Source organism: Leifsonia sp. NPDC056665 (assembly GCF_042791795.1).
In the GTDB taxonomy this organism is placed as follows: domain Bacteria; phylum Actinomycetota; class Actinomycetes; order Actinomycetales; family Microbacteriaceae; genus Leifsonia.
Genome location: NZ_JBHTXK010000012.1, coordinates 1 through 54,160, shown reverse-complemented (window position 1 = coordinate 54,160; position 54,160 = coordinate 1). Strand labels below are relative to the sequence as shown.

Annotated in this window: 65 protein-coding genes and 2 pseudogenes (1 of these 67 cut by a window edge); 61 read left to right on the top strand and 6 right to left on the bottom strand. The window is 68.5% G+C overall.

Annotated features, from left to right (window positions below; genetic code table 11):
- The 14 genes from ACFQ9V_RS12800 to ACFQ9V_RS12735 form a co-directional block, all read left to right on the top strand.
- Nucleotides 1-472 carry the 3' portion of a GspE/PulE family protein gene (locus ACFQ9V_RS12800; RefSeq protein ID WP_382459512.1) on the top strand. The gene continues 1,190 nt to the left of window position 1, outside the view, so the window shows 472 of its 1,662 coding nt (coding positions 1,191-1,662); the start codon falls outside the window, past its left edge; its stop codon occupies nt 470-472.
- Nucleotides 473-480: 8 nt separating this feature from the next.
- On the top strand, nt 481-2,127 hold the full coding sequence (locus ACFQ9V_RS12795) for a PilT/PilU family type 4a pilus ATPase (protein WP_382459511.1): 1,647 nt from the start codon (nt 481-483) through the stop codon (nt 2,125-2,127).
- On the top strand, nt 2,127-3,356 hold the full coding sequence (locus ACFQ9V_RS12790; protein WP_382459510.1) for a type II secretion system F family protein: 1,230 nt from the start codon (nt 2,127-2,129) through the stop codon (nt 3,354-3,356). The genes ACFQ9V_RS12795 and ACFQ9V_RS12790 overlap by 1 nt, the downstream gene beginning before the upstream one ends.
- A 192-nt stretch (nt 3,357-3,548) precedes the next feature.
- On the top strand, nt 3,549-3,992 hold the full coding sequence (locus ACFQ9V_RS12785) for a type II secretion system protein (RefSeq protein ID WP_382459509.1): 444 nt from the start codon (nt 3,549-3,551) through the stop codon (nt 3,990-3,992).
- A gap of 124 nt (nt 3,993-4,116) precedes the next feature.
- The gene (locus tag ACFQ9V_RS12780) at nt 4,117-5,517 is read left to right on the top strand and encodes a prepilin-type N-terminal cleavage/methylation domain-containing protein (protein ID WP_382459508.1); all 1,401 of its coding nucleotides are present in this window, start codon (nt 4,117-4,119) and stop codon (nt 5,515-5,517) included.
- Complete coding sequence (locus tag ACFQ9V_RS12775) at nt 5,514-6,203, top strand: type II secretion system protein J (protein WP_382459507.1); 690 nt, start codon at nt 5,514-5,516, stop codon at nt 6,201-6,203. Before ACFQ9V_RS12780 ends, ACFQ9V_RS12775 begins: the two co-directional genes overlap by 4 nt.
- Nucleotides 6,200-8,092: a hypothetical protein gene (locus ACFQ9V_RS12770; RefSeq protein ID WP_382459506.1), complete on the top strand. Its 1,893-nt coding sequence runs from the start codon at nt 6,200-6,202 to the stop codon at nt 8,090-8,092. The genes ACFQ9V_RS12775 and ACFQ9V_RS12770 overlap by 4 nt, the downstream gene beginning before the upstream one ends.
- Entirely contained in the window at nt 8,089-8,934 is an 846-nt protein-coding gene (locus ACFQ9V_RS12765; protein WP_382459505.1) for a prepilin peptidase, read from the top strand. Before ACFQ9V_RS12770 ends, ACFQ9V_RS12765 begins: the two co-directional genes overlap by 4 nt.
- 42 nt (nt 8,935-8,976) lie before the next feature.
- Complete coding sequence (gene pilM, locus ACFQ9V_RS12760; RefSeq protein ID WP_382459504.1) at nt 8,977-10,026, top strand: type IV pilus assembly protein PilM; 1,050 nt, start codon at nt 8,977-8,979, stop codon at nt 10,024-10,026.
- Complete coding sequence (locus ACFQ9V_RS12755; protein ID WP_382459503.1) at nt 10,023-10,922, top strand: hypothetical protein; 900 nt, start codon at nt 10,023-10,025, stop codon at nt 10,920-10,922. The genes pilM and ACFQ9V_RS12755 overlap by 4 nt, the downstream gene beginning before the upstream one ends.
- Before the next feature lie 5 nt (nt 10,923-10,927).
- Entirely contained in the window at nt 10,928-11,638 is a 711-nt protein-coding gene (locus tag ACFQ9V_RS12750; protein WP_382459502.1) for a type 4a pilus biogenesis protein PilO, read from the top strand.
- Nucleotides 11,639-11,745: 107 nt separating this feature from the next.
- Nucleotides 11,746-12,900 (top strand): hypothetical protein, encoded by a 1,155-nt coding sequence (locus tag ACFQ9V_RS12745; RefSeq protein WP_382459501.1) that lies wholly within the window; start codon nt 11,746-11,748, stop codon nt 12,898-12,900.
- A 34-nt stretch (nt 12,901-12,934) separates the two neighbouring features.
- Nucleotides 12,935-13,426: a DUF6121 family protein gene (locus ACFQ9V_RS12740; RefSeq protein WP_382459500.1), complete on the top strand. Its 492-nt coding sequence runs from the start codon at nt 12,935-12,937 to the stop codon at nt 13,424-13,426.
- A 116-nt stretch (nt 13,427-13,542) separates the two neighbouring features.
- Nucleotides 13,543-14,658 (top strand): hypothetical protein, encoded by a 1,116-nt coding sequence (locus ACFQ9V_RS12735; protein WP_382459499.1) that lies wholly within the window; start codon nt 13,543-13,545, stop codon nt 14,656-14,658.
- Here the strand turns inward: ACFQ9V_RS12735 and ACFQ9V_RS12730 are convergent.
- Entirely contained in the window at nt 14,609-15,409 is an 801-nt protein-coding gene (locus tag ACFQ9V_RS12730; RefSeq protein WP_382459498.1) for a WecB/TagA/CpsF family glycosyltransferase, read from the bottom strand. The two genes, ACFQ9V_RS12735 and ACFQ9V_RS12730, sit on opposite strands and share 50 nt — an antisense overlap.
- A gap of 445 nt (nt 15,410-15,854) precedes the next feature.
- On the opposite strand from ACFQ9V_RS12730, the gene rpsL reads away from it, so the two are divergent.
- From rpsL to ACFQ9V_RS12695, 7 genes and pseudogenes are all read left to right on the top strand, one after another.
- Entirely contained in the window at nt 15,855-16,229 is a 375-nt protein-coding gene (gene rpsL / locus ACFQ9V_RS12725) for a 30S ribosomal protein S12 (protein WP_055913929.1), read from the top strand.
- Nucleotides 16,229-16,699, top strand: coding sequence for a 30S ribosomal protein S7 (gene rpsG, locus ACFQ9V_RS12720; protein WP_382459497.1), 471 nt, complete (start codon nt 16,229-16,231; stop codon nt 16,697-16,699). Before rpsL ends, rpsG begins: the two co-directional genes overlap by 1 nt.
- 87 nt (nt 16,700-16,786) lie before the next feature.
- The gene (gene fusA, locus ACFQ9V_RS12715) at nt 16,787-18,901 is read left to right on the top strand and encodes an elongation factor G (protein ID WP_382459496.1); all 2,115 of its coding nucleotides are present in this window, start codon (nt 16,787-16,789) and stop codon (nt 18,899-18,901) included.
- Nucleotides 18,902-19,015: 114 nt separating this feature from the next.
- Complete coding sequence (gene tuf / locus ACFQ9V_RS12710; protein ID WP_055913937.1) at nt 19,016-20,209, top strand: elongation factor Tu; 1,194 nt, start codon at nt 19,016-19,018, stop codon at nt 20,207-20,209.
- 135 nt (nt 20,210-20,344) lie between these two features.
- Nucleotides 20,345-21,058, top strand: a pseudogene (locus tag ACFQ9V_RS12705) (choice-of-anchor L domain-containing protein); the annotation flags it as partial.
- A gap of 241 nt (nt 21,059-21,299) precedes the next feature.
- A pseudogene (locus ACFQ9V_RS12700) lies at nt 21,300-21,362 on the top strand (hypothetical protein); the annotation flags it as partial.
- Between the two features lie 12 nt (nt 21,363-21,374).
- Nucleotides 21,375-21,896: an Ig-like domain-containing protein gene (locus ACFQ9V_RS12695; protein ID WP_382459495.1), complete on the top strand. Its 522-nt coding sequence runs from the start codon at nt 21,375-21,377 to the stop codon at nt 21,894-21,896.
- A gap of 245 nt (nt 21,897-22,141) precedes the next feature.
- Here the strand turns inward: ACFQ9V_RS12695 and ACFQ9V_RS12690 are convergent, their stop codons facing one another.
- The gene (locus ACFQ9V_RS12690; RefSeq protein ID WP_382459494.1) at nt 22,142-23,083 is read right to left on the bottom strand and encodes a hypothetical protein; all 942 of its coding nucleotides are present in this window, start codon (nt 23,081-23,083) and stop codon (nt 22,142-22,144) included.
- A 455-nt stretch (nt 23,084-23,538) separates the two neighbouring features.
- Here ACFQ9V_RS12690 and rpsJ point away from each other — a divergent pair, with 455 nt between their 5' ends.
- From rpsJ to rplQ, 29 genes are all read left to right on the top strand, one after another.
- Nucleotides 23,539-23,847, top strand: coding sequence for a 30S ribosomal protein S10 (gene rpsJ, locus ACFQ9V_RS12685; protein WP_005050520.1), 309 nt, complete (start codon nt 23,539-23,541; stop codon nt 23,845-23,847).
- Between the two features lie 14 nt (nt 23,848-23,861).
- Nucleotides 23,862-24,521 (top strand): 50S ribosomal protein L3, encoded by a 660-nt coding sequence (gene rplC, locus ACFQ9V_RS12680; RefSeq protein WP_055913953.1) that lies wholly within the window; start codon nt 23,862-23,864, stop codon nt 24,519-24,521.
- Nucleotides 24,522-24,525: 4 nt separating this feature from the next.
- On the top strand, nt 24,526-25,176 hold the full coding sequence (gene rplD / locus ACFQ9V_RS12675) for a 50S ribosomal protein L4 (RefSeq protein WP_382459493.1): 651 nt from the start codon (nt 24,526-24,528) through the stop codon (nt 25,174-25,176).
- Nucleotides 25,176-25,475 carry a 50S ribosomal protein L23 gene (gene rplW, locus ACFQ9V_RS12670; protein ID WP_382459492.1) on the top strand — a complete coding sequence of 100 codons (300 nt, stop codon included), beginning with the start codon at nt 25,176-25,178 and terminating at the stop codon, nt 25,473-25,475. The genes rplD and rplW overlap by 1 nt, the downstream gene beginning before the upstream one ends.
- Before the next feature lie 24 nt (nt 25,476-25,499).
- The gene (gene rplB / locus ACFQ9V_RS12665; RefSeq protein ID WP_382459491.1) at nt 25,500-26,339 is read left to right on the top strand and encodes a 50S ribosomal protein L2; all 840 of its coding nucleotides are present in this window, start codon (nt 25,500-25,502) and stop codon (nt 26,337-26,339) included.
- 12 nt (nt 26,340-26,351) lie between these two features.
- Nucleotides 26,352-26,633: a 30S ribosomal protein S19 gene (gene rpsS, locus ACFQ9V_RS12660; RefSeq protein WP_018191964.1), complete on the top strand. Its 282-nt coding sequence runs from the start codon at nt 26,352-26,354 to the stop codon at nt 26,631-26,633.
- 24 nt (nt 26,634-26,657) lie between these two features.
- The gene (gene rplV / locus ACFQ9V_RS12655; protein ID WP_345834049.1) at nt 26,658-27,050 is read left to right on the top strand and encodes a 50S ribosomal protein L22; all 393 of its coding nucleotides are present in this window, start codon (nt 26,658-26,660) and stop codon (nt 27,048-27,050) included.
- On the top strand, nt 27,050-27,829 hold the full coding sequence (gene rpsC, locus ACFQ9V_RS12650; RefSeq protein ID WP_382459490.1) for a 30S ribosomal protein S3: 780 nt from the start codon (nt 27,050-27,052) through the stop codon (nt 27,827-27,829). Before rplV ends, rpsC begins: the two co-directional genes overlap by 1 nt.
- Nucleotides 27,830-27,831: 2 nt before the next feature.
- Nucleotides 27,832-28,251, top strand: a complete 420-nt coding sequence (rplP, locus tag ACFQ9V_RS12645; RefSeq protein WP_055894786.1) for a 50S ribosomal protein L16 — start codon at nt 27,832-27,834, stop codon at nt 28,249-28,251.
- Entirely contained in the window at nt 28,251-28,583 is a 333-nt protein-coding gene (gene rpmC, locus ACFQ9V_RS12640; protein WP_370054595.1) for a 50S ribosomal protein L29, read from the top strand. Before rplP ends, rpmC begins: the two co-directional genes overlap by 1 nt.
- Complete coding sequence (gene rpsQ, locus ACFQ9V_RS12635; protein WP_382459489.1) at nt 28,583-28,888, top strand: 30S ribosomal protein S17; 306 nt, start codon at nt 28,583-28,585, stop codon at nt 28,886-28,888. Before rpmC ends, rpsQ begins: the two co-directional genes overlap by 1 nt.
- The gene (gene rplN / locus ACFQ9V_RS12630) at nt 28,885-29,253 is read left to right on the top strand and encodes a 50S ribosomal protein L14 (RefSeq protein WP_021759574.1); all 369 of its coding nucleotides are present in this window, start codon (nt 28,885-28,887) and stop codon (nt 29,251-29,253) included. The genes rpsQ and rplN overlap by 4 nt, the downstream gene beginning before the upstream one ends.
- 2 nt (nt 29,254-29,255) lie before the next feature.
- A complete protein-coding gene (gene rplX, locus ACFQ9V_RS12625) occupies nt 29,256-29,615 on the top strand; it encodes a 50S ribosomal protein L24 (protein ID WP_370054593.1) in 360 nt (119 codons plus the stop codon).
- Entirely contained in the window at nt 29,615-30,202 is a 588-nt protein-coding gene (rplE, locus tag ACFQ9V_RS12620) for a 50S ribosomal protein L5 (protein WP_382459488.1), read from the top strand. Before rplX ends, rplE begins: the two co-directional genes overlap by 1 nt.
- Nucleotides 30,203-30,314: 112 nt before the next feature.
- Complete coding sequence (rpsH, locus tag ACFQ9V_RS12615) at nt 30,315-30,713, top strand: 30S ribosomal protein S8 (protein ID WP_345834053.1); 399 nt, start codon at nt 30,315-30,317, stop codon at nt 30,711-30,713.
- Nucleotides 30,714-30,720: 7 nt separating this feature from the next.
- Entirely contained in the window at nt 30,721-31,257 is a 537-nt protein-coding gene (gene rplF / locus ACFQ9V_RS12610) for a 50S ribosomal protein L6 (protein WP_382459487.1), read from the top strand.
- A 2-nt stretch (nt 31,258-31,259) separates the two neighbouring features.
- Nucleotides 31,260-31,631: a 50S ribosomal protein L18 gene (gene rplR, locus ACFQ9V_RS12605; protein ID WP_370054590.1), complete on the top strand. Its 372-nt coding sequence runs from the start codon at nt 31,260-31,262 to the stop codon at nt 31,629-31,631.
- Entirely contained in the window at nt 31,628-32,347 is a 720-nt protein-coding gene (rpsE, locus tag ACFQ9V_RS12600) for a 30S ribosomal protein S5 (RefSeq protein ID WP_055913991.1), read from the top strand. Before rplR ends, rpsE begins: the two co-directional genes overlap by 4 nt.
- Nucleotides 32,347-32,532, top strand: a complete 186-nt coding sequence (gene rpmD, locus ACFQ9V_RS12595; protein WP_185276507.1) for a 50S ribosomal protein L30 — start codon at nt 32,347-32,349, stop codon at nt 32,530-32,532. Before rpsE ends, rpmD begins: the two co-directional genes overlap by 1 nt.
- Complete coding sequence (rplO, locus tag ACFQ9V_RS12590; protein ID WP_382459486.1) at nt 32,532-33,197, top strand: 50S ribosomal protein L15; 666 nt, start codon at nt 32,532-32,534, stop codon at nt 33,195-33,197. Before rpmD ends, rplO begins: the two co-directional genes overlap by 1 nt.
- Before the next feature lie 79 nt (nt 33,198-33,276).
- The gene (secY, locus tag ACFQ9V_RS12585) at nt 33,277-34,599 is read left to right on the top strand and encodes a preprotein translocase subunit SecY (RefSeq protein ID WP_345834057.1); all 1,323 of its coding nucleotides are present in this window, start codon (nt 33,277-33,279) and stop codon (nt 34,597-34,599) included.
- Nucleotides 34,596-35,204, top strand: a complete 609-nt coding sequence (locus tag ACFQ9V_RS12580) for an adenylate kinase (protein WP_382459485.1) — start codon at nt 34,596-34,598, stop codon at nt 35,202-35,204. The genes secY and ACFQ9V_RS12580 overlap by 4 nt, the downstream gene beginning before the upstream one ends.
- Before the next feature lie 6 nt (nt 35,205-35,210).
- Nucleotides 35,211-36,041, top strand: a complete 831-nt coding sequence (map, locus tag ACFQ9V_RS12575) for a type I methionyl aminopeptidase (RefSeq protein WP_382459484.1) — start codon at nt 35,211-35,213, stop codon at nt 36,039-36,041.
- Nucleotides 36,042-36,213: 172 nt separating this feature from the next.
- Nucleotides 36,214-36,435 carry a translation initiation factor IF-1 gene (gene infA, locus ACFQ9V_RS12570; protein ID WP_011186713.1) on the top strand — a complete coding sequence of 74 codons (222 nt, stop codon included), beginning with the start codon at nt 36,214-36,216 and terminating at the stop codon, nt 36,433-36,435.
- An 80-nt stretch (nt 36,436-36,515) separates the two neighbouring features.
- Nucleotides 36,516-36,629 carry a 50S ribosomal protein L36 gene (gene rpmJ, locus ACFQ9V_RS12565; protein WP_021759549.1) on the top strand — a complete coding sequence of 38 codons (114 nt, stop codon included), beginning with the start codon at nt 36,516-36,518 and terminating at the stop codon, nt 36,627-36,629.
- Between the two features lie 167 nt (nt 36,630-36,796).
- On the top strand, nt 36,797-37,171 hold the full coding sequence (gene rpsM, locus ACFQ9V_RS12560) for a 30S ribosomal protein S13 (protein ID WP_055914002.1): 375 nt from the start codon (nt 36,797-36,799) through the stop codon (nt 37,169-37,171).
- A gap of 29 nt (nt 37,172-37,200) precedes the next feature.
- A complete protein-coding gene (rpsK, locus tag ACFQ9V_RS12555; RefSeq protein ID WP_018191944.1) occupies nt 37,201-37,599 on the top strand; it encodes a 30S ribosomal protein S11 in 399 nt (132 codons plus the stop codon).
- Nucleotides 37,600-37,717: 118 nt separating this feature from the next.
- Nucleotides 37,718-38,716 carry a DNA-directed RNA polymerase subunit alpha gene (locus ACFQ9V_RS12550; RefSeq protein ID WP_382459483.1) on the top strand — a complete coding sequence of 333 codons (999 nt, stop codon included), beginning with the start codon at nt 37,718-37,720 and terminating at the stop codon, nt 38,714-38,716.
- Nucleotides 38,717-38,766: 50 nt separating this feature from the next.
- On the top strand, nt 38,767-39,327 hold the full coding sequence (rplQ, locus tag ACFQ9V_RS12545; protein WP_382459482.1) for a 50S ribosomal protein L17: 561 nt from the start codon (nt 38,767-38,769) through the stop codon (nt 39,325-39,327).
- A 69-nt stretch (nt 39,328-39,396) separates the two neighbouring features.
- On the opposite strand, the gene ACFQ9V_RS12540 is transcribed toward rplQ, so the two are convergent.
- Both ACFQ9V_RS12540 and ACFQ9V_RS12535 read right to left on the bottom strand, forming a co-directional pair.
- On the bottom strand, nt 39,397-41,181 hold the full coding sequence (locus tag ACFQ9V_RS12540) for a bifunctional sugar phosphate isomerase/epimerase/4-hydroxyphenylpyruvate dioxygenase family protein (RefSeq protein ID WP_382459481.1): 1,785 nt from the start codon (nt 41,179-41,181) through the stop codon (nt 39,397-39,399).
- Nucleotides 41,181-42,077 carry a shikimate dehydrogenase gene (locus tag ACFQ9V_RS12535; RefSeq protein ID WP_382459480.1) on the bottom strand — a complete coding sequence of 299 codons (897 nt, stop codon included), beginning with the start codon at nt 42,075-42,077 and terminating at the stop codon, nt 41,181-41,183. Before ACFQ9V_RS12535 ends, ACFQ9V_RS12540 begins: the two co-directional genes overlap by 1 nt.
- A gap of 93 nt (nt 42,078-42,170) precedes the next feature.
- Between ACFQ9V_RS12535 and ACFQ9V_RS12530 the strand changes: the two genes are divergently transcribed.
- The 7 genes from ACFQ9V_RS12530 to glmM all read left to right on the top strand — a co-directional run bounded on the left by ACFQ9V_RS12530 (nt 42,171) and on the right by glmM (nt 48,706).
- Nucleotides 42,171-42,812 carry a TetR/AcrR family transcriptional regulator gene (locus tag ACFQ9V_RS12530; RefSeq protein ID WP_382459479.1) on the top strand — a complete coding sequence of 214 codons (642 nt, stop codon included), beginning with the start codon at nt 42,171-42,173 and terminating at the stop codon, nt 42,810-42,812.
- 57 nt (nt 42,813-42,869) lie between these two features.
- Nucleotides 42,870-44,174: an MFS transporter gene (locus tag ACFQ9V_RS12525; RefSeq protein ID WP_382459478.1), complete on the top strand. Its 1,305-nt coding sequence runs from the start codon at nt 42,870-42,872 to the stop codon at nt 44,172-44,174.
- Between the two features lie 9 nt (nt 44,175-44,183).
- Nucleotides 44,184-45,224 carry a GNAT family N-acetyltransferase gene (locus ACFQ9V_RS12520; protein ID WP_382459477.1) on the top strand — a complete coding sequence of 347 codons (1,041 nt, stop codon included), beginning with the start codon at nt 44,184-44,186 and terminating at the stop codon, nt 45,222-45,224.
- A 22-nt stretch (nt 45,225-45,246) separates the two neighbouring features.
- Nucleotides 45,247-46,113: a tRNA pseudouridine synthase A gene (locus tag ACFQ9V_RS12515; protein WP_382459476.1), complete on the top strand. Its 867-nt coding sequence runs from the start codon at nt 45,247-45,249 to the stop codon at nt 46,111-46,113.
- Between the two features lie 207 nt (nt 46,114-46,320).
- Nucleotides 46,321-46,767 (top strand): 50S ribosomal protein L13, encoded by a 447-nt coding sequence (gene rplM, locus ACFQ9V_RS12510; RefSeq protein WP_345834068.1) that lies wholly within the window; start codon nt 46,321-46,323, stop codon nt 46,765-46,767.
- 49 nt (nt 46,768-46,816) lie between these two features.
- Nucleotides 46,817-47,317 carry a 30S ribosomal protein S9 gene (rpsI, locus tag ACFQ9V_RS12505; RefSeq protein ID WP_370054580.1) on the top strand — a complete coding sequence of 167 codons (501 nt, stop codon included), beginning with the start codon at nt 46,817-46,819 and terminating at the stop codon, nt 47,315-47,317.
- Between the two features lie 27 nt (nt 47,318-47,344).
- The gene (glmM, locus tag ACFQ9V_RS12500) at nt 47,345-48,706 is read left to right on the top strand and encodes a phosphoglucosamine mutase (protein WP_382459475.1); all 1,362 of its coding nucleotides are present in this window, start codon (nt 47,345-47,347) and stop codon (nt 48,704-48,706) included.
- 23 nt (nt 48,707-48,729) lie between these two features.
- Here glmM and ACFQ9V_RS12495 read toward each other — a convergent pair whose 3' ends face one another.
- Nucleotides 48,730-49,053, bottom strand: coding sequence for a helix-turn-helix domain-containing protein (locus ACFQ9V_RS12495; RefSeq protein ID WP_382459474.1), 324 nt, complete (start codon nt 49,051-49,053; stop codon nt 48,730-48,732).
- 185 nt (nt 49,054-49,238) lie between these two features.
- Nucleotides 49,239-50,207, bottom strand: coding sequence for a type I pantothenate kinase (coaA, locus tag ACFQ9V_RS12490; RefSeq protein ID WP_370054576.1), 969 nt, complete (start codon nt 50,205-50,207; stop codon nt 49,239-49,241).
- Between the two features lie 41 nt (nt 50,208-50,248).
- Between coaA and glmS the strand changes: the two genes are divergently transcribed.
- The 4 genes from glmS to tsaE are packed head-to-tail and all read left to right on the top strand — an operon-like array spanning nt 50,249 to nt 54,071.
- Complete coding sequence (gene glmS, locus ACFQ9V_RS12485) at nt 50,249-52,099, top strand: glutamine--fructose-6-phosphate transaminase (isomerizing) (protein WP_382459473.1); 1,851 nt, start codon at nt 50,249-50,251, stop codon at nt 52,097-52,099.
- Between the two features lie 6 nt (nt 52,100-52,105).
- Nucleotides 52,106-52,462 (top strand): holo-ACP synthase, encoded by a 357-nt coding sequence (locus tag ACFQ9V_RS12480; protein ID WP_345834075.1) that lies wholly within the window; start codon nt 52,106-52,108, stop codon nt 52,460-52,462.
- Nucleotides 52,459-53,577 (top strand): alanine racemase, encoded by a 1,119-nt coding sequence (alr, locus tag ACFQ9V_RS12475; RefSeq protein WP_382459472.1) that lies wholly within the window; start codon nt 52,459-52,461, stop codon nt 53,575-53,577. Before ACFQ9V_RS12480 ends, alr begins: the two co-directional genes overlap by 4 nt.
- Nucleotides 53,578-53,621: 44 nt before the next feature.
- Nucleotides 53,622-54,071 (top strand): tRNA (adenosine(37)-N6)-threonylcarbamoyltransferase complex ATPase subunit type 1 TsaE, encoded by a 450-nt coding sequence (gene tsaE / locus ACFQ9V_RS12470; protein WP_382459572.1) that lies wholly within the window; start codon nt 53,622-53,624, stop codon nt 54,069-54,071.
- Nucleotides 54,072-54,160: the final 89 nt, after the last annotated feature.

The window sequence follows — 54,160 nt, the reverse complement described above, 5'->3', positions numbered from 1 at the left end:
GCTGACGGGCCACCTGGTGCTCTCGACCCTCCACACGAACGACGCTCCGAGCGCCGTGACCCGTCTCACCGAGATGGACATCGAGCCGTTCCTCGTCGGTTCGGCGCTCGACTGCGTGGTCGCTCAACGGCTCGCCAGGCGGCTCTGCGAGCGCTGCAAGAAGCCGGCGACGCACACGCACGACGATCTGCGGAGGATGCGGTTCGAGGTTCCGGACGAGCAGCTCCCGCAGGTCTTCGTCCCGGCAGGCTGCCCGGCCTGCTCGAACACGGGTTATCGCGGCCGCATCGCCGTGCACGAGGTCATGGCGGTGACGGAGGAGATCGAGCGTCTCACCGTCGATCGCGCATCCAGCGCCGACATCGGCCGCGTCGCTCGCGAGCAGGGGATGCTGACACTGCGCGAGGACGGCTGGGAGAAGGTCAAGCGCGGCATGACGTCCGTCGAAGAGATCCTGAGAGTGGTCGCCTAGGAGGGCCGATGACAACGAACGATGAGAGCTGGGGCGGATTCCCGCCGCCGACAGAGAAGCCGGTCTACGAGATTCCGGTGACACCCCCGGGGGCATCTGCGGGGGGCTGGAATCCGGGGCCGGGGGTTCCGCTTTCGCCGCCGATGCCGGGCTATTCGGCGTTCGAGGCGCCGGCGTTCGAACAACCGATCGCGTACGCCCCGCCTGCGTATGAACGGCCGCTCGCGTACGAGCCTCCGCCGCTCTCCGCGCCAGTCGTACCCGCCACGTCCGCCGCCGAGCCCGTGCCGTCCTCCGTCGTGTGGTCTCTCGACTCCACGCCCGCTCCGGTGACTCCGGCCTCTCCGAGCGTTCAGGACGCGCACGACCCCGTCCACCGGCTCATCCCCGAAGGCCGGCGTGCCGCGGCGCCCACGCCCGACTTCCAGATCCTCGAACCCGTCGCGACCCTCCCGGACGTCACCGAGATCGACGAGACGCTCACGCAGCCCGAGCGCGAGGCGCTGGAGAAGGCGGACAACGAGCTGGTGGCCGCGCTTCACCATGTCGTCCTCCAGAAGGCGTCCGACCTCCACATCACCGTCGGGGCGGCGCCGACCATCCGCGTCGACGGAGGCCTGCGTCCTGCGGCCGGCGCGGAGCCGTGGAACCACGACCGCACGTTCGAGGCCCTGATGAGCCTCCTCGACGACCGCCAGCGGCAGATCTTCGAACGCGAGCATGAGCTCGACTTCGCGTTCACCATCTCGGCGAACTCCCGCTTCCGCGTGAATCTGTATCAGCAGCGTGGCTCCTACGGCGGGGCGTTCCGTCTCATCCCGACCGAGATCAAGCAGCTCGCCGCACTGGGCGTCCCGGAGGCCGTCGGCCAGTTCTCGCAGCTGCCGCGTGGGCTGGTGCTGGTCACCGGGCCGACCGGTTCCGGCAAATCGACCACACTCGCCGCGCTTGTCGATCTGGTGAACAGCACGCGCTCCGACCACATCGTGACGGTCGAGGACCCCATCGAGTTCATGCACGTGCACAAGAAGTCGATCGTGAACCAGCGGGAGGTGGGCCACGACACCCACAGCTTCGCGAACGCCCTCAAGCACGTTCTGCGCCAGGACCCCGATGTCATCCTCATCGGCGAACTCCGTGACCTCGAGACCATCTCCGTCGCGCTGACCGCCGCCGAGACCGGCCACCTGGTCTTCGCGACCCTGCACACGCAGGACGCGCCGCAGACCATCGACCGCGTCATCGACGTGTTTCCGCCGCACCAGCAGGACCAGGTGCGCGCGCAGTTGGCCGGCACGCTGCAGGGCGTCGTCTCGCAGACGCTCGTCAAACGCGCGAGCGGCAAAGGCCGTGTGGTGGCAACGGAGATCTTGATGATGACCCCGGCCATCGCGAACATCATCCGTGAGGGCAAGACCTACCAGATCGCCTCCATGATGCAGGCCGGCCGCGAGTCGGGCATGCGCACGATGGACCAGCACCTGGCGGAGCTTGTCAACTCGGGTGTGATCACCCGGCACGCTGCCGTCGAGAAGGCGCACGACGTGGAGGGCCTCGGCCGGCTCATCCAGCGCGTCGAATCGCCCTCGGACTCCTCGGCCATGTCGAGCGGCCCGGACTTCGGTGACAGCTACTCAGGGACGGTGGTGCGCTGATGCCCGTGACCACGCCCTACAACTACAAGGGCCGCGATGCCGGCGGCAAGATCGTCAAGGGGCGCGTGGATGCGGCCAGCGAGACAGCCGTCGCTTCCCGTCTGCGCACGATGGGCCTCTCGCCGGTCACCATCACCGAGGCTGCGGCAGGCACCGGCCTGAACCGCGAGATCAAGCTCGGCGGCGGCTCGGGCGTCAAGCTCAAGGACCTCGCGATCATGAGCCGCCAGATGGCCACCATGATCGGCGCCGGTCTTTCGCTGCTTCGCACTCTGAACATCCTGGCCGAGCAGTCCGCCAACAAGAGGCTTCAAACGGTCCTCGGCGACGTGCGCGACCAGGTCGAGAGCGGCACCGCGATCTCGGAGGCGATGCACAAGCACGCGGTCGTCTTCCCGCCGCTGATGATCAACATGGTGCGCGCCGGTGAGACCGGCGGCTTCCTCGACGGGGCTCTGGAGGCAGTGGCCGAGAACTTCGAGAAGGAGGTCAAGCTCCGAGGAGCGATCAAGTCGGCGATGACGTACCCGGTCATCGTGCTGATCATGTCGCTGCTGGGCGTGCTGGCGATGCTGATCTTCATCGTGCCGGTGTTCGAGAAGATGTTCAACGGGCTCGGCAAGCAGCTTCCTGCACCCACCGAGCTGCTGGTGATCATCTCGCACCAGATGGTGTGGATAGCGCCGCTCATCGCCGTCTTGGCCGTCGCATTCGCGCTCTGGTGGCCGCGGCACAAGAACGACGAGGATGTGCGCCGTCGGCTGGATCCGTTCAAGCTCAGAATGCCGGTGTTCGGGGCGCTGATCAAGAAGATCGCGATCGCGCGGTTCAGCCGTAACTTCGCCAATATGATCTCCGCCGGCGTGCCCATTCTGCAGGCCCTTCGAATCGTGGGGGAGACCAGCGGGAACTGGGTGATCGAGAACTCCCTCCAGGAGGTTGCCGAAGGCGTGCGCCAGGGGGAGTCGATCGCGACGCCACTGAGCAAGCAAGCCGTGTTCCCTCCGATGGTCACGCAGATGGTCGCCGTCGGAGAGGATGCCGGGTCGCTCGACACCATGCTCGATAAGATCGCGGACTTCTACGAGCAGGAGGTCGAGTCGACCACCGAGCAACTCACATCGCTCATCGAGCCCCTTATGATCGCCTTCCTGGGCGTCGTGATCGGCGGCATGGTGGTCGCCCTCTACCTGCCGATCTTCGGCATCGCAGGAGCGATCGGGGGCTGACCATGCCCGCTGTTCTACCCCTCCGGTGAGGGACAAATAGCACAAAGCTCCCCAGTTCTGGGGTACGAAACGCCCATAAAACCCCTGCAACGGGGGATATTTCTCCGAATCCGATGGCAAATATGGTCATCCCGAAGCGGCAATCTCGCAGCCGCCCACCGCGCACCATCACCCGACCGATTGGACACAGAAATGTACTTCCGTCTCATGGGCAAGCTGAACGCTCGCCGTCAGGGGCTGCTCGAGGAGGACGAGAAGGGCTTCACCCTGATCGAGCTCCTCGTGGTGGTCATCATCATCGGCATCCTCGCCGCGATCGCCATCCCGATCTACATCGGTGTCCAGAACAACGCGAAGGACTCGGCCACCAAGTCCGACCTGGCGAACGCCAAGACGGCGTTCGTGGCGTACTACACCGACAAGGGCCAAGGAACGAGTGTCGCGACCCCGACACTCGACAACGCGGCCGGCACCGGCCTCGCCACTTACGGCTTCACGCAGAGCAGCGGCACCACCGGGTTCGCCTTCAAGGGCACGCCCACCGCCACCACGTTCTGCATCCAGGCCACCAGCGATGCGGGCAACCCGTTCCACGTCGACCAGGCCAACGGTCCGACGCCGGGCGCCTGCTCGTAACCACGTACCCCCGGATGCGGGGCGCCGCACCAGCGGCGCCCCGCATCCGTTTCCCAGCCCCACCCGCTCCATCCTCAGCCCCACCAGGAAGCCCGCCCACGGACCCGAACCAGGGAGGTGACCCATGAACGTCCAGCAGTCCATCCGCATCGCACGCGTCCCCCGCGACCAGGGATTCACCCTCATCGAGGTGCTGGTCGCCATGGTGGTGTTCGGCGTCCTCTCCGTCCTGGTCGCATATCTGCTCACCACCGCGATGACCATCACCCGGTCCAATCGATCGAGCGAAGTGGCCGCGAACCTCGCGGCCCAGGCCGTCGACCAGGCCCGCTCGGCCACCGATGTCTTCTCTGTCGTGAGCGGAGTCTCGACCACGACGGTCGACGGCACGACCTACACGGTGACCAAGTCCGCCGGATGGCTGACGAACGCCGGCACGGCCTCCGACTGCGGCACCTCCGGCCTGCTGCAGAACAAGACCCTCAACGTCTCGGTCACCTGGTCGGGGATGCGCAGCGGCGCCAGTCCCGTGCAGGCGAGCACGCTGCTCGCACCGGCCGGCCCGATCAACGACCCGACGACGGGTACCATCATCATCCACGCCCGCAACGCAGCGGGCGGGGGAGTGGCCGGCGTGCCCATCGCCGTCGCCGTCGACAACTCGATCTCCCCCAACACGGCGGCCACGGTCAGCCCCGCACCCTCCGCGACCGACATCGACGGCTGCAGCTACATCCTCAAGGTCGTGCCCGGCTCCTACATCGTGACGATCGGCGCGTCCGGCGACGGCCGGATCAGCAGCGACCAGCAGCAGCCGCTCAAACTCAGCGTGCCGGTCACCGCAGGCCAGTCCTCCGTGCTCGACAAGCAGTACGACACCGCAGCGACGCCGACGCTCACGCTCGCACCCGGCGCGCCGCTGACGACGATGTTCCCCAGCAACCTCACGGTCACCTACGTGCCGCAAGGCGACGCGTACACGGCGCAGGTCGTCAAGACCACCGTCGCCGGCATCACCACCACGAGAACGCCCCTGTTCCCGTTCGCCTCGGGTTACCAGGCGTTCGCCGGCTCGTACACCGCGGTCGGACCGGCTACGGGTGCGAGCCCGCTCTGCTTGTCGGTCGATCCCGCGCAGTGGATCACCCCGAACGCCACCGGCCACGTCGGCGTTCGACAGGATCCGTTCCCCGTCGACGTCGGCTCCGTCGGGACCGTTTCGATGCCGCTGGTCACCGTCAGTGGAGTCTCCACCAAGTGGCTCGTCGCCGTCAGCGCGACAGCAGCCTCGACGGTGGGCGATCCCGGCTGCGCGACCGGGATGTCGATGGCCTTCGCACAGTCGAGCGGGACATCGTCGACCATCGCGCTCCCGTACGGCAGCTGGAAGCTGTACGCGCTCGCCCGTCAGACAGACACGCCCTCGACCTCGACGCTCGTAGCGTCCACCAGCATCACTCTGCCAGCGGGCAGTCCCGCCTTCACGGCGGGCAACATCTTCACGCTCGATCCGAGGCTGCCGTGATCCGGCTGGCGCGCCGCCTCCGTATCCGCGCCGCGCAGTCGCGCGATGCAGGCCTCACGCTGATCGAGCTGCTGGTGGCGATCGCTCTGACCACGGTGGTCATGGCAATGGCCGTCTCGCTGTTCATCATCGGCACGCATAGCTTCAGCCTGGCGCAGTCGATCGACGGCGGCACGCGGCAGGCGTCGAACGGCATGAACCAGGTCGCCCGCATGATCCGCGCGGCGACACCGGACCCGTGGGCCAACCCCGTGGTCGGCGGTCAGCAGGCCGACCCCGCGATCTACGCGGCGTCCGCGCAGTCGATCACGTTCTACGCGTACGTGAACCTGAGCGGGGGCGAGTCGCCCGTGATGGTCACCTACACCGTGAGCAACGGGGTGCTCTGGGAGTACCAGTACGCGGCGACGACGACGGTGGCGGGCGTCAACGGGCACTGGGACTTCACCTACCCGACGGTGACCACGTCACGGGCGCTCTGCAACTCCATCCCCGCATCGACCGCAGTGTTCCGCTACTTCGACAAGACCGGCGCCGAACTCCTCCCGGCGAATCTGACCACCTGGCAGGCGCGCGCGACGGTCACATCGGTGCAGATCACCATCACCATCCAGCCGACGGGCATGGCAAGCGCGGTGACGCTGACCAACACCATCGGCATGGCCAATATCGGATCGGGGTCGTGATGATCACCCTTCTGCGTCGGCGGCTTCGCCGGGTCCGCTCCTCTCGCGACCGCGGTGTCGCGCTGTCGCTGGTCGTCGGAGTCGGTGCGGTCCTGCTGCTCCTGGTCGCGATGACGATGTCGTTCTCGGTCTCCGGGCTGGTCCGCTCCAACCACGACGCGGACTGGGACGCCGCGATGTCGGCCGCGTTCGCCGGCATCGGCGAGTATCAGGGTCGCCTCACCAACGACCCCAGCTACCAGCAGTACGGCAACCCGAACTCGCCCTTCACCATCGCGAACAACTCGCAGGGCACAGTGACGCTTCCGACCGGGACGAATGCCAACCCGGCCTTCGGCGTCACCGCAGGAGGCACCTGGGCGACCGTCCAGCTCACCGATGGCCTTCCTGCCAACGCCTCCTTCCGCTACGAGGTCGACAACTCCAAGTACGCGAGCAACGGCATCCTGCACATCCGCGCCACCGGGCGGGTCGACAACGTCACCCGGAGCGTCGTCGCGAACATCAAGCAGACCGGGTTCACCAACTACGTCTACTTCACAGACTACGAAGAGCTCGACCCGGCGCTCAACGGCGGCGGCTGCCCCAAGGCCTACGCCTGGTCGGGCACCAGCCGGCCGGCGGGCTGCCTGATCAACTTCATCGCCGGTGATACCTTCGACGGCCAGGTGCACTCGAACGACACCCTGAACATCTGCGGCGGTACCTTCAAGCAGAAGGTCTCGACCGCGAACCCCAACCGAAACTCCTCCGGCAACCTGTACACGCAGACCAATTGTTCGGGCACGCCGGTGTTCAGCGCGGGAGCCCCTGTGAACTCCGCGCTCATCACCATGCCGCCACCGCAGGCGCAGCTCGATCAGGTGCGCACGGACATCCCGGCCAAGGTGCCCGTGCCGGGCTGCCTCTACACTGGGCCGACGAAGATCACGTTCTCCGTCTCCGGGGGCACCGCGTACATGAACGTCATCTCGCCGTGGACGGTGAAGACCGAACTCAACCCGTCTGCGGTGCCACCAGGAGGATCGGCGCCGGCCTTCTGCGGCAAGCCCGGCACCGTCGGCGGCACAGCTGCAGCGAACGCCAACACGCTCGCGGACCTGACCAACGGGCAGACCATCGCGATCGGCTCGGCCTCGCAGCTCTACAACAACCTCGCCTACGTGCAGAGTGTGCCGACCACCGTTGGTGATCCGAACTATTGGTCGTCATCGACCTCGCCCAACGCCAACACGCTGAAGTGCGTCGGCGCGGACAACACCAGCGCCGGCAACGGCCTCGGCTACCCGGTGACCAACGAGATCGTCTCGACCTATGCGCCCTACAACTGTCGGGCGGGCGACGTGTTCGTGCAGGGCACCATGCACAGTGCGATGACGATCAACGCCGACCACTTCGCCTGGATCACCGGCAAACTCGTCTACAGCGACCCTGCGAACGACATCCTCGGCCTCGTCGGCGCCGGCGCCGTCTGGGTCTGGGACCCGGAGGTGTGCACGAACCCGACCCCGTTCCCGACCGCCCGCAACACCACCTGCAGCACGAGCAAGGACTACCTGACCTGGGAGGCCACCTCGTCGAGCGGCAACTGCGCGCGGACGATCAACGCGGCCATCCTGTCGAACTACCACAGCTTCGAGGTGCACAATTACTCGTCGGCCTCGTACGCCGGGTATCTCTGCGTGACAGGCTCGATCGCCCAGGAGTATCGCGGTCCCGTGGGCACCGGGTCGAACTCGACGGGATTCCTCAAGCGGTACAGCTATGACAGTCGTCTGCTGAACTCGCCGCCGCCCAAGTTCCCGACCCCGCGCACGACGTCGTACAACGTGGCCACCGAGATCGAGGTCAGGACCGCCTTCTCGGCGACGGGGGCGCCGCTCTCATGACCCTCGCGCTCTTCGCCTTCGCCGTCGGCTTCGTCGCCGTCTTCGGCGCGCTCATCGGCTCGTTCCTGAACGTCGTCGTCTACCGCGTGCCGGCCGGCCGCTCGATCGTGTCCCCGCCCAGCGCGTGCGGCAGCTGCGGCACCGAGATCAAGCCGTACGACAACATTCCCGTCGTCTCCTGGCTGGTGCTGCGCGGCCGCTGCCGGTCGTGCCGCAGCGCGATCTCGGCGCGGTACCCGCTCGTGGAGGCCGCCACCGCCGTGGCATTCGCCGTCGTCGCCTGGTGGTTCTGGGCCGGCCCGCAGGCACCCATCGAGCACACCGGCGTCGCGCTCGCCGCCGGCGTGCTGGAGGTCGTCGCCTACCTCTACCTCGCCGCGATCAGCATCGCCCTCGCCCTCATCGATCTGGACACCCACCGGCTGCCGAACACGATCGTGCTGCCCTCGTACCTCGTCGGTGCCGCCTTGCTCGCAACGGCCGCGGCACTGACCGGCGACTGGGGCGCCCTCCTCGGTGCGGCGATCGGAGGCGTGGTGCTCTACGCGGTCTACCTCCTGCTCGCCCTCGTCTACCCGGGCGGAATGGGCTTCGGCGACGTCAAGCTGGCCGGCGTCCTCGGGATGTTCCTCGGCTATCTGGGATGGGGGCCGCTCATCGTCGGCGGCTTCGCCGCGTTCGTCCTCGGCGGCGTCTTCGCACTCGTTCTCGTCGCCGCCCGGCGTGCCGGAAAAGGCGGCGGTATCCCATTCGGCCCGTGGATGCTGGCCGGAGCCTGGCTCGGCATCCTCGCCGGATCCACGATCTGGAACGCCTACTTGGCGATCCTCGGAGTCGCCTGACGGCGACGCGGCGATCGACCGTCTGAAGAAAAGGAGAATCGTATGGCACGCAGCATCGTCGGCATCGACATCGGCAGCACATCCATTCGTGCCGTCGAGCTCGGTGATCCGAAGAAGCCGAGACCCACGCTTCTGCGCCACTACGAGGTGCCGCTTCCCGACGGCGCGGCGAGTCGCGGGGAAGTCCTCGAGCCCAACACGGTTGCCGCGAGCCTGCGCCAGCTGTGGCAGCAGGGCGGGTTCAAGAGCAAGGAGGTCGTGCTCGGGATGGGGAACCAGCGCGTCCTCGCGCGAGACCTGACCGTTCCGCGCATGTCGCAGACCCGCATCCGCGAGAGCCTGCCCTTCCATGTGCAGGACATGCTGCCGGTTCCCGTCGCAGATGCGCTCCTGGACTTCTACCCGGTCTCCGAGGAGATCGGCGACACAGGCCCCGTCGTCAACGGCCTGCTCGTCGCAGCGGTCAAGGACGCGGTGCTCGGCAACGTGAAGGCGGCCACCCTGGCCGGTCTCACTGCGGTCGACGTCGACCTTCTTCCGTTCGCGGTCTCCCGGGCGCTGATCACCCGGTCCGGGAACAAAGGCACAGTCGCGCTCATCGACATCGGCGCCAACACCACGAGCGTGGTGATCCTCACCGACAACGCGCCGCAGTTCGTGCGCATCATTCCCGCGGGCGGCGCCGAGCTGACGCAGGCGCTTCGGGCCGGGCTGGAAGTCGAGCCGGGAGAGGCCGAGCGGATCAAGGCGACCATCGGTCTCGCCAAACAGGTGTCGAGCCCGCAGGAGCATCAGGCGGTGGAGATCATCTACCGGGTGACCGGCGAGCTCCTCACCAGCCTCCGCAACACGGTCAGCTACTTCGTCAACACTCGCCCCAGCACCCCGGTCGACCGCGTCGTGCTGACCGGTGGCGGCGCCGAGCTTCCCGGTCTGGCCGACGCGCTCGGCGAGATGACCCGGCTGCCCGTCGCCGTCGGGGACCCCTTCCACGCCGTCGCGCTGTCGCGTCATCTCGACGCTACGCTTCTTCGGCAGAACAGGTCGACTCTCTCCGCGGCGGTCGGCCTCGCACTCGGGAGCGCAGCATGAGCCTCATCGCACGGCGGCCGAACGACGCCGATGACACCGCTGAAGGCGCGGCGGGCGCACCCCGTGGCAAGGCCGGCAAGGCCGCCAAGGCGGCGAAGGCGCCGCGCGACCCCAAAGCGCCGAAGGCCCCCAGGGGCCGAACCAAGGACAAGCCGTCCAAGCCGTCCAAGCCGTCCAAGTCGCCCACGTCGCCCAAGGTGACCGAGGCGCGGAAGGCCGACGCCCCACCACGCACCGGCGTCTCCCGACAGGAGGGCCTTGCCGTCGGCGGGGAGCCGCGCGTCGACCTCCTGCCACCCGAGGTCCGGACGGAACGGCGCAACGCGCGAACCCGTCGTGGTTTCGGCTGGGCTGTTCTCATCGTCCTCCTCGTCGTGCTGGCCGCGGCCGGCGGCGCCTTCAGCCTGAACGTGCTCTCGCAGGCGAAGCTGCTCGCCGCGCGAAGCGAGACGGCATCGCTTCTGGCTCAGGAGCAGCGATACGCGCCCGCGCGCGAGGCTCAGAAGCAGGTCGCGCTGGCACAGGCGGCGCAGCAGGCCGGGGCGTCGACCGAGATCGACTGGAAGGCGTTCCTCGACCAGGTCGGGCACGCGCAGCCGGCCGGGTTGGGACTCGCGTCTGTCGCGGTCGACTCGGTCTCTCCGATCGCGCTGTACCAGCAGTCGACCGATCCGCTCCAGGGGCCGCGCATCGGCACGGTCACCGTGGTCGGCACCAGCGCAGCATTGCCGAACGTGCCGGCGTGGGTCGCCGAATTGCAGAAGATCCCCGGCGTCGTAGACGTCGTCCCCGGGACCGTGACGCTGGACGAGGTCAGCCATGTCTACAAGGCGACCGTGACCATCCACGTCTCCGACACCCTCTACACCAAGCGCTTCGAGCCGAAGGACAAGTGACCGCGATGGACAAGACACGTCTCTGGATCATCGGTTCGGTGCTGGCGATGGTCGTCGTTGCCGCCCTCGGTTGGGTGCTCGGAATCCAGCCGCAACTCGATCAGTCGGCAGCAGCCGACGCGCAGACGCTTCTGGTGGAGGGCACCAACACCGCCAGTCAGGGCACGCTGAACAAGCTCAGGAAGGACAGCGAGGCGCTGCCCCAGCTGAAGTCGCAGCTCGACGCGCTCGGACTCGCGATCCCCGCGCAGTCCGACACGCCGGCCTTCATGGACGAGCTCAACTCCCTTGCCGCGGCCAACGGGCTGACGATCACCGTCTCTCAGATCACCGACGGGCAGGGATTCGTCCCTCCGGCCAACCCCGCGGCTCCGGCTCCCGCGGCAACGACCACGGGGAGCGGGTCGACCGCCACGCCGACACCGTCACCGACCCCCACGCCGACGGCCGCACCCACGGCGGTGCCCGGGATGCCGCCGGCCGTAAGCGCGCTCGTCACCAAGGACGACTTCACCGTGATCCCGGTCTCGGTGACCGTCCGTGGCGACTACCCGAACATCGTGGCGTTCGCCGCCGCCGCGCAGAAGGGACAGCGGCTCTTCTTGGTGAACGGCATCGATGTCGGACCCGCCGCCAACGGTCCGGGCTTCGACGGCAAGGTGAGCGGATTCATCTACGTGCTGAAGTCGGGGACGCAGGCCGCTCCGGCGAAGTAGTTCCGTCCGGTCGCACGGCCCGCCCTCCCTCGCCCCGCCGTACCCCGTTGCTACAGTGGGCACCAGATCACAGGGTGCCCACTGGGGGCGCAGCGAGGAGTGCCAGCATGAGCGACACGACACCGGAACCCGCCGACAAGCGGGATGAAGCGGGGTCGGTCGAACCTGCCACTCCGCCTGCGACCGCGCCGGCCGAGTCGGCCGCCGCCGAGCCCGCGCCGCACGCAGAGTCGGCCGCCGCCGAGCCGGCGCCGGCGTCCGCGGGCGAGCCGCACGACACGGACCCGGAGATGAGTGTGCCGCCGTCGGCGCCGGTGTCCGCCCGAGGCCACCTCAACCGTTCTGCTGACGAAGCGGCGGCGGAGGTCCCCGCCGCCCCCGCCTCCACGCCGCCGACCGCGGCGATCGAGCCGGAGCCCGTGACCTCGTCGCCCGACGACGTCGCGGCGGCCGTCGCGCGCTCCTCCAGCGAGCCCGGCGCCACCGCCGCGGGCGACGCGACCGTCGACACCGCCTCTCCTGCGCAGTCCGCCGCGCCGGTCATCATCGCGGGGGAGGCCGCCCAGCAGGCGTCCGCCCAGCAGCAGGCGCCTCAGCCGGCCGCCGCCCCGCAGGGCGAGCCCACCGCCGCGGCCGCTCCGGCTGCGCAGACCCCGCCGCCGTTCATCCCCCAGCCGGTCGCGCCGATCTTCCTGCAGCGCCCAGAGCCGCCCAAGCGCAAGAGCAATCGCGGCGTCGGCATCCTCATCGCCCTGGTCGGCACTGTCGCGTTCGCCGTGCTCTGGGCCGTCGCGGTGGTCGTCGTCGGCGCGATGCTGACGCCGAGCAGCGAGTTCCTGCCGGTGCTCACCCAGTACTTCACGACACAGCTCGCCGGCTGGGCGCCGATCGTGGCGTTCTTCGTCGGGATGGTCGTGCTCATCCAGATAATCAACCGGGCGCGCTGGTGGGCGTACATCCTCGGCGGCCTGGTCGTCGCGGTCTTCGTCTACCTCGTCTACATCGGCGCCGAGCTCTCGGACGCGCACTACCTGTCGCGCAACGCGGAGGAGCAGGCGCTCATCCTCAGCCGCGTCTGGGTGAACCCGTTCGCGGTCCTCGCCGGTGTCATCGCCCGGGAGATGTCGGTCTGGACGGGAGCGTGGCTCGCCGCGCGGGGACGCAAGCTGAAGGCGCGCAACGCGGAGGCGCAGGCCGACTACGAGCAGCAGCTCGCCGACGCCCAGAACCAGGCCGCCAACGCGTACGCTCAGGGGTACTGACCGACCGTACCCATCCGCTTTCGAGGGGGCTCCCATGCGTGAGGAGCGTTCCTACGCCATCGTCGTCGCCTGCTTCGCCGACGTCCTCTACCTGGCCGTCCTCGTCGCGGCGTTCGGGCTGATCTCGCTCGGGACGGACACCGAGGTGATCCCCGACCCGGCCGCCGGGCCGCTGGTCGGGCCGATCATGACGGGCGTGGCTGTGGCCGTGCTCCTCGTCCTCCTGATCCTGACCGGGATCCGCGTGCCGGGCGATCAGCAGCGCATCGCGCCGCTCAACGCGCTCGGCGCCGGCGTCGCGTGCTACCTCGCCTACTGCCTGACCGGGGGAGTGGCGGGCGCGCTCGCCACCGGTGACGTCCTGCACTTCGTGCTGTTCGCCGCCGGGCAGCTCGGCAGCCTCTACGCCATCGCCGCCGGCGCCGCGGCCGTCCTGATCATGCTGCTCTACCAGCTCGTCCTCGTCGGCCGCTTCCGGCAGCGCGGGAGGCCGCGCTGGCCGTGGGAGCGGCCCGGCGACGAGTAGCGCTGCGAGTAGCGCTGCGAGTAACGCTGCGAGTAGCGCGCAGGGTGACCCGAACGGGTGGACGCGGCAGTCCACCCCCGGTCGATACACTGCGGGAACCCGACAGAGAGGTTCCGATGTCCGACGCTCCAGCCTCTGCCCTCCCGGACGACGACACCCTCTTCACACCGGCCCCCGTTCCCGCCGAACCCCGGCGCTCGCACGCGGGCCGCTGGATCCTCGCCCTCATCGCCGCGGTCACCCTCCTGGTCACCGCCGTGGGCGTCACCGTCTCGCTGTCGGCGGTCGTCGCGATCCAGAACCTCCCGCGCACGCTGGTCGCGCAGTACCTGGGCGAGCTCGAGCACGGCCGGGCGGAGGCGGCGATGAAGCTGGCCGGAATCCACGCCAACAGCGGGGACGTGCTGCTCAACGACGCCGCGTACTCCCGGATCACCGACCGCGTCAGCTCCTTCACCGTGCAGTCCCCGGTCACCCGCGGCGCCACCACGACCGTGCAGGCGCAGATCACGCAGGGCGATCACACGTACAACCGCTCGTTCGTCGTGGAGCAGGAGGGAGGCCTCCCCGGGCTCCCGTTCTGGCGCCTCGGCCGCATCGAGCCCGACACCGTCGACCTCATGGTCGAGGGCCCGGCGGGCATCCAGTACGCGGTCGCCGGCGTGAAGCCGCAGAACATGCCGCTCGCCACCGACGTCACCCTCCGCGCGCTGCCCGGCACGTACCCGGTGGAGCTCGTCTCGAAAAGCGCGAACTTCGACGTCCCCATGAGCGCGATCACCAGCACTCCCGCCGGCAGCGCCGCCTCACCCACGGTGTTCACCGCCCGACTCTCCGACGGCGGCCAGGCGGCGGCGCGCACCGCGATCAACACCTGGCTGGACGGGTGCGTCGCCTCGCACGACGCCGTGCCGGCCAACTGCCCGTTCGGCACCTACGCGGACAGCGCCGCCGACGACATCAGCAACGTGAGCTGGCAGCTCCACACCCGGCCGGACGTCACGATCGACCCGGTGTGGACGACGGGCGGCTGGACGGTCGACAGCACGTCGGGCAGCATCTCGGCGGAGGCGACACTGACCCGCAGGTCCGACGGCGCGACCGGCCAGGGCTACACCGACCCGTGGAGCTTCGACTTCCGCGGCATCCTGACCTTCGACGGCGGCGGCGGCGGCGCGCTCTTCACCCCGTTGATCGCGAACGACGGGCCTCCCGCGCAGGCAGGCGCGTGAGGCCGCTCCGCACCCGTTCGATCACGGCCACCGGGATCATCCCGACGAGCCACGGCAGGTCCTGGAGCAGATAGCGCCTCACCAGGCGCGACGGGTCCTGTCCCATCCGCCACACCCACTCCAGCCCGAGCCGGCGCATCAGGTGCGGCGCGCGCGGGAAGTGCCCGGTGTTCATCTGCGCGGCAGCCCCGGCCCCGATGAAGACGATGCTCTCGGGATGCCTCGCCCGCAGCTCCAGGATCAGGCGCTCCTGCTTCGGGAAGCCCAGGCAGACGAACAGCACGTCCGGCCGCACCCGCTCGATGAACGCGCTCGCGGCGTCGATCAGTGCCGAGCTGCCCGGCTCGGCGAACGGGAGAGCGGCTCCGTGGACGTGCGCGTGGCCGCGCGCACGGTAGAACGCCTCCGCCTCGGCCGCGTGCGCCCCGACGATGCCGACGCGCAGGTCGGCCGCGGCCGGGTGCTCGATGACCGCGTTCATCAGGTCGGTCCCGGTGACGCGGGGGAACCGGCCCTTGCCCGCGATCCGCAGCAGCCAGGTGAGCGGGACGCCGTCGACGGTCCAGAAGGAGGTCTGCTCCTCGAGCTCGGGGAGGCCGACCGTGCGCAGGTGGCGCGAGATCGAGACGTTCGAGGTGACGACGATCCCGCCGTCCGCGCGGGCGAGGTCGATGACGTGGCGGCTGGACTCGTCGAGGTCCGCCCGGTCGAGCTGGAGGCCGCCCAGGACGGCGCGTTCGAAGGTCTGCATCCGCAAAGATTGACATATATATAGTGGATGCCAGGCTCGGGGCGGCGCGAGCGGCAGCCGCTGCGGCGCATCGTGGCGCCGATGATCACCCCGGACTTCACCGGGCGCGTCTGTCGCGCACCCGACGACGCTCCACCCTTTCGCTGTGCGCGGACAGCCCGGTAGCACGCCCTCGCTCATTTGACCGCCCACCGCGCGGACGATAGTATTTATCGGGTGTGCGCTCTGACGCGCGCTTGTTGTGTGCTCGCGAGAGCCGACACCGAGCGGGCCGGCACGTACTCATCCGATGGGCGGAGAGACCGCACGGAATCACCGCCCCCACGGCATATCGGCCATCGGTCCGATACTCCCCAACTCCTCGATCGCCTGCGAAGCGGGTCGCTCGGGGTGCGGGGAAAAAAGCGACAACTGTCACCGTGCAGTCCATATAAGGAGAAGTTCAGTGCCAACCATTCAGCAGTTGGTTCGGAAGGGCCGGACGCCGAAGGTCACCAAGACCAAGGCTCCCGCCCTGAAGTCCAACCCCCAGCAGCGCGGCGTGTGCACCCGTGTCTACACCACCACCCCCAAGAAGCCGAACTCCGCGCTCCGCAAGGTCGCGCGCGTCAAGCTCTCGAACGGGACCGAGGTCACCGCGTACATCCCCGGTGAGGGCCACAACCTGCAGGAGCACTCGATGGTGCTCGTCCGCGGCGGCCGTGTGAAGGACCTGCCCGGCGTCCGCTACAAGATCGTCCGTGGCGCGCTCGACACCCAGGCCGTCAAGAACCGCAAGCAGGCTCGCAGCCGCTACGGCGCGAAGATGGAGAAGAAGTAATGCCTCGCAAGGGTCCCGCTCCGAAGCGCCCCGTCGTCGCCGACCCGGTGTACGGCGCGCCGGTCGTCAGCCAGCTCGTCAACAAGATCCTCCTCGACGGCAAGAAGGGCCTCGCCGAGCGCATCGTCTACGACGCGCTCGAGGGCGTCTCGACCAAGTCCGGCCAGGACGCGGTCGTCCTCCTCAAGAAGGCGCTCGACAACATCCGCCCGACCCTCGAGGTCCGCAGCCGCCGCGTCGGTGGCTCGACCTACCAGGTCCCGGTCGAGGTCAAGCCGCACCGCGCGAACACCCTCGCGCTGCGCTGGCTCACCAGCTACGCCAAGGGCCGTCGCGAGAAGACGATGACCGAGCGTCTCACCAACGAGATCCTCGACGCCTCCAACGGTCTGGGCGCCGCTGTCAAGCGCCGCGAGGACACGCACAAGATGGCCGAGTCGAACAAGGCCTTCGCCCACTACCGCTGGTAACACTTTTCGTCGTCCGGGCGTTGCACTCGTAGGAGTGCCACGCCCGGGCGGCACCCCTTCCACTTTCTACTTTTCGGAGGAATCCCTGTGGCACAGGACGTGCTCACCGACCTCAACAAGGTCCGCAACATCGGCATCATGGCCCACATCGATGCCGGCAAGACCACCACGACCGAGCGCATCCTGTTCTACACGGGCGTCAACCACAAGATCGGTGAGACGCACGACGGCGCCTCGACCACCGACTGGATGGAGCAGGAGAAGGAGCGCGGCATCACCATCACGTCCGCCGCGGTCACCTGCTTCTGGAACAAGAACCAGATCAACATCATCGACACCCCGGGTCACGTCGACTTCACGGTCGAGGTGGAGCGCTCGCTCCGCGTCCTCGACGGTGCCGTCGCCGTCTTCGACGCGAAGGAGGGCGTCGAGCCCCAGTCGGAGACCGTGTGGCGTCAGGCCGACAAGTACATCGTTCCGCGCATCTGCTTCGTCAACAAGATGGACAAGCTGGGCGCCGACTTCTACTTCACCGTCGACACCATCGTCTCCCGCCTCGGCGCCAAGCCGCTGGTGATGCAGCTCCCGATCGGCGCGGAGTCCGACTTCGTCGGCGTCGTCGACCTGGTCGAGATGCGCGCGCTGGTCTGGCCCGGCGACGCCAAGGGCGACGTGACCATGGGCGCCAAGTACGAGGTCCAGGAGATCCCCGCCGACCTTCAGGAGAAGGCCGAGGAGTACCGCAACCGTCTCCTCGAGACCGTCGCCGAGACCGACGACGCGCTGCTCGAGAAGTTCTTCGCCGGCGAAGAGATCACCATCCCGGAGATCAAGGCCGCCATCCGCAAGCTCACGGTCAACAACGAGATCTACCCGGTCCTCTGCGGCTCCGCGTTCAAGAACCGCGGTGTGCAGCCGATGCTCGACGCCGTGATCGACTACCTCCCGTCGCCGCTCGACGTGCCCGCCATCGAGGCGCACAACCCGCGCGACGAGGAGCAGGTCATCCTGCGCCACGCCGACGCCACCGAGCCGTTCTCTGCGCTCGCGTTCAAGGTCGCCGTGCACCCGTTCTTCGGTCGCCTGACCTACGTCCGCGTGTACTCGGGCCGCGTCGACTCCGGAGCCGGTGTCGTGAACTCGACCAAGGGCAAGAAGGAGCGCATCGGCAAGATCTTCCAGATGCACGCCAACAAGGAGAACCCGGTCGACTTCGTCACCGCCGGCAACATCTACGCGGTGATCGGCCTCAAGGACACCACCACCGGTGACACCCTGAGCGACCCGGACCACCAGGTCGTCCTCGAGTCGATGACCTTCCCGGAGCCCGTCATCGAGGTCGCCATCGAGCCGAAGACCAAGGCCGACCAGGAGAAGCTCGGCACGGCCATCCAGAAGCTCGCCGAAGAGGACCCGACGTTCCGCACCGAGCAGAACCAGGAGACCGGTCAGACGGTCATCAAGGGCATGGGCGAGCTGCACCTCGACATCCTCGTGGACCGCATGAAGCGCGAGTTCAACGTCGAGGCCAACGTCGGCAAGCCGCAGGTGGCTTACCGCGAGACCCTCCGCCGCACGGTGGAGAAGTACGACTACACCCACAAGAAGCAGACCGGTGGTTCCGGTCAGTTCGCTAAGGTGCAGATCACCCTGGAGCCGCTCGAGGTGACCCCGGAGACCTCGTACGAGTTCGTGAACGCCGTCACCGGCGGTCGCGTCCCGCGCGAGTACATCCCCTCGGTCGACGCGGGCATCCAGGACGCGATGCAGGTCGGCGTGCTCGCCGGCTTCCCGACGGTGGGTGTCAAGGCGATCCTCGTCGACGGTGCCTCGCACGACGTCGACTCCTCGGAGATGGCGTTCAAGATCGCCGGCTCGATGGCCTACAAGGAGGCTGCGCGCAAGGCGAACCCGGTGCTCCTCGAGCCGCTCATGGCGGTCGAGGTGCGTACGCCGGAGGAGTACATGGGCGACGTCATCGGCGACCTCAACTCCCGCCGTGGACAGATCCAGTCCATGGAGGACGCGAGCGGCGTCAAGGTCGTCCGCGCCAACGTCCCGCTGTCCGAGATGTTCGGCTACATCGGCGACCTGAGGTCCAAGACCTCTGGCCGTGCGGTGTACTCGATGCAGTTCGACAGCTACGCGGAGGTCCCGAAGGCTGTGGCCGACGAGATCGTCCAGAAGAGCAAGGGCGAGTGACCTCGGTCACTGCTCTCAGGCAACATCCCGTAACATAAGAAACCAATCCCGTAGGCCCTCCGGTCGAAATCCGTCGACCGGGGTGTCTGCACGAGAGTCCTGAGGAGGACCACAGTGGCTAAGGCCAAGTTCGAGCGGACTAAGCCGCACGTGAACATCGGAACCATCGGTCACGTCGACCACGGCAAGACGACGCTCACCGCGGCGATCTCCAAGGTGCTTGCTGACAAGTACCCGTCGGCGACCAACGTGCAGCGCGACTTCGCGTCGATCGACTCGGCTCCGGAAGAGCGTCAGCGTGGTATCACGATCAACATCTCGCACGTCGAGTACGAGACCCCGAAGCGTCACTACGCGCATGTCGACGCCCCGGGTCACGCCGACTACATCAAGAACATGATCACCGGTGCGGCCCAGATGGACGGCGCGATCCTCGTGGTCGCCGCCACCGACGGCCCGATGGCTCAGACCCGCGAGCACGTGCTGCTGGCCAAGCAGGTCGGCGTTCCGTACCTGCTCGTCGCGCTGAACAAGTCCGACATGGTCGACGACGAGGAGATCCTGGAGCTCGTCGAGCTCGAGGTCCGCGAGCTGCTCTCCAGCCAGGACTTCGACGGCGACAACGCCCCGGTCGTGCGCGTCTCGGGCCTCAAGGCTCTCGAGGGCGACGAGAAGTGGGTCCAGTCGGTCCTCGACCTCATGGACGCCGTCGACGAGTCCATCCCGGACCCGGTGCGCGACAAGGACAAGCCGTTCCTGATGCCGATCGAGGACGTCTTCACGATCACCGGTCGTGGCACCGTCGTCACCGGTCGCGCCGAGCGTGGCACCCTCGCCATCAACTCCGAGGTCGAGATCGTCGGCATCCGCCCGACGCAGAAGACCACGGTCACTGGTATCGAGATGTTCCACAAGCAGCTCGACGAGGCCTGGGCCGGCGAGAACTGTGGTCTGCTCCTCCGCGGCACCAAGCGCGAGGACGTGGAGCGCGGCCAGGTCGTCGTGAAGCCGGGTTCGGTCACGCCGCACACCAACTTCGAGGGCACTGCCTACATCCTCTCGAAGGAGGAGGGTGGCCGTCACAACCCCTTCTACACGAACTACCGCCCGCAGTTCTACTTCCGTACCACCGACGTCACCGGCGTCATCTCGCTGCCCGAGGGCACCGAGATGGTCATGCCCGGCGACACCACCGACATGTCGGTCGAGCTGATCCAGCCGATCGCCATGGAGGAGGGCCTCGGCTTCGCCATCCGTGAGGGTGGCCGCACCGTTGGCGCCGGTACGGTGACCAAGATCAACAAGTAAGTCCCCGCCCGGTCCACCGGGCAGGCATTTCGGCTGAGGGCCGGACCCGCAAGGGTCCGGCCCTTCGTCGTTTGGTGGAGTGGAAGAGATGTGATAAATATTGGTGGCCCCATCTAACACCTAAGGTGATCACGCATGCCCCCGCACCCTTTCCGCGCCCGTACCCGCTCCCTTTCGACCCGTCTCGTCGCCGCAGTCGGAGGTCTCGCCCTCGTCGCGGCGCCGCTCACCCTCGCCGGGCCGGCCGCCCTGGCCGACCCGGCTCAAACGGTGACAGACGGGACGGCGTCCCCCGTCGAGTCCTTCGTCGCGCAGCTCGTCGGCGAGGGCGTCACCACCTCGGGCATCCGTTTCACCGGCGACCCGCGCGCGATCGGCTCCTTCGCCGGGATGGACGCGCTCGGTCTCGCGTCGGGCGTCGCGCTCAGCACCGGTCGGGTCGCGGAGATCCCCGGCCCTCACGGGCACAGCCTGTCGACGCGGCTGGGCACTCCGGGAGACGAGGACGCCACCGCCCTGGCGGGCGCGCGGACCCGGGACGCGGCCGTCCTGGAGTTCGATGTCGTGCCGACCTCGACCTCCCTCTCGATCGACTACGTGTTCGGCTCGGCCGAGTACAACGACTGGGTCGGCAAAGGCTTCAACGACGTGTTCGGCTTCTTCGTCAACGGCGCGAACTGCGCGGTGATCGGGGAGGCGCCCGTCAGCGTCGACTCCGTGAACGCGGGCAGCAACGCGGACCTGTTCGTGGACAACACGGCCGGTTCGGTCGACACGGCGCTCAACGGCTTCACCGTACCGCTGCGCTGCGTCGCTCCGGTGTCGCCGCACGAGCAGAACCACGTCAAGCTCGTGATCGCGGATGTCTCGGACGCGATCCTCGACTCGGTCGTGCTCCTGGCCGCGGGCGGCGTCGTGTCGAACGCTCCGCCGACGGCGGCCGATGTCGCGTTCACCCTGTCGGCGGGGTCGTCGGCCTCCGTGGAGTTCCCCGGCACGGACCCGGACGGCGACGAGCTGACGTACGCGGTCGTCTCCGAGCCGGCCCACGGCACGCCGGTCGAGCGGCTCCGGCGGCGTCTACACCCCCGACGCGGGCTTCTCCGGGGCCGATGCGTTCGAGTACACCGTCAGCGACGGTCACTCCACCGCCGGCCCGTACCGGGTGGACATCGAGGTGGTCGAGGACGCCTCGCTCACGCCGACCGTCCGCGACCTGCGTTACACCGCGTTCGCGGGGGAGGACACGCCGATCAGCCTGGTGGCCTCCGCTGCGGACGGTTCTGTTCCGGACGAGAAGTCTGTCCGGATCGACGTCGTGGCCGAGCCGTCCCACGGCGTCCTCAGTGGCGAGGGGGCGCACCGGAGCTACCGGAGCGACCCTGCACACGTCGGAGCCGACGCGTTCGTCTACACCGCCACCGTGGAGGGCCGGACGAGCGCGTCCGCGACCGTGACTCTGGATGTCGTCACCCGGCCGGTGCCGGCCATCACCGGCCGCACTGTTCCGGTCTTCCCGCCCGGACCGGTGTCTGTGACGGAGCGCTCGCGCGCTCTCGCCGGTACCGGATCCTCCGTCGAGATCAGCCCGCTTGCGACTCTGGCGATCGGCGCCGGCGCGGCCGGTGCGGCGGTCCTCGGTCTCGGTCTCCTCCAGCGATCGCGACGCACCCGTTCCTGCGCATGAGGTCGCAGGGGTTTACCTCTCGCCAGGTCGGGCGCAGAATGAGGGCACCGTTTCAACCGAACGGGTCCGTCGACGAAGGGAGAGTGCCTATGGTGAGCATGGACCTCGCAAACCAGACCAAGCCGCTGACCGGAGCACGGACGAAGAGTTCGGAAACCGCCTAGGCGGTCTTGGAACCACGAGAGCGGCGGCGCGAGGCGCCGTTCGGGAGCGGGATCGGCGAACGCCGGTCCCGTTCTCCTGCGTCAGGGGGCCCGCTCCGGTCCCAGACCCAGTTCCGCGAGCCGGGTCTGCGGATCGAGGGTGATTCCCTCCCGGATCAGGAACTCCCGCATCAGATCGACGCGCCGCCCGGTGGCCCAGCGCCAGCGGACCACTCGCAGCCCCGCCGACTCGATCCACCTGTCGCGTTCCGCGCGCGCCGCTAGGGCCCGCCTCACGTCCGGGAAGCGTCGAAGGGCCGGATGCTGCAGCTTCTCGGCCCCGTCCGCCTCGCCCGCGATCCCGAGCTCAGGCCAGCAGAAGTCGAGCCGGTCGGTCACGCCGAACAGGTCCTGCACGCGGAGCTGCAACTCGGGTGGGGGAGCCCCCGCCAGCGCCATCGTCGCCCGGCTGACCGACTCGAGCGGCGACTCGGCACGCCCGTCCGCGAACCGCGCGACCGCGAGAGCGCGGCGCCGCTCCTCCGGATCGGTCAGCGCTCCGGCGGCGTCGACGAGCCCGGCACAGGTCGCGAGCGGGACCCGATCCCCGAACGCGCCCGCATGGAGGGCGTGGTCGGCGAGCACCACGCCCTCCACGAACGACGTCCGCCCCGCCAGTGCCGCCACGGTCTCGGCGACCGGCGTCGCGATGAGCCCTTGTGTGCGCACGGGCGCCACCCCGGCCATCCGCCGATGCGTCACGATCCCGTGGGCGGCGCTCTCAGCGGGTCCCACGGCGACGACATGGATGGTCGCCGGCGGAGGGTTGAGCAAGGGGAGCCCGTGAACGATCGCCGCCGACCAGTACGCGAACACGGGAGGCCTCGCCCGCATCGCGGCGAACAGGTGCAGCCGCTCGACCTGCTCCCTCCGCGACCGCCTCCGATCGATCTGCTGAAGGGTCGCATGGCGCCCGGGTTCGACCGCACGCAGGTGCAGGCGGTGGAGCCGGGCGGAGCTGGAGGCGTCGTGGAGTGCTGTCATGATCCCAGCTTGGCGATGGCAATGCGGCGGCGGGCGGGGCGACGGAAATCTGTGGAAAACGCGTCGCTCTGACGCGGCTGTGGAGGAAGTTCAGACGCCCGTTGACCGCCCGCGACACGCCCGGGTTGCAGCATTGCTCCGCATCTGGCAAACTTGTCTAGTTCAACATTTCGGAACGAGCGCGCTGACGTGCGCTCCGGACGGATCACTGCCAGGCAGTGCATAGCCCACCGCGAGAGTCTTCGGACCGGCGGTCGAGGGGTTAGGCCGCAGGTAGCAGGACATGCTCACAATCGACATCTTCGAAAAGCAGGGATTCCTCTGTGCCTCGAGGCGTGCGGTGAGTTGACAGAAGAATAGTGGCGTTTCCCACGCGTACGTCGCACTGCGTCCAATGCGAGCGCGGTTCGTAAGAGCCGTCTCGTACGACGCCATAACAAGAGAGAGAGTCAGACATGGCGGGACAGAAGATCCGCATTCGGCTTAAGTCGTATGACCACGAGGTCATCGACACCTCGGCGCGCAAGATCGTCGACACGGTGACCCGTGCAGGCGCGACCGTCGTCGGCCCGGTGCCGCTTCCCACCGAGAAGAACGTGGTGTGCGTCATCCGTTCGCCCCACAAGTACAAGGACAGCCGCGAGCACTTCGAGATGCGCACGCACAAGCGGCTGATCGACATCATCGACCCGACGCCGAAGGCCGTCGACTCGCTCATGCGTCTCGACCTGCCCGCCGACGTCAACATCGAGATCAAGCTCTAAGGGGGAGTGCCGCTATGTCCAACATCGACACCAAGACCTCCAAGGGACTCCTCGGCAAGAAGCTCGGCATGACCCAGGTCTGGGACGAGAACAACAAGCTCATCCCCGTGACCGTCATCGAGATCACGCCGAACGTCGTGACCCAGGTCCGCACCCCCGAGGTCGACGGCTACAACGCCGTCCAGATCGCCTACGGCCAGATCGACCCGCGCAAGGTCAACAAGCCGGCCGCCGGCCACTTCGACAAGGCGGGCGTCACGCCGCGCCGTCACCTCACCGAGGTCCGCACCGCTGACGCCGCCGAGTACTCGGCCGGCCAGGAGCTCACCGTGGACGCCACCTTCGAGGCCGGCCAGCTGGTCGACGTCGTCGGCACCTCCAAGGGCAAGGGCTTCGCCGGTGTCATGAAGCGCCACAACTTCAAGGGCGTCTCCGCCTCGCACGGTGCGCACCGCAACCACCGCAAGCCGGGCTCCATCGGCGCCTCCTCGACCCCGAGCCGTGTCTTCAAGGGCATGCGCATGGCCGGTCGTATGGGTGGCGAGCGCGTGACCGTCCTGAACCTCAAGGTCCAGGCCGTCGACGCCGAGAAGGGCCTGCTGCTCGTCAAGGGCGCCGTTCCCGGCGCTCGTGGCCGCATCGTTTTCGTCCGCAACGCAGTGAAGGGGGCCTAAGCAGATGGCTACCTCGATTGACGTCGTCGACCTCAAGGGCAAGAAGGCCGGCTCCATCGAGCTTCCGGACTCCCTGTTCGACGTTCAGACCAACATCCCGCTGATCCACCAGGTCGTGACCGCTCAGCTCGCCGCGGCGCGCCAGGGCACCCACAAGACCAAGGGTCGTGGCGAGGTCTCCGGCGCCGGCCGCAAGCCGTTCAAGCAGAAGGGCACCGGTCGCGCTCGTCAGGGCTCGATCCGCGCTCCTCAGATGACCGGCGGTGGCGTCGTCCACGGACCGAACCCGCGCGACTACTCGCAGCGCACCCCGAAGAAGATGATCGCCGCTGCTCTGCTCGGCGCCCTCTCGGACCGCGCCCGCGGCAGCCGCCTCCACGCCGTGCAGGCGTTCACGACCGGCGAGGTCCCCTCGACCAAGGCCGTCGTGGAGCTGCTCAACGGCGTCGCGACCTCCCGCCACGTCCTCGTGGTGCTGGAGCGCGACGACGAGCTCGCTTTCAAGAGCGTGCGCAACGTCCCGTCCGTGCACGTGCTGACCTACGACCAGCTGAACGCCTACGACGTCCTGGTGAGCGACGACATCGTCTTCTCGCAGGCCGCGCTCGAGGGCTTCATCTCGTCCAAGACCCAGAAGGAAGAGGTGAACGCGTAATGGCCGCCGTCAACAAGGACCCGCGCGACATCATCATCGCCCCGGTCGTCTCCGAGAAGAGCTACGGCCTGATCGACGAAGGCAAGTACACCTTCATCGTCGACCCGCGTTCGAACAAGACCGAGATCAAGCTCGCCATCGAGTCGATCTTCAAGGTCGAGGTCGCGTCGATCAACACCCTGAACCGTCAGGGCAAGACCCGCCGCACCAAGTTCGGCACCGGCAAGCGCAAGGACACCAAGCGTGCCATCGTCACGCTGAAGTCCGGTTCCATCGACATCTTCACGGCCGTCGGCTAAGCGAAGGACTAGAGGAAGACAGACATGGCTATTCGTAACTACAAGCCCACGACCCCCGGTCGTCGCGGCTCCTCGGTCGCCGACTTCGCCGAGATCACCCGCTCGACGCCGGAGAAGTCCCTTCTCCGTCCGCTGTCGAAGACCGGTGGCCGCAACAACCAGGGCCGCATCACGACCCGTCACATCGGTGGTGGCCACAAGCGCCAGTACCGCGTGATCGACTTCCGTCGCAACGACAAGGACGGCGTCAACGCCAAGGTCGCGCACATCGAGTACGACCCCAACCGCACCGCGCGCATCGCGCTGCTCCACTTCGTGGACGGCACCAAGCGCTACATCCTGGCTCCGGCCGGGCTGAAGCAGGGCGACGTGATCGAGTCGGGCGCCGGCTCGGACATCAAGCCGGGCAACAACCTGCCGCTGCGCAACATCCCGACCGGTACCGTCGTGCACGCCATCGAGCTGAAGCCGGGCGGTGGCGCCAAGATGGCCCGCTCCGCCGGCGCCTCGGTGCGTCTCGTCGCGAAGGACGGCCCCTACGCCCAGCTCCGCCTGCCCTCTGGCGAGGTCCGCAACGTCGACGTCCGCTGCCGCGCGACGATCGGCGAGGTCGGCAACGCCGAGCAGTCGAACATCAACTGGGGCAAGGCCGGCCGTATGCGCTGGAAGGGCGTCCGCCCGACCGTCCGCGGTGTCGCCATGAACCCCATCGACCACCCGCACGGTGGTGGTGAGGGCAAGACCTCCGGTGGTCGCCACCCGGTCAGCCCGTGGGGTCAGAAGGAAGGCCGCACGCGCCACCCCAACAAGGAAAGCGACAAGCTCATCGTCCGCCGTCGTAACGCCGGCAAGAAGCGTAAGTAGGAGTTCGAGAAGATGCCACGCAGTCTCAAGAAGGGCCCCTTCGTCGACGAGCACCTGTTTCGCAAGGTGGTCGCCGCTAACGAGGCCAACAGCAAGAACGTGATCAAGACCTGGTCGCGCCGCTCGATGATCGTCCCGGCCATGCTGGGTCACACCATCGCGGTGCACGACGGTCGCAAGCACATCCCGGTGTTCGTCACCGAGACCATGGTCGGTCACAAGCTGGGCGAGTTCGCGCCCACGCGTACCTTCCGTGGTCACGTGAAGGACGACAAGAAGGGTCGCCGCCGCTAACGCGGTGGCGTAAGGAGGAGAGAAATGGTGGAGTCGATCGCACGCGTGCGTCACATCCGCGTCACCCCCATGAAGGCCCGCCGCGTCGTCAACCTGATCCGCGGCAAGCAGGCCCAGGAGGCCCTGGCCATCCTGAAGTTCGCCCCGCAGAGCGCGAGCGAGCCGGTCTACAAGCTCGTCGCCTCGGCGATCGCCAACGCGCGTGTCAAGGCCGACCAGAGCAACACCTACCTGGACGAGCAGGACCTGTACGTGAGCAAGGCCTTCGTGGACGAGGGCACCACGCTCAAGCGGTTCCAGCCGCGCGCACAGGGTCGGGCCTTCCGGATCAACAAGCGCACCAGCCACATCACGATCGTCCTCGCGACGCCGGACGAGGCTGAGGTTGCGAACGCTACGAAGAAGGCGAGCAAGTAATGGGCCAGAAAGTCAACCCGTACGGCTTCCGTCTGGGAATCACGACCGACCACGTGTCGCGCTGGTTCTCCGACAGCACGAAGAAGGGTCAGCGTTACAGCGACTACCTCGCTGAGGACGTCAAGATCCGCACGCTGCTGAAGACCTCGCTCGACCGCGCGGGCGTGTCCCGCATCGAGATCGAGCGCACCCGCGACCGCGTCCGCGTCGACATCCACACCGCCCGTCCGGGCATCGTGATCGGTCGTCGTGGCGCCGAGGCCGAGCGCATCCGCTCCGACCTCGAGAAGCTCTCGGGCAAGCAGATTCAGCTGAACATCCTCGAGGTCAAGAACCCCGAGGCCGACGCTCAGCTCGTCGCCCAGGGCATCGCCGAGCAGCTCGCCGCCCGCGTGGCCTTCCGCCGCGCGATGCGCAAGGGCCTGCAGGGCGCTCAGCGCGCCGGCGCCAAGGGTGTCCGCATCCAGGTGTCGGGCCGCCTCGGCGGCGCCGAGATGAGCCGCTCGGAGTTCTACCGCGAGGGTCGTGTGCCGCTGCACACGCTCCGCGCCAACATCGACTACGGCTTCTACGAGGCCAAGACCACCTTCGGTCGCATCGGTGTCAAGGTGTGGATCTACAAGGGCGACATCACGAACAAGGAGCTTGCCCGCGAGCAGGCCAACCAGAAGCCGTCGCGCGAGCGCAACGACCGTGACCGTGGTCCGCGTCGCGGCGGTGGCCGGGGCAACGCCCCCGCCGCCGAGACCGCGCCGGCCGCAGCAGGAGTTGAGGCATAACCATGTTGATCCCACGCAGAGTCAAGCACCGCAAGCAGCACCACCCCGGCCGTAGCGGCCAGGCGACCGGTGGCACGAAGGTCTCCTTCGGCGAGTTCGGCATCCAGGCCTTGACCCCCGCTTATGTGACCAACCGTCAGATCGAGTCCGCTCGTATCGCCATGACGCGTCACATCAAGCGTGGCGGCAAGGTGTGGATCAACATCTACCCGGACCGTCCGCTCACGAAGAAGCCTGCCGAGACCCGAATGGGTTCCGGTAAGGGTTCCCCCGAGTGGTGGGTCGCGAACGTCAAGCCGGGTCGGGTCCTCTTCGAGGTCTCCGGCGTCTCCGAGGAACTCGCTCGTGAGGCAATGACCCGTGCAATCCACAAGCTGCCCCTCAAGGCACGCATCATCAAGCGCGAGGAGGGCGACGCGTAATGGCGATCGGCACCAAGGAGCTCGCTCCCAGCGAGCTCGACACCTTTGAAGACGAGCGTCTGATCGACGAGCTGAAGAAGGCCAAGGAAGAGCTGTTCAACCTGCGCTTCCAGTCGGCCACCGGTCAGCTCGAGAGCCACGGCCGCCTGCGTGCGGTCAAGCGCGACATCGCTCGTATCTACACCGTGATCCGCGAGCGCGAGCTCGGGATCCGGGCGACCCCGGCCCCGGCCGACGTGACGCCCGCCAAGGCAGAGAAGAAGAGCAAGGCGAAGAAGGAGGCCGCTGAGGCCCCCGAGGTCGCCGAGACCGAGACTGAGGAGGCCAAGTAATGGCTGAGACCACCAAGGCTGCGGCCGCGGAGTCGGCGGCCGACGAGGCCCTCGCCCGTGGTTACCGCAAGGCCCGTCGCGGGTACGTCGTCAGCGACAAGATGGACAAGACCATCGTCGTCGAGGTCGAAGACCGCGTGAAGCACCCCCTGTACGGCAAGGTCCTCCGCCGCACCTCCAAGGTGAAGGCGCACGACGAGAACAACAGCGCCGGCATCGGCGACCTCGTTCTCATCAACGAGACCCGTCCGCTGAGCGCCTCCAAGCGGTGGCGCCTGGTTGAGATTCTGGAGAAGGCCAAGTGATTCAGCAGGAATCCCGACTCAAGGTCGCCGACAACACCGGCGCCAAGGAGCTTCTCACCATCCGCGTCCTCGGCGGCTCCAGCCGTCGCTACGCCGGCCTGGGTGACGTCATCGTCGCCACGGTCAAGGACGCGATCCCCGGCGGCAACGTCAAGAAGGGCGATGTCGTCAAGGCGGTCGTCGTGCGCGTGCGGAAGAACACCCGCCGCCCGGACGGCTCCTACATCAAGTTCGACGAGAACGCCGCCGTGATCCTGAAGAACGACGGTGACCCCCGCGGCACCCGTATCTTCGGCCCGGTCGGCCGTGAGCTTCGCGACAAGAAGTTCATGAAGATCATCTCGCTGGCCCCGGAGGTGCTGTAAGCATGGCGAACATCAAGAAGGGCGACCTGGTCCAGGTCATCACGGGCCGCTCGCAGGCCCGCGGTGGTGACCGCGGCAAGCAGGGTCGTGTCATCGAGGTCCTCGTGGAGAAGAACCGCGTGATCGTCGAGGGCGTCAACTTCGTGACCAAGCACGTGCGCGTCGGACAGACGCAGCGTGGCACGAAGACCGGCGGCATCGAGACGCACGAGGCTTCGATCCACGTCTCCAACGTGGCGCTCGTCGACCCCGAGACCAAGAAGCCGACCCGCGTCGGCTTCCGCAACGAGACCGTTACGAAGGACGGCGTCACCAAGACGGTCCGCGTTCGTTACGCCAAGAAGTCTGGTAAGGACCTGTAATGACGGACACTGCAACGAGTGCTGGCAAAATCCAGCCTCGCCTGAAGCAGAAGTACAAGACCGAGATCTCCGCTCAGCTCAAGGGCGACTTCGGCTTCACGAACGTGCACCAGGTGCCCGGCCTCGTGAAGATCGTCGTCAACATGGGTGTCGGCGAGGCTGCTCGTGACGGCAAGGTGATCGACGGTGCGATCAACGACCTCACCCTGATCACCGGCCAGAAGCCGCAGGTCACCAAGGCCCGCAAGTCCATCGCGCAGTTCAAGCTGCGCGAGGGCCAGCCGATCGGCGCGCACGTCACGCTGCGCGGCGACCGCATGTGGGAGTTCCTCGACCGCCTGCTCTCGCTCGCGCTGCCCCGTATCCGGGACTTCCGCGGCCTGAGCGACAAGCAGTTCGACGGCAACGGCAACTACACGTTCGGTCTCACGGAGCAGTCGATGTTCCACGAGATCAACCAGGACCGGATCGACCGCGTCCGGGGTATGGACATCACGGTCGTGACGACCGCGAAGAACGACGCGGAGGGCCGCGCGCTGCTCAAGCAGCTCGGCTTCCCGTTCCGTTCGAACGAGGCGAGCAACTAGACCTAGTAGTCTTGTCTCTTTGTGGGCCGGCCGCCCGGCCGGCCCACTTCCACCACAGGTCGTCAGTCGTGTAACGGCTGCACGAAACCTGGTGAACAAAGGAAAAATCGCAATGACGATGACAGATCCGGTCGCAGACATGCTGACCAGACTGCGCAACGCGAACTCGGCGCACCACGACACCGTGTCGATGCCGCACTCCAAGCTCAAGTCCCACATCGCCGAGATCCTCACCTCCGAGGGCTACATCTCCGGCTGGGAGGTCTCCGACGCCCGTGTCGGCCAGACCCTGACGCTCAACCTCAAGTTCGGTCCGAACCGTGAGCGTTCCATCGCAGGCATCAAGCGTGTCTCCAAGCCCGGCCTCCGCGTTTACGCGAAGTCGACGGAGCTCCCCAAGGTCCTCGGCGGCCTCGGTGTCGCGATCCTGTCCACCTCCTCGGGGCTCCTCACGGACCGCCAGGCTGAGAAGAAGGGCGTGGGTGGGGAAGTCCTCGCCTACGTGTGGTGACCCTGCCATGTCGCGTATCGGAAGACTGCCCATCGAGATCCCCGCTGGGGTCGATGTGAAGATCGACGGCCAGACCGTCACCGTCAAGGGCCCGAAGGGCGAGCTCACGCTCACCGTCGCGAGCCCCATCGAGGCGAAGCTGGAGGAGGGCCAGGTCCTGGTCACCCGTCCGGACGACGAGCGCGCTTCGCGCTCGCTCCACGGCCTCACCCGCACGCTCATCAACAACAACATCATCGGCGTCACCGAGGGCTACTCCAAGGGCCTCGAGATCGTCGGCACCGGTTACCGCGTGGCCCAGAAGGGCGCGGGCGTCGAGTTCGCGCTCGGCTTCTCGCACCCGGTCAACGTCGAGCCGCCGGCCGGCATCACCTTCACGGTCGAGGGCAACAACAAGGTGACCGTGAGCGGGATCGACAAGCAGGCTGTCGGCGAGGTCGCTGCGAACATCCGCAAGATCCGCAAGCCCGAGCCGTACAAGGGCAAGGGTGTGCGTTACGCCGGCGAGGTCGTTCGTCGCAAGGCCGGAAAGGCTGGTAAGTAATCATGGCTCTGGGTACCAGAGGAAAGAGCAAGGCAGCCGCTCGCGGCCGTCGTCACACCCGACTTCGCAAGAAGGTCGTGGGCACCGAGGTCCGTCCTCGCCTGGTCGTCACCCGTTCGGCCCGCCACGTCTTCGTGCAGATCGTCGACGACGCCAAGGGCCACACGCTGGCCTCCGCGTCGACCATGGAGACCGACCTGCGCGGCTTCGACGGTGACAAGACCGCCAAGGCCCGCAAGGTGGGCGAGCTCGTCGCCGAGCGCGCGAAGAGCGCCGGTGTCGAGGCCGTGGTCTTCGACCGTGGCGGCAGCAAGTACGCCGGTCGCGTTGCGGCCGTCGCCGAAGGCGCTCGTGAAGGTGGGCTGAACCTGTGAGCGACGAGAACAACAAGGAGCAGACCGTGGCCGCTGAGGTAACGGAGACCGCGCAGCCGGTCGAGACCGCTGCGTCGACCGACAACAACCGCGAGCGCGAGCCGCGCCGCGGTGGCCGGGAGCGCAACCCCAACCGCGATCGCGGCAGCCGGGACGCCGACAAGAGCCAGTTCCTGGAGCGCGTCGTCACCATCAACCGCGTCTCCAAGGTCGTGAAGGGTGGTCGTCGCTTCAGCTTCACCGCTCTCGTGGTCGTCGGCGACGGCAACGGCCTGGTGGGCGTCGGCTACGGCAAGGCCCGCGAGGTGCCGCTGGCGATCTCGAAGGGCGTCGAGGAGGCGAAGAAGAACTTCTTCCGCGTCCCGCGCGTCGGCGTCACCATCCCGCACCCGGTGCAGGGTGAGGCCGCTGCCGGCGTCGTCCTCCTGCGTCCGGCCGCCGCCGGTACCGGTGTCATCGCCGGTGGCCCGGTGCGCGCCGTCCTGGAGTGCGCCGGCATCCACGACGTGCTGAGCAAGTCGCTTGGCTCGTCCAACACGATCAACATCGTGCACGCGACCGTCGAGGCGCTGAAGCAGCTCGAGGAGCCCCGCGCCGTCGCAGCTCGCCGTGGTCTCGACTACGACCAGGTCGCGCCCGCGCGCCTGCTGCGTGCCGAGGCCGAGGCGGCCGAGGCCGCTGCTGCCGCCAAGAAGGCAGAGAAGGTAGGTGCCTGATGGCCGCGCGCCTGAAGATCACACAGATCAAGTCGAAAGTGAGCGAGAAGCAGTACCAGCGCGACACGCTGCGCAGTCTGGGACTGAAGCGAATCGGTGACGTCACCGTCCGCGAGGACACCCCGCAGAACCGCGGGTACGTCAACACCGTCGCTCACCTGGTGAAGGTTGAGGAGATCGACTAATGGCTGACGACAAGCCGACCACTGAGGCCGCTGCCGAGAAGCCGGCCGCCAAGAAGAGCACCACCACCAAGGCTGCTGCGAAGCCGGCCGCCGAGAAGAAGGCACCTGCTGCCAAGAAGGCTCCGGCGAAGGCCGCTGCCAACAAGGCCGCCGCCTCCACCAAGGACGAGACCGTCTCCGCCCCGGCGAAGAAGGCCCCGGCCAAGAAGGACGTCGCGGCCCCCCGCGAGCAGGTCCTCAAGGTGCACCACCTCCGTCCCGCCGCGGGCTCCAAGAAGGACAAGACCCGCGTCGGACGCGGTGAGGGTTCCAAGGGCAAGACCGCGGGCCGTGGCACGAAGGGCACCAAGGCCCGCTACCAGGTCCGCCCGGGCTTCCAGGGCGGTCAGCTCCCGTTCCACATGCGTTCGCCGAAGCTGCGCGGGTTCAAGAACCCGTTCCGCGTCGAGTACCAGGTGGTCAACCTCGAGAAGCTTGCCGAGCTGTACCCGGCCGGCGGCGATGTCACCATCTCCGACCTGGTCTCCAAGGGCGCCGTTCGCAAGAACGAGAAGGTCAAGGTTCTCGGTAACGGGGACATTGCGGTTAAGCTGAACGTTGCGGTCGACAAGGTCTCCGGCTCTGCCGAGCAGAAGATCGTCGCCGCTGGTGGCTCCGTCAAGTAGCCGCCCGTAAAGCAGCGCAGTCGGGTGGCCGGGAACTCCGGTCACCCGACTGACTCTTACAGGAAAGCAGGACGCACTTTTGTTTAGCGCCGTCGCGCGGATCTTCCGCACCCCGGACCTCCGCCGGAAGATCTTCTTCACGCTGGGGATCATCGCCCTGTTCCGGCTGGGCTCCTTCATCCCTGCGCCGTTCGTCGACTTCGCCAACGTGCAGACCTGTCTGAACGCCAACCAGGACACCTCGGGGCTCTACTCCCTGGTCAACCTGTTCTCGGGTGGCGCTCTCCTCAAACTCTCGATCTTCGCGCTCGGCATCATGCCGTACATCACCGCGTCGATCATCGTGCAGCTGCTGCGCGTGGTCATCCCGCGCTTCGAGACCCTCTACAAGGAGGGCCAGGCCGGCCAGGCGAAGCTCACGCAGTACACGCGCTATCTCACGATCGCGCTGGGCGTCCTCCAGTCGACGACCCTCATCACCGTCGCCCGCTCCGGCGCCCTCTTCGGCACCACGGCCGTCTCGCAGTGCACGCAGCTCATCACGGACGACTCCTGGTACGCCATCATGCTCATGGTCGTCACGATGACCGCCGGCACCGGCCTCATCATGTGGATGGGCGAGCTCGTCACCGAGCGCGGCATCGGCAACGGCATGTCCCTCCTGATCTTCACCTCGATCGCCGCGCAGTTCCCGAGCTCCCTCTGGGCCATCGGCCAGTCGCAGAGCATCGAGGTGATGCTGGTGGTGATTGCGATCGGTCTCCTGATCGTCGCCGCGGTCGTCTTCGTCGAGCAGTCGCAGCGCCGCATCCCTGTGCAGTACGCCAAGCGTATGGTCGGCCGACGAACGTACGGCGGCAACAACACGTACATCCCGATCAAGGTGAACATGGCCGGCGTCGTGCCCGTCATCTTCGCGTCGTCGCTGCTGTACCTGCCCGCGCTGATCGCCCAGTTCAACCAGCCGGCGGCCGGCAAGGCCCCGGCTCCCTGGGTGACCTGGATCACGAACTACCTGACCAAGGGCGACCACCCGCTCTACATGCTGCTCTACTTCCTCCTGATCGTGGGCTTCACGTACTTCTACGTGGCCATCACGTTCAACCCGGAGGAGGTCGCCGACAACATGAAGAAGTACGGCGGCTTCATCCCCGGTATCCGCGCGGGCCGCCCCACCGCCGAGTACCTGGACTACGTGCTGACGCGCGTGACCCTGCCCGGCTCGATCTACCTCGGCATCATCGCGCTGATCCCGCTGATAGCGTTCGCATTGCTCGGCGCCAGCCAGAACTTCATGTTCGGCGGCACGTCCATCCTGATCATCGTCGGTGTCGGACTCGAGACGGTCAAGCAGATCGACTCGCAGCTCCAGCAGCGGCATTACGAAGGGCTTCTGCGTTGACCCGTATGCTGATCGTCGGACCTCCCGGAGCGGGCAAGGGCACTCAGGCCTCCCGCATCACCTCCGTGTACGGGATCCCCGACATCTCCACGGGCGACATCTTCCGGGCCAACATCAAGAACGAGACTCCGCTCGGCCAGCAGGTCAAGGCGATCGTCGACGCGGGCGACTACGTTCCGGACAGTCTCACCAACCAGCTCGTCACCGACCGGCTGAACGAGGACGACGCGACGGAGGGCTTCCTCCTCGACGGCTATCCGCGCACGCTCGAGCAGGTGAAGTACCTCGACGATCTGCTGGCCTCGAAGGGCCAGGAGCTCGCCGCGGTGATCCAGCTCGTCGCCGACCAGGACGAGATCGTCGCGCGCCTCACCAAGCGAGCGCAGGAGCAGGGCCGCGCCGATGACTCCGAGGAGGCCATCCGGCACCGCCAGGAGGTCTACCTCCGCGAGACGTCCCCGCTGATCGACGTGTACCGCGCGCGCGGTCTGCTCGTCGAGGTGGACGGCCTCGGTGCGATGGACGACGTCGCCGCCCGCATCCAGTCGGCTCTGGCCGATCGCGGCATCCTCCCGCTGGAGGGCGCCGGCGAGCCGGTCGCCTAGCGTGTGATGGCACTGCGTCGGTCGATCTACAAGTCGCCCGCTCAGCTCCGACTGATGGTCGCGCCGGGACGGGCCACCGCGGCGTCCCTCGACGCCGTCGCCGCGGCCGTGGCCGCCGGCGTCTCAACGCTGGAGCTCGACCGGATCGCCGAGGCCGCGATCGAGGCCGTGGGCGGGAAGTCCAACTTCAAGCTGGAGGCCGGCTACCACCACACGATCTGCGCGTCGGTCAACGACGAGGTCGTGCACGGCATCCCCGGGGCGCGTCTGCTGCAGCCGGGCGACATCCTGTCGGTCGACAGCGGCGCCATCCAAGAGGGCTGGAACGGGGACGCAGCGCGAACGTTCGTGCTTCCCGACCCGGCCCACCCCGAGCGCGTCGCCGAGCGGCAGAAGCTCTCCGAGGTCACCGAGCAGTCGCTGTGGCACGGCATCGCACGGCTCGCGAGCGCCCGCCACCTCAACGAGGTGGGCGAGGCGGTCGAGGACCACATCATGTCGCAGGGTGAGTACGGCATCCTCACCGACTACATCGGTCACGGGATCGGCCGCCGCATGCACGAGGAGCCGCCGGTCTTCAACTACCGGGTGCGCTCCAAGGGCCCGGAGGTCCGCCCGGGTCTCGTGGTCGCCATCGAGCCGATGGTGGTGCTGGGCGACCAGGACACCTACGTGAAGGACGACGGCTGGACCGTCGCCACCGAGGACGGCTCGGCCGCCGCGCACTGGGAGCACAGCGTCGCGGTGCATGCCGACGGCATCTGGGTGCTGACGGCGGTCGACGGCGGGGCCGAGGGGCTCGCGCCGTTCGGGATCACGCCGACGCCGATCCCGTAGGCGGCGGTTCCGGGCCTGTTCGCTCAGAGCAGGCGCAGATGATAGACCAGAATTGGCGAAATGCGCCGGTATCCAATAAGATTGATCCTTGGTGTCTTAGGCGTGCTTTCTGCATGTCCGGCACCAGTCAACGCACGACCAGCAAACCACTACTAATAGCGACAGTGAGGCTATGGCCAAGAAAGACGGTGTCATCGAGATCGAAGGATCTGTGATCGAGGCGCTCCCCAACGCGATGTTCCGCGTGGAGCTGACCAACGGTCACAAGGTTCTTGCCCACATCTCAGGCAAGATGCGTCAGCACTACATCCGCATCCTCCCCGAGGACCGCGTGATCGTGGAGCTGAGCCCCTACGATCTGACCCGCGGCCGGATCGTCTACCGCTACAAGTAAACGGATTGCTGTAAGTAACGGCCACGCCACCGGGTAGCCCCTGGCGAGGTACGAGGACAGCGAACAAAGGTAACAGCACAATGAAGGTCAAGCCCTCCGTCAAGAAGATCTGCGACAAGTGCAAGGTCATCCGTCGCAACGGCCGGGTCATGGTCATCTGCGAGAACCCGCGCCACAAGCAGCGCCAGGGCTGAACGCAGTAGCGGTACCAGCACGACTCAACTGCCGGTACTAACAACTAAACAGACGAAGCGATCCCAGAACCCGTCCCCATCCAGCGTGGAGGCGGGGGACACCCCCGGAGGAGGCCGGGGCACCGGGACCGCTGAAGACCTCCACTCATCACAGGAGAAGCCACAACATGGCACGTCTAGCAGGCGTCGACATCCCGCGCGAGAAGCGCGTGGAGGTCGCACTCACCTACATCTACGGCGTCGGGCGCACTCGTGCGCTGCAGACCCTTCGCGAGACCGAGATTTCGGGCGACATCCGCGTCAAGGACCTGACCGACGACCAGCTCGTCGCACTGCGCGACTACATCGAAGGCAACTTCAAGGTCGAGGGTGACCTCCGCCGCGAGGTCGCCGCCGACATCCGCCGCAAGGTCGAGATCGGCAGCTACGAGGGCATCCGCCACCGCAAGGGCCTCCCGGTCCGCGGCCAGCGAACCAAGACGAACGCGCGTACCCGCAAGGGCCCGAAGCGTACCGTCGCCGGTAAGAAGAAGGCTCGCTAGGCCGACACCAGGACTGAAGGAGAAATATTATGGCAGCACCCAAGTCGGCCGCTCGCAAGCCGCGCAAGAAAGAAAAGAAGAACATCGCTGTGGGCCAGGCCCACATCAAGAGCACCTTCAACAACACCATCGTCTCGATCACCGACACCACCGGTGCGGTCATCTCGTGGGCGTCCTCCGGTGGCGTTGGCTTCAAGGGCTCGCGCAAGTCCACCCCGTTCGCCGCACAGCTGGCAGCCGAGTCGGCCGCCCGCCAGGCGCAGGAGCACGGGATGAAGAAGGTCGACGTCTTCGTCAAGGGCCCTGGCTCGGGCCGCGAGACCGCGATCCGCTCGCTCCAGGCCGCCGGCCTCGAGGTGGGCTCGATCAACGACGTCACCCCGCAGGCGCACAACGGCTGCCGCCCGCCGAAGCGTCGCCGCGTCTAGTTCTCTTCCACGTCCGCCCAGGCGGCGGTCCTCCAGGACCGCCGCCTGACGGCGTGACGAACCCCACCTCACTCACGCGAGTGTCATATAGCGGACACTCAGCCGAAAGGAATCAATAGTGCTCATTGCACAGCGTCCTACGCTCACCGAAGAGAACATCTCCGAGTTCCGCTCGCGGTTCGTCATCGAGCCGCTCGAGCCGGGCTTCGGCTACACCCTCGGCAACTCGCTCCGCCGCACTCTGCTCTCCTCCATCCCGGGCGCTGCCGTCACCAGCATCCGCATCGACGGCGTGCTGCACGAGTTCAGCACCGTCCCGGGTGTCAAAGAGGATGTCACCGAGATCATCCTGAACATCAAGGGCCTGGTCGTCTCCAGCGAGCACGACGAGCCGATCACCGCCTACCTCCGCAAGACCGGCTCCGGCCAGGTCACCGCGGCCGACATCTCGGCTCCGGCGGGCGTGGAGATCCACAACCCCGAGCTGGTCATCGCCACCCTGAACGACAAGGCGAAGTTCGAGGTCGAGCTGACCATCGAGCGCGGCCGCGGCTACGTCTCGGCTCAGCAGAACCGCAACGAGTACAGCGAGGCGGGCCAGATCCCGATCGACTCGATCTACTCCCCGGTCCTCAAGGTCACCTACCGCGTCGAGGCCACCCGTGCCGGCGAGCGCACCGACTTCGACCGCCTCGTGGTCGACGTCGAGAGCAAGCCCGCGATCAGCCCGCGCGACGCCATCGCGTCCGCCGGCCGCACGCTGACCGAGCTGTTCGGGCTGGCCCGCGAGCTCAACAGCGCGGCCGAGGGCATCGAGATCGGCCCCGCGCCGGTCGACCAGGTGCTCAGCTCCGAGCTGTCGATGCCGATCGAGGACCTCGACCTGTCGGTCCGGTCGTACAACTGCCTCAAGCGCGAGGGCATCAACACCGTCAGCGAGCTCGTCTCGCTGTCGGAGACGCAGCTCATGAACATCCGCAACTTCGGTCAGAAGTCGGTGGATGAGGTCAAGGACAAGCTGACCGAGATGGGCCTGTCGCTGAAGGACTCGGTCCCCGGGTTCGACGGCGCCCACTTCTACAGCGGGTACGACGAGGACGAGTCCACCACCATCTGAGGCCGCGTCAGCGAAGCCTTCGACTTTTTCACTACTGGAGATAACCGATCATGCCTAAGCCCACCAAGGGCCCCCGCCTCGGAGGCGGCCCCGCGCACGAGCGCCTCATGCTCGCCAACCTGGCTGCTGCGCTGTTCACGCACAAGAGCATCAAGACGACCGAGACCAAGGCCAAGCGCCTGCGTCCCTACGCCGAGCGTCTGATCACGTTCGCGAAGCGCGGCGACCTGCACGCGCGCCGTCGCGTTCTCGCGGTCATCGGCGACAAGTCCGTCGTGCACGAGCTCTTCACCGAGATCGCGCCGCTGGTCGCGGAGCGCGAGGGCGGCTACACCCGCATCACCAAGCTCGGCTACCGCAAGGGCGACAACGCGCCGATGGCGCAGATCGAGCTCGTGCTCGAGCCCGTCACCCCGAAGACCAAGGCGACCAAGAAGGCCGCCGCGCCGAAGGCCGCTCCGGTCGAGGAGCCCGTCGTCGAGGAAGAGGCCGCCGAGGACACCACGTCCGAGGAGACCGCTGCCGCTGAGGCCGAGGTCGTCGAGGAGGCCACCGGCGACGCCGAGGCCGCCGAGGAGACCACCGCCGAGGCGGAGGCCGAGAAGGCCTGACCTTCCGCACCCTGTCGAAACGCCCCGCATCCGTTCGGATGCGGGGCGTTTCGCGTTGTGGAGCCGTGGTCAGGCGGTGCTGTGCTGCGCGGTGAGCCGCACCGGCGTGTTGGCGGCGCCGAAGCCGTCGTAGCGACCCCGTCGCTCCACCAGCTCGAAGAACACGGAGCCGACCGTCTCGGTGTAGCAGTGCAGATACTCGCCCGCCGTGTCGCGGTCGTAGAGCAGCCCGGCGCCCCGGAGGCGCTCCAGTTCGCCCGGCGGCAGCTCGAAGCGGGCGGCGAGGTCGTCGTAGTAGTTCGCCGAGACCGGCACCGTGCGCAGTCCCCGCGCTCGCGCGCGGCCGATGAGCCCGTGGAGATCGTCGCACGCGATCGCGATGTGCTGCGCGTGCCGCTGCGCCGCTGTCGTCGCGCGCTCGGCGAGCGGCGGGACGACGTTCAGTGCGAGGCGGACCGCTCCGTCGCCCGAGCGGAGCACCTGACTGCGAACCAGGCCGGCCGGCCCGGCCAGTTCCGCCGACGACTCGCGGGCGAGGCCGAGCGCCGTGCCGTAGAACAGCACGGCCTCTTCGATGTCGGCGGCGGGCTCGGTGAGGTTGACGTGGTCGATGCCGCGGATCGCAGGGTCCGGCGTGCCGCGTCCGCCGGCGAACTCGTGCGGCCAGGCCGGGCTGCTGTCGGGACCGCTGATCAGGATCTCTGTGCCGTCGGGCGCGAGCACGGCCGGGAGGTCGGCCTCCCCGTCGAGCACGCGGCGGTGCGCGCGCTGCGCGCCGAGGCGCTCCGCCCGGGCGGCGGCCTCCTCGGGCCGGTCGGTGCGGATGCCGAAGCCGGCGACGTGCGGGCTCCTGCCCGCGGCGTTGTGCTCGTTGAGGACGATCCGGGCCTCGCCGGCGGCGTAGAGCCAGGCCGGCTTCGTGACGTGGCGGCCGCGCGGCGCGAAGCCGATCCGCTCCAGCACAGCGGCGACGGCGTCCGTGTCGTGCGCCTTGACCTCCACCTGGTCGAGCTCGCGGGGCTCGGCAGAAGGGCGGGCTGCGCCGCTCTCGAGCGCATCCTCCAGGACGGTCAGCGACCGGCGGGCGTGCCGGGCGGTCCTGGCAGGATCGGTCTGGCGGAAGACATCGTTGAAGACCTCCAGCGACAGCGGACCGGTGTAACCGGCTCGCAGGGTGTGGCCGACGAAGGCCGGGAGGTCGAAGCCGCCCTCGCCCGGGAACAGGCGGTGGTGCCGGCTCCAGGAGAGCACGTCCATCGACAGCAGCGGGGCGTCGGCGAGCTGGACGAAGAAGATCTTCTCGCCGGGGATCCGCTCGATGTCCGCCGGATCGTGGCCGCGGGAGAGGATGTGGAAGCTGTCCAGGCACACGCCGAGCGCGGGATGGTCCGCACGCTCCACGATGCGCCAGGCCCGCCGGTAGTCGTCGACGTAGCGTCCCCAGGCCAGGGCCTCGAACGCCAGGCGCTTGCCGTGTGCGTCCGCACGGTCGGCGAGGCGGGCGAGCTGCGCTGCGGAGACCGCGTCGTCGTCGACCGAGGCCGTGGCCACGTTGCTGCACACCAGCACCGTGTCGACGCCGAGCCGGTCCATGAGCACGAACTTGGCCTCGGCCCGGCGCAGCACCTGCGCGAACTCGGGCTCGGTCACGCCCTCGGCGTCGCGGAACGGCTGGTAGAGCGCGATCCGCAGGCCGAGCCGGTCGCAGAGCGCGCGCACCTCCTCCGGCGACTGCGGTGCGGCGATCAGGTCGGGCTCGAAGACCTCCACGGCGTCGAACCCGGCGTCGGCGATGGCGTGCAGCTTGTCGACGAGCGTCCCGGACAGGCAGACCGTCGCGATGGAGGTGCGCATCAGCGGCCCTCCCGGATCATCTCGGCGAAGTGGGCACGCATCCGCTCCCGGTCGGGCTCGGCGCCGGTGATGAGCCGGAACGCGTCCGCCGCCTGGCCCACCGCCATGCCGCCGCCGTCGAGCGTGCGGCAGCCGGCCTCCCGTGCCGCGCGGAGGAGCTCGGTGTCGAGCGGCCGGTAGACGACGTCCGCCACCCAGAGGCTCGGCCGCAGCAGCCCGGCGTCGAGGGGGATACCGGGGTGCGTGTGCATGCCGACGAAGCTGGCGTTGACCAGTCCGGTGACGGCATCCGTCCCGTGCTTCAGCTCGTCGGGGATCGCGATCGAGCCGATGCCTTGGATGACAGCCTCCGGGAATCGGGGAGTGAGGCTCGCTGCCAGGGCGTTCGCCCGCGCGACGCTGAGATCGGCGATGGTGACCCGGAGCGCACCCGCTTGCAGGAGAGCGCTCGTCACGGCGGCGCCCGCGCCCCCGGCGCCGATCACCACCACGTGGTCCAGGGGCGCTCCAGGAAGCCCGTCTCGAAGCGCGGACGCGAAACCGCTCACGTCGGTGTTGTGTCCGATCCGCCGACCCCCGGCGAGGAGGACGGTGTTGACCGCTCCGATGGATTCGGCAGAAGGCGATGTGGCATCGAGGTAGCGCAGAACGCGCTGTTTGAACGGGTGGGTGATGTTCACCGCGTTGAACCCGAGCTGCATCGCTGCGTCGAGGAGCCACTCGAGGATCGGATCGAGGTCCTGGCCCTCGGTGTCGAGGGAGAGCAGGTCGATGGGCCGGTAGAGGTAGCGCAGCCCCTGCTCGTCGGCCTCCCGCTCGTGCAGCGGAGGTGTCAGCGAGGGCAGCACGCCCTCGCCCAGGAGCCCGACCAGGTACGACTGTCCGACCACGCTCATGCGTCCTCCTCGACCATCGTGCGGAACCGCGCGCTTGACAAAGCGCCACAGGGTTTCTTAACGTACCAGATAGTTCATTAGCGAGGAGGCGGGATGGCCCGGCTGGATCACGAGCGGATCCGCGACGCGGAGCGCACGCGCGCCGAGATCCTCTCCGTCGCGACCCAGGAGTTCGCCGACCGCGGCTTCTCCGGCGCCCGCGTGGACGAGATCGCACGGCGGATGTCCACGACGAAGCGGATGATCTACTACTACTTCGGCGGCAAGGAGCAGCTCTACGTGAGCGTGCTGGAGGCCGCCTACGCCGAGATGCGCGGGTACGAGCAGCAGCTCGACGTCTCCGATCTCGAGCCGGTGGAGGCCATCCGCGCCATCGCCGAGCGGACCTTCGACCACCACACCGGCCGCCAGGACTTCGTGCGGCTCGTGGCGATCGAGAACATCCACCGCGCCTCGTTCCTGCGCGAGGTGGGCGAGCCCGAGAGCCTGGCGCTCCCTGCTCTCGAGCTGATCGACGAGGTGCTGCGGCGCGGACGGGCCGCCGGTCTGTTCCGCGACGACATCGACGCCACGGACGTGCACATGGCGATCAGCTCCTTCTGCGTGTTCCCGGTGGCCAACCGCCACACGTTCGGGTACCTCTTCGGCCGCGATCTGCTGAACCAGTCGCGCGCCGGCCACTACCGGCGGATGCTCGGCGACATGATCGTCGCGCTCCTCACCGCGGACCGTTGATCCGTACCGGGTGCGCCCGGCGGATCGAAACAGCTACAAAAGAAACGAGTGTCGACGATGACCACCGTCGCTCCATCCCCCACGCGTACCCGGACTCCGGTGCGCGCGGCCTTCGCCGGATTCCTCGGCTCGGCCGTCGAGTACTACGACTTCTTCATCTTCGGGTCGGCCGCCGCCCTGATCTTCCCGCACATCTTCTTCCCCGACGCCGACACCACCGCGCGCGTGATGTCGTTCGCGACCTTCGGATTCGCCTACGTGGCGCGGCCGGTGGGCGCGGTGGTCCTCGGCCACTTCGGCGACCGGATCGGCCGCAGGAAGGTGCTGGTCTTCACGCTCGCGCTGATGGGGTTCTCCACGTTCGCGATCGGCTGCCTGCCGACCTTCGAGACCGTCGGCTGGCTGGCCCCTGTGCTGCTGGTGCTCTGCCGGCTGTTCCAGGGGCTGTCGGCCGCGGGGGAGCAGGCGGGGGCGAGCTCCATGACACTGGAGCACGCGCCGGACGGCCGGCGCGCGTTCTTCACCTCGTGGACGCTGACAGGCACGCAGGGCGGCCAGGTGCTCGCGGCCATCGCCTTCATCCCGGTGATGGCGCTCCCGGAGGACGTGCTGTACACAGTGGGCTGGCGCATCCCGTTCTGGCTGTCGGCCGTCGTGGTCGTCGTCGCGTTCGTCGTCCGCCGGTCGCTGCCGGAGTCCCCGGATTTCGTCAGCGCGGCCGAGGGTGGCGAGATCGAGAAGCTGCCGCTGGTCGGGCTGCTCCGCTCGCACTGGCGGGACGTGCTGCGCGTGGTGTTCCTCGCGATGATCGCGGCGGTGTCGACGGTGTTCGGCAACCTGGCGATCGCCTACGGGACCGACGCCGGCCTGGACGCCTCGGTGACGCTCTGGCTGGTCGTCGTGGCGAACATCGTGGCGCTCGTCACGCAGCCGCTGTTCGGGATGCTCGCCGACCGGGTCGGCCGCAAGCCCGTGTTCATCTACGGCGCGCTCGCGAGCGCCGCGTTGATGCCGTTCTACCTGCGCTCGATGTCCGGTTCGGAGGTCTGGGTCACGTTCCTGCTGGCGGTGGCGGTGTTCTCCTGCGGGTATGCGGCGGCGAACGCGGTCTGGCCGTCGTTCTACAACGAGATGTTCCCGCGCGAGGTGCGCTTCTCGGGCGTCGCGATCGGAACGCAGCTCGGCTTCCTGATGGCCGGCTTCGCGCCGAGCATCGTCACGGCGATGGGCGGCACCGGGCCGGACGGCTGGATCGTCATCTCGGTCTTCACCGCGGTGATCGCCGTCGTGGTGACGCTCGCGGCGCTGACCGCCCGGGAGACCGCACGGACGCCGACAGCGGAGCTCGGCCGGCGCCGCTAGGCTGGCCGGATGCCGAGGCCTGAGATCGTCGAAGCGCACCTCCCACCGCTGAGCGAGCGCGTGGAGGCCCCGCCGACGTACATGCCGCGGCATCCGCTGGTCGCCGAGTGGCGGCCGATCGCGAAGGCCGACACCGACGCCGTGCTCGCGGTGCTGCGGGCGAGCGACGCGGCCGACCATCCCAACTACCTCGCGACGCGGGAGGAGCTGGAGGCCGAGCTGGCCTTCAGCTTCCTCGACCGTGAGCGGGACACCCTCCTCGCGCTGGGCCACGACGGAGCGGTGCTGGCGGTCGGCTCGGTGCTGGAGCCGCCGCGGCAGGTCTCCCTGGTGCGCGAGTTCATGAACGGCGCCGTGCACCCTGCGCATCGCGGGAAGGGCATCGGCCGCGAGCTGATCGCCTGGCAGCGTGCGCGCGGGGAGCAGAAGCTGGCGGCGATCGAGACGGCGCTGCCGGGCTGGCTGGTGGGCTACGCCGATCGGCGCGCGCCCGATCGCGAGCGGCTCTTGGCGGCCGCGGGCTTCACCGCGGTGCGCTGGTTCCACACGATGGAGCGCGACCTGGCCGAGCCGATCCCGGACGTGGCCCCGACGGAGGCCGTGCGGATCGTTCCGTACGCGAGCGACCTCGCGGACGCCGTCCACGCGGCGCGCGACGAGGCCTTCCTGGACCACTGGGGGAGCCAGCCGCTGAGCGACGAGCAGTGGGAGTCGCTGATCGGCGGGACGTTCGCCCCGGAGGTGTCCTTCGTGGCGCTGGCCGGGGATGAGGTGGCCGCCGTGATCCTGAGCGACGTGAACGAGGACGATTGGCCGGGCCAGGGCTTCTCCGGTCCCTACATCTCGACCGTCGCGGTCACCCGCAAGCACCGCGGCCGCCGCATCGCGCCCGCGCTGCTGAGCGCCGTGCTCACCGAGAGCAGCCGCCGCGGCTGGCAGAAGGCCGTCCTCGACGTGGACGCCGCCAGCCCGACCGGCGCAGACAGCCTCTACACGGGGATGGGGTTCGTCACGACCTTCGGTGAGACCGCGCTCGTCCGAGAGTACTGAGCGGCTTCTCTAGAATCGAGGGATGACCGACGAGGCGACCCGATTCCGGCTCGACATCGCCTACCAGGGCACCGACTTCAACGGCTGGGGCCGACAGCCCGCGCTGCGCACCGTGCAGGGCGAGCTGGAGGACGCGCTCGCGACCATCTTCCGTCGCGCGGGGGACCCGCCCACGCTGACGGTCGCCGGCCGCACCGACGCCGGGGTCCACGCGCGGGGACAGGTGGCGCACGTCGACCTCGGCCCCGGGCAGGTGGCGATCCTCCGCAAGCCGCACGGCAAGCGGCCCCCGCTCGACGCGCCCGACGCGCTGGCCCGGCGGCTCAACGGCATCCTCGGGCCGGTGGCGGACGCCGTGGTGCTCCGCGTGAGCCAGGCCCCTCCCGGGTTCGACGCGCGCTTCTCCGCCGTCTGGCGGCGCTACGAGTACCGGGTCGCGGACCGTGCCTCGCTGCGCGATCCGCTGCAGCGGCACAGGACGGCCTGGGTCTCGGCCGACCTCGACGCCGACGCGATGGACGTCGCCTCGCACGGCCTGCTCGGCCTCCACGACTTCGCCAGCTACTGCAAGGCGCGGGTGGGCGCGACCACGATCCGCACCCTGCTCGACTTCGCCTGGACGCGCGACGACGACGGCGTGCTGGTGGGGGAGGTCGTGGCCGACGCGTTCTGCCACAGCATGGTCCGCGCGCTGGTGGGCGGGTGCGTCGCGGTGGGCGAAGGGGATCTGACCCCCGGCGACCTGGTCGAGCTGCGCGACGGGCGCGCCCGCACCAACGACTTCAAGGTGATGCCGGCGCGCGGGCTGACGCTGATGGAGGTCGGGTACCCGGAGGACCCGGAGCTCGCGCTGCGGGCGGAGCAGACGCGGGCACTGCGGTCGCTCTGACCACCGCGCCGACGGGCAGCCGCGCCCCGGTTTGACCCTCCCCGGGCGTGTCGCGTAGTATTGACCCTTGGTGTCCGCGCCTCACTGCGGTGCGACACACGAACGTGAGCCCTCCACCGGCCCCGGTTCCCGCCTCATCGAGACGAGAACCCCCATCGGAGCGGGATTCACGAACTCCTCCGTTCGATACAGAAAGCAGCCACTACTGTGACGCGCACTTATTCCCCGAAGGCAGACGAGATCCAGCGCGACTGGGTCGTCATCGACGCGACCGATGTCGTGCTCGGCCGTCTCGCCAGCCACACCGCCGCCCTCCTGCGCGGCAAGCACAAGGCGACCTTCGCCCCCCACATGGACATGGGCGACTTCGTCATCATCGTGAACGCCGACAAGGTGGCCCTCACCGGCCAGAAGGCGGCTCAGAAGAAGGCCTACCGTCACTCGGGCTACCCGGGCGGCCTCAAGGCCACCACGTACTCGGAGCTCCTCGAGAAGAACCCGGTCCGCGCCGTCGAGAAGGCCGTCCGCGGCATGCTGCCGAAGACCTCCCTGGGCCGCGCCCAGCTCCGCAAGCTGAAGGTCTACACCGGAAGCGAGCACCCGCACGCCGCCCAGCAGCCGAAGCAGTACACGCTCGGCCAGGTCGCCCAGTAAGCGATCCAGACCTTCACGACTGACTTAAAGACAAAGGATTATCACCATCGTGGCGAAGATCGCAGACAGCATCGACTCGGCCCAGGTTGCCGAGAACGTCGAGTCCTACTCGACCGAGACCCCCGAGAGCGCGGCCCCGGCGGCCCCGCGTCCCGTCCTCTCCGTGCCCGGCGCGGCCGTGGGCCGTCGCAAGGAGGCCATCGCGCGTGCGCGCCTGGTCCCCGGTGCCGGCACCATCACGGTCAACGGCCGTGAGTTCGCGGACTACTTCCCGAACAAGCTGCACCAGCAGCTCATCACGGACCCGTTCAAGGTCCTCGACCTCATCGGCTCGTACGATGTCGTCGCCCGCATCACCGGCGGCGGCCCGTCGGGTCAGGCCGGCGCGCTGCGCCTCGCCATCGCCCGCGCGCTGAACGAGATCGACCGCGAGAACAACCGTCCGACCCTCAAGAAGGCCGGCTTCCTCACCCGTGACGCGCGCGTCACCGAGCGCAAGAAGGCCGGTCTCAAGAAGGCCCGCAAGGCGTCGCAGTTCTCCAAGCGTTGACGCTCCCGAGCGTTTAGGCTTCGGTCCATGCCCCGCCTTTTCGGAACCGACGGAGTCCGCGGACTCGCGAACGGTCCTCTCACCGCCGACCTCGCGCTCGGCCTCGCTCAGGCAGCTGCTGCTGTCCTGACGCGAGGCCGCAGCGCCGAGGCGCGGCGCGCCGCGGGCAAACGCCCGCGCGCCATCGTCGCCAGGGACCCCCGGGTCTCCGGCGAGTTCCTCTCGGCCGCTGTCTCGTCCGGGCTGGCCAGCTCGGGCATCGACGTCTACGACGCCGGTGTCATCCCGACGCCGGCCGCGGCCTTCCTGATCGCCGACTTCGACGCCGACTTCGGCGTGATGGTCTCGGCGTCGCACAACCCCGCTCCCGACAACGGGATCAAGATCTTCGCGCGCGGCGGCACCAAGCTCCCCGACATCGTCGAGGACCGCATCGAGCAGCACCTCCAGATGGAGAAGCTGACTCCGACCGGCGCCCAGGTCGGCCGTATCCGCCGCTTCGCGGACGCGGAGGACCGCTACGTCGTGCACCTGCTGGCGAGCCTCCCGCACCGGCTCGACGGCATCCACGTCGTGCTCGACTGCGCCAACGGCGCGGCTGCCGGCATCTCGCCTGAGGTGTTCACCGACTCGGGCGCCCGCGTGACCGTCATCGGCGACTCGCCCGACGGCATGAACATCAACGACGGCGTCGGCTCGACCCACCTCGACAACCTGGCGAGGGCCGTCCTCGCGGCCGGCGCGGACGTCGGCATCGCCCACGACGGCGACGCCGACCGCTGCCTCGCGATCGACGCCGACGGCAACGTCGTCGACGGCGACCAGATCATGGCGATCCTCGCGGTCGGCATGAAGGAGCGCGGGAAGCTCACCGACGACACGCTCGTCGCGACCGTGATGAGCAACCTCGGCCTCAAGATCGCCATGCGCGAGCACGGCATCCGGATCGTGGAGACCGCCGTCGGCGACCGCTACGTGCTCGAGGAGATGAACCAGAACGACTACGCCCTCGGCGGCGAGCAGTCGGGCCACGTCATCATGCGCGAGTTCGCGACCACCGGAGACGGCATCCTCACCGGCCTCCACCTCCTCAGCGAGATGGCGCGTCAGCGCAAGCCGCTGTCCGAGCTGGCGAAGGTGATGACCGTGTACCCGCAGGTGATGGTCAACGTGAAGGGCGTGGACCACCACGCCGTCCACACCGACGAGCCGCTGCAGCTCGCCGTCCAGACCGCCGAGGCGGCGCTGGGCGACACCGGCCGGGTGCTGCTGCGCCCGTCCGGCACCGAGCCGCTGGTGCGCGTCATGGTGGAGGCGGCCGACCAGCACACGGCCGAGCGCCTCGCGAACGAGCTGGCGGATGTCGTGCGGGAGCGGCTGGGCGTCTAGCCCGCGCGTGGCTCGCGGCGGAGCTACTTCTGCGCGGCTTCCCGGTCCATCCGGGCGTTCTGCTCGCGCACGAAGTCGGAGACCGAGAACGGCCGCGTGCGCTCCGGCAGGAGGGCGACGTCGGCCAGACCCTCGAGCAGTGCGCCCGGCTCGGTCTCGAGCGTGACGGCGAGCTGCAACAGGGTCAGCAGTGTGGGGTTGCCGGCGCCGCGCTCGACTTTGCCGTAGTTGGCGACGTCGACCTGGCTGAGGTTGGCCACCTCGTACTGCGAGAGGCCCAGCTCGATGCGACGGGCACGGAGACGGTCGCCCAGGATGCGGGCTGCTTCGAAGCGCGGGGACGGCATGCTTCTACTCTGTTTTCCTGTGTGGTCTTTTCCCAGAGGATGGAAACTATACGCACTTATCCTCAGTGCGTATATACCTGGCGACACCGACTCCAGTAGCCATACCCCATGACTACGGGACGAGGGGGCGCCGGGCCAGAGTCTTCGAGCACCCGTCCTCTGCGCACGAAGCGTCCGGACCCCGGTCAGAGCTTGCGGAGCAGCACCGAGCTGACGGTGTGGTCGGCCTCCTTGCGCAGCACGAGCTTGGCGCGCGACCGCGTCGGCCGGATGTTCTGGATGAGGTTGGGCTCGTTGATCGCCGTCCAGATCGACGCCGCCCGCGCCCTGGCCTGCTCCTCGGTGAGCTGGGCGTAACGGTGGAAGTACGACTTGGGGTTGGCGAAAGCGCCGCGCTGCAGCTTGAGGAAGCGCTCCTCGTACCAGTGCGCGATGTCGCGCGTCCTGGCGTCCACGTACACGCTGAAGTCGAAGAGGTCGCTCACGGCGAGCCGGTTGCCGCCTCCCGCGGGCTGGAGCACGTTGAGGCCCTCCACGATCAGGACGTCCGGCCGGCGGACCACGATCTCCGCGTCCGACACGATGTCGTAGCTGAGGTGCGAGTAGAAGGGCGCGCGCACCTCCGGCGCCCCGCTCTTCACTGCGCTGACGAACCGCAGCAGTGCGCGGCGGTCGTACGACTCGGGGAAGCCCTTGCGCTCCATCAGGCCGCGCCGCTCCAGCTCCGCGTTCGGGAGGAGGAAGCCGTCGGTCGTCACCAGCTCGACGCGCGGGGTGTCGTCCCAGCGCGAGAGCAGCTCGCGCATCAGGCGCGCGATGCTCGACTTGCCGACTGCGACGGAGCCCGCGACGCCGATCACGAACGGCGTCGGCTGGGCGCGCTCGCCGAGGAAGTCGCTCGTGACGCGGTGGAGCTGCTTGGTGCCGCCGACGTACAGGTTGAGCAGGCGGCTGAGCGGGAGGTAGACCTCCTCGACCTCCCGCAGGTCCAGCGGGTCGCCGAGACCACGGAGCTGCACGATCTCGGTCGCATTCAGCGGCAGCCGGGTGTTCTGCGCCAGCTCGGCCCAGTCGGAACGGCTCAACTCCACGAAGGGGGTGCTGGACTCGCCGTTCGCCGTGGATCCGCCGCGAGCGGCGCCGTTCTCAGCCATAGGAGAAAAGTCTAAGGTGCGCCCGCGATAGACTCGGGTGCATGTGTGGAATCGTGGGGTATGTCGGCACCGACAAGAGCCTGGAGGTGTTGCTCGGCGGTCTGAAGCGCCTCGAGTATCGCGGCTACGACTCGGCCGGCGTCGCCGTCATCGACCCTGAGGGCCACCTCGCGACGGCCAAGAAGGCCGGCAAGCTGGCCGTGCTCGCCGACGACCTCACCGTCAACCCGATCCCCAACGGCGGCACGGGCATCGGCCACACCCGCTGGGCGACGCACGGCGGACCGACCGACCGCAACGCGCACCCGCACCTGGGCGACGACGGCCGGCTCGCCGTCATCCACAACGGCATCATCGAGAACTTCGCGACCCTGAAGGACGAGCTGCTCGCCGACGGCTTCGCCTTCGAGTCCGAGACGGACACCGAGGTCGCTGCCGTGCTGCTCGGCCGCGAGTACCGTGCCACCGGCGACCTGAGCGAGGCGTTCCAGCGCGTCGTGTCGCGGCTGGAGGGCGCGTTCACGCTGCTCGCGCTGCACCAGGACCAGCCGCACGTCGTCGTCGGCGCCCGCCGCAACTCCCCGCTGGTGATCGGCCTCGGCGAGGGCGAGAACTTCCTCGGCTCCGACGTCGCGGCCTTCGTGGAGCACACCCGCCGCGCGCTCGCGATCGGCCAGGACCAGATCGTCACGATCACCCCCGATTCCGTCACCGTCACCGACTTCGCCGGCGCACCGGTCGAGGTGGAGCCCTTCGAGGTCGCCTGGGACGCCTCCGCCGCCGAGAAGGGCGGCTGGTCGTCGTTCATGGCCAAGGAGATCGCCGAGGAGCCGGACGCCGTGGCGAACACGCTGCGCGGCCGCATCGTCGACGGGACCGTCCACATCCCCGAGCTCGACGCGATCGGCGACACCTTCCTCGAGGGCATCGACCGCATCACCATCGTGGCCTGCGGCACCGCCGCCTACGCCGGCCTGGTCGGCAGCTACGCCATCGAGAAGTGGGCGCGCGTCCCCGTCACGGTCGAGCTCAGCCACGAGTTCCGCTACCGCGAGCCGGTTCTCACCGCGGGCACGCTGGTCATCTCGATCAGCCAGTCCGGCGAGACGATGGACACGCTGATGGCGGTCAAGTACGCCCGTGAGGCCGGCGCCAAGGCGATCTCGGTCTGCAACACGCAGGGCGCGACCATCCCGCGCGAGTCCGACGCGGCGCTGTACACGCACGCCGGCCCGGAGGTCGCGGTCGCCTCGACCAAGGCGTTCGTCGCGCAGATCACCGCGCTCTACCTCTTCGGCCTCCACCTCGGCCGGGTGCGCGGCACGCTGTCCGCCGCCCAGCAGCGCGATGCGGTCGCCGAGCTCCAGGCGGTGCCGGAGAAGATCGCCACCGTGCTCGAGGCGCACGGCACGATCGCCCAGCTCGCCCACTGGATGTCGGACACCCGCTCCGTGCTCTTCCTCGGCCGTCACGTCGGCTACCCGATCGCGCTGGAGGGTGCGCTCAAGCTCAAGGAGCTCGCGTACATCCACGCGGAGGGGTTCGCCGCCGGTGAGCTCAAGCACGGCCCGATCGCGCTGATCGAGCCGGGCCAGCCCGTCTTCGTCGTTGTGCCGAGCCCGCGCTGGTCGGACGAGCTGCACAAGAAGGTCGTCTCCAACATCCAGGAGATCCGCGCCCGCGGCGCCCGTGTCATCGCGATCGCCGAGGCCGGGGACGCCGCCGTGCTGCCGTTCGCCGACGAGGTCATCCGCATCCCGCTGGCGGCGCCGCTGTTCGAGCCGCTGCTCTCGGTGGTCCCGCTGCAGATCTTCGCCATGGAGCTGTCGGCGGCCAAGGGCCTGGACGTGGACCAGCCGCGCAACCTGGCCAAGTCCGTCACTGTCGAGTAGGCCGTCGTGATCGCCGGCATCGGGATCGACGTCGTCGATCTGGCGCGCTTCGCCCGATCGCTGGAGCGCACCCCGAAGCTGCGCGAGCGCCTCTTCACGGAGGCCGAGCGCGGCCTGCCCGTGCACTCCCTCGCTGCGCGCTTCGCCGCCAAGGAGGCGCTGATCAAGGCGCTCGGCGGCTCGGAGGGCGTGCGCTGGCATGACATGGAGATCGTGCCGGACGAAGAGAGGAACCCGGGTTTCGTGCTGCACAACGTCGTCGGACGCCAGGTCGCCGAGCGCGGCATCGCGCACATCCACGTGTCGATGTCGCATGACGCCGGGATCGCCTCCGCGTTCGTCGTCCTGGAGCGCGACGCGTGAGCGGGTTCCGGGAGGCCGTGGTCGACCTGGACGCGGTGAGTGCGAACGTCGCACGGCTGCGCGAGATCGTCGGAACCGAGCACGTGATGGCCGTAGTGAAGGCGAACGCCTACGGGCACGGCGCGGTCGAGTGCGCACGCGCGGCGCTCGCCGGCGGGGCGGACTGGCTGGGCGTCGCTGACGTCTCCGAGGGGCTCGCGCTGCGCGAGGCGGGCGTCGACGCCCCGGTGCTCGCGTGGCTGCACGACCCCGACGAGGACTTCGCGGCCGCCGTCGCTGCGGGTCTCGATGTCGGTATCTCGTCGCGCGCGCAGCTCGAGGCCGCGGCCGCCGCAGGCAGCGCCGACCGCCCGGCGTTCGTGCAGCTCAAGCTGGAGACGGGGCTCAGCCGCAACGGCATCCCCGCGTCCGAGTGGGAGGCCGCGGTCGTGCGCGCCTGCGAGCTCGAAGAGTCGGGGACGCTCGTGGTGCGCGGCCTGTTCAGCCATCTGTCGAACGCGTCGCCCGACGACGACCGGGCGGCGATCGCCGCGTTCGCGTGGGGCATCGAGCGCGCGGAGGCGGCCGGGCTGCGTCCCGAGCTCCGGCACATCGCGGCCAGCGCCGCCGCGCTCAGCCTCCCGGAGTCGCGGTTCAACCTGGTGCGGTTCGGGCTGGCGGTCTACGGACTCAGTCCGTTCGGCGCCGCGTCGGCGGCGGAGCTGGGCCTCAGCCCGGCGATGACGCTGCGCGGCCGGGTCGCGGCGGTGCGCCGGGTGGCCGCGGGCACGGGCGTCTCCTACGACTACACCTACCGCACGGAGGCCGAGACCACGCTCGCGCTCGTCCCGCTCGGGTACGCCGAAGGCATCCCGCGCCACGCGTCGGGCAGAGGCCCGGTGTCCATCGCCGGGAAGCGCTATCGCGTCGCCGGCCGGGTCGCGATGGACCAGTTCGTGGTGGACGTCGGCAATGCCGAGGTCGCGGTCGGCGACGAGGTCGTGCTGTTCGGCGATCCAGCGACGGGCGTACCGGGCGTGGACGACTGGGCGGAGGCCGCGGACACGATCAACTACGAGATCGTCACGCGCCTGGGCGGCCGGCTGCGGCGCACGTACCGCGGGGCAGCGGCGTGAGCGGTCGGGTCCTGATCGAGCGCACGGTCGACACCGGCGACGACATGCACGCGCTGGGGCTGGAGCTGGCCGGGATGCTGGCCGCCGGCGACCTCGTCGTGCTGACCGGCCCGCTCGGCGCGGGCAAGACGACGCTGACCCGCGGGATCGGCGAGGGCCTCGGCGTCCGCGGCCCGGTCACGAGCCCGACGTTCGTGCTGGCCCGCACGCACCCGAACCTGGTCGACGGTGCGCCGCTGGTCCACGTCGACGCGTACCGGCTCGGCAGCGCGGTGGAACTGGACGACCTCGACATCGACTTCGCCGGCTCGGTGGTGGTCGTGGAGTGGGGCGGCGGCATGCTCGACGGCGTCGCCGAGTCGTGGCTGGAGGTCGACATCGTGCGGCCGACCGGTGGGGCCACCGCTGCCGCCGACCACGCCGCCTCCGACCTCGACGCCGACGAGCCGCGCAGGATCACGGTCACCGGCTTCGGTCCCCGCTGGGCCGCCTGACCCATCCGCCGAAGGGCACGTAAACGCCCCTAAAACGCGGTTTTAGGGGCGTTTACGTGCCCTTCGAGGGCGCGGTGGAGGAGTGTGCC

Excerpts from the sequence above, each read along its gene's own strand:
- ACFQ9V_RS12795 (WP_382459511.1), top strand. The coding sequence starts at position 481 with ATGACAACGAACGATGAGAGCTGGGGCGGATTCCCGCCGCCGACAGAG.
- ACFQ9V_RS12790 (WP_382459510.1), top strand. The coding sequence starts at position 2,127 with ATGCCCGTGACCACGCCCTACAACTACAAGGGCCGCGATGCCGGCGGC.
- ACFQ9V_RS12785 (WP_382459509.1), top strand. The coding sequence starts at position 3,549 with ATGTACTTCCGTCTCATGGGCAAGCTGAACGCTCGCCGTCAGGGGCTG.
- ACFQ9V_RS12780 (WP_382459508.1), top strand. The coding sequence starts at position 4,117 with ATGAACGTCCAGCAGTCCATCCGCATCGCACGCGTCCCCCGCGACCAG.
- ACFQ9V_RS12765 (WP_382459505.1), top strand. The coding sequence starts at position 8,089 with ATGACCCTCGCGCTCTTCGCCTTCGCCGTCGGCTTCGTCGCCGTCTTC.
- pilM (WP_382459504.1), top strand. The coding sequence starts at position 8,977 with ATGGCACGCAGCATCGTCGGCATCGACATCGGCAGCACATCCATTCGT.
- ACFQ9V_RS12755 (WP_382459503.1), top strand. The coding sequence starts at position 10,023 with ATGAGCCTCATCGCACGGCGGCCGAACGACGCCGATGACACCGCTGAA.
- ACFQ9V_RS12750 (WP_382459502.1), top strand. The coding sequence starts at position 10,928 with ATGGACAAGACACGTCTCTGGATCATCGGTTCGGTGCTGGCGATGGTC.
- ACFQ9V_RS12745 (WP_382459501.1), top strand. The coding sequence starts at position 11,746 with ATGAGCGACACGACACCGGAACCCGCCGACAAGCGGGATGAAGCGGGG.
- ACFQ9V_RS12740 (WP_382459500.1), top strand. The coding sequence starts at position 12,935 with ATGCGTGAGGAGCGTTCCTACGCCATCGTCGTCGCCTGCTTCGCCGAC.
- ACFQ9V_RS12735 (WP_382459499.1), top strand. The coding sequence starts at position 13,543 with ATGTCCGACGCTCCAGCCTCTGCCCTCCCGGACGACGACACCCTCTTC.
- ACFQ9V_RS12730 (WP_382459498.1), bottom strand. The coding sequence starts at position 15,409 with ATGCAGACCTTCGAACGCGCCGTCCTGGGCGGCCTCCAGCTCGACCGG.
- rpsG (WP_382459497.1), top strand. The coding sequence starts at position 16,229 with ATGCCTCGCAAGGGTCCCGCTCCGAAGCGCCCCGTCGTCGCCGACCCG.
- ACFQ9V_RS12690 (WP_382459494.1), bottom strand. The coding sequence starts at position 23,083 with ATGACAGCACTCCACGACGCCTCCAGCTCCGCCCGGCTCCACCGCCTG.
- rpsJ (WP_005050520.1), top strand. The coding sequence starts at position 23,539 with ATGGCGGGACAGAAGATCCGCATTCGGCTTAAGTCGTATGACCACGAG.
- rplC (WP_055913953.1), top strand. The coding sequence starts at position 23,862 with ATGTCCAACATCGACACCAAGACCTCCAAGGGACTCCTCGGCAAGAAG.
- rplD (WP_382459493.1), top strand. The coding sequence starts at position 24,526 with ATGGCTACCTCGATTGACGTCGTCGACCTCAAGGGCAAGAAGGCCGGC.
- rplW (WP_382459492.1), top strand. The coding sequence starts at position 25,176 with ATGGCCGCCGTCAACAAGGACCCGCGCGACATCATCATCGCCCCGGTC.
- rplB (WP_382459491.1), top strand. The coding sequence starts at position 25,500 with ATGGCTATTCGTAACTACAAGCCCACGACCCCCGGTCGTCGCGGCTCC.
- rpsS (WP_018191964.1), top strand. The coding sequence starts at position 26,352 with ATGCCACGCAGTCTCAAGAAGGGCCCCTTCGTCGACGAGCACCTGTTT.
- rplV (WP_345834049.1), top strand. The coding sequence starts at position 26,658 with ATGGTGGAGTCGATCGCACGCGTGCGTCACATCCGCGTCACCCCCATG.
- rpsC (WP_382459490.1), top strand. The coding sequence starts at position 27,050 with ATGGGCCAGAAAGTCAACCCGTACGGCTTCCGTCTGGGAATCACGACC.
- rplP (WP_055894786.1), top strand. The coding sequence starts at position 27,832 with ATGTTGATCCCACGCAGAGTCAAGCACCGCAAGCAGCACCACCCCGGC.
- rpmC (WP_370054595.1), top strand. The coding sequence starts at position 28,251 with ATGGCGATCGGCACCAAGGAGCTCGCTCCCAGCGAGCTCGACACCTTT.
- rpsQ (WP_382459489.1), top strand. The coding sequence starts at position 28,583 with ATGGCTGAGACCACCAAGGCTGCGGCCGCGGAGTCGGCGGCCGACGAG.
- rplX (WP_370054593.1), top strand. The coding sequence starts at position 29,256 with ATGGCGAACATCAAGAAGGGCGACCTGGTCCAGGTCATCACGGGCCGC.
- rplE (WP_382459488.1), top strand. The coding sequence starts at position 29,615 with ATGACGGACACTGCAACGAGTGCTGGCAAAATCCAGCCTCGCCTGAAG.
- rpsH (WP_345834053.1), top strand. The coding sequence starts at position 30,315 with ATGACGATGACAGATCCGGTCGCAGACATGCTGACCAGACTGCGCAAC.
- rplF (WP_382459487.1), top strand. The coding sequence starts at position 30,721 with ATGTCGCGTATCGGAAGACTGCCCATCGAGATCCCCGCTGGGGTCGAT.
- rplR (WP_370054590.1), top strand. The coding sequence starts at position 31,260 with ATGGCTCTGGGTACCAGAGGAAAGAGCAAGGCAGCCGCTCGCGGCCGT.
- rpmD (WP_185276507.1), top strand. The coding sequence starts at position 32,347 with ATGGCCGCGCGCCTGAAGATCACACAGATCAAGTCGAAAGTGAGCGAG.
- rplO (WP_382459486.1), top strand. The coding sequence starts at position 32,532 with ATGGCTGACGACAAGCCGACCACTGAGGCCGCTGCCGAGAAGCCGGCC.
- map (WP_382459484.1), top strand. The coding sequence starts at position 35,211 with ATGGCACTGCGTCGGTCGATCTACAAGTCGCCCGCTCAGCTCCGACTG.
- infA (WP_011186713.1), top strand. The coding sequence starts at position 36,214 with ATGGCCAAGAAAGACGGTGTCATCGAGATCGAAGGATCTGTGATCGAG.
- rpmJ (WP_021759549.1), top strand. The coding sequence starts at position 36,516 with ATGAAGGTCAAGCCCTCCGTCAAGAAGATCTGCGACAAGTGCAAGGTC.
- rpsM (WP_055914002.1), top strand. The coding sequence starts at position 36,797 with ATGGCACGTCTAGCAGGCGTCGACATCCCGCGCGAGAAGCGCGTGGAG.
- rpsK (WP_018191944.1), top strand. The coding sequence starts at position 37,201 with ATGGCAGCACCCAAGTCGGCCGCTCGCAAGCCGCGCAAGAAAGAAAAG.
- rplQ (WP_382459482.1), top strand. The coding sequence starts at position 38,767 with ATGCCTAAGCCCACCAAGGGCCCCCGCCTCGGAGGCGGCCCCGCGCAC.
- ACFQ9V_RS12540 (WP_382459481.1), bottom strand. The coding sequence starts at position 41,181 with ATGCGCACCTCCATCGCGACGGTCTGCCTGTCCGGGACGCTCGTCGAC.
- ACFQ9V_RS12535 (WP_382459480.1), bottom strand. The coding sequence starts at position 42,077 with ATGAGCGTGGTCGGACAGTCGTACCTGGTCGGGCTCCTGGGCGAGGGC.
- ACFQ9V_RS12530 (WP_382459479.1), top strand. The coding sequence starts at position 42,171 with ATGGCCCGGCTGGATCACGAGCGGATCCGCGACGCGGAGCGCACGCGC.
- ACFQ9V_RS12525 (WP_382459478.1), top strand. The coding sequence starts at position 42,870 with ATGACCACCGTCGCTCCATCCCCCACGCGTACCCGGACTCCGGTGCGC.
- ACFQ9V_RS12520 (WP_382459477.1), top strand. The coding sequence starts at position 44,184 with ATGCCGAGGCCTGAGATCGTCGAAGCGCACCTCCCACCGCTGAGCGAG.
- ACFQ9V_RS12515 (WP_382459476.1), top strand. The coding sequence starts at position 45,247 with ATGACCGACGAGGCGACCCGATTCCGGCTCGACATCGCCTACCAGGGC.
- glmM (WP_382459475.1), top strand. The coding sequence starts at position 47,345 with ATGCCCCGCCTTTTCGGAACCGACGGAGTCCGCGGACTCGCGAACGGT.
- ACFQ9V_RS12495 (WP_382459474.1), bottom strand. The coding sequence starts at position 49,053 with ATGCCGTCCCCGCGCTTCGAAGCAGCCCGCATCCTGGGCGACCGTCTC.
- coaA (WP_370054576.1), bottom strand. The coding sequence starts at position 50,207 with ATGGCTGAGAACGGCGCCGCTCGCGGCGGATCCACGGCGAACGGCGAG.
- glmS (WP_382459473.1), top strand. The coding sequence starts at position 50,249 with ATGTGTGGAATCGTGGGGTATGTCGGCACCGACAAGAGCCTGGAGGTG.
- tsaE (WP_382459572.1), top strand. The coding sequence starts at position 53,622 with ATGCACGCGCTGGGGCTGGAGCTGGCCGGGATGCTGGCCGCCGGCGAC.